Genomic DNA, 44,227 nt, shown 5'->3' on the forward strand with positions numbered 1-44,227 from the left:
TTTAGTATAATAAAAAGGGCATCATATGATGCCCTTTTTATACGTTGTAAAATTAAGAACCTATCTCATCAATAGTTGGTCAATTATTGGTGAGATAGGCTCTGAAACAGCGAAAAATAGCTCGTTTTTTATCCGTTAGACGAAATTTTAATTTAATTAAAATGAGACAAAGGGGTAATGAATGACTTTCCTGTGTAAATACTTTATTCAGGATCATGAGATTTAATAAGGTTTTGCTCTTAATTTATGGTATATTTTATCGTTGCCAGCCATCAGGAATTATTTCTGATGCTAACGGTGAATAGATAACAGAGCATGCTGGAATTTGCCTGCGGAATTTGATAAGTGTCTGCTGTATTGCGGGCAGGCCAATAGTCTTATACCTCGCAGGACCTACCGAGTATCCATCTTTGGGTTTGCAGTAAACTCGGTCTCCCTAGTATCATAGAGAGAATATTGGCATATTCTATTGGTTCGGTTTGTTTTGCTTCAGTGTGAGACAATCTGACTTTATACATACTTCATAGTGGCAGGTTGATTTTATGAGTGCGAATAGCGAAGCTCAAGGAAGTGGACGTGGCATTGACATCACAAAGTGGATTGTTGTTGCTGTCCTGTTAGTCGTTGCTATAGTGGGTAACTATTACTTCCGACAATATAATCTTGCTCTACGTGCGATAGCAGTTGTAGCCGTCGTTGCAGTTGCTGGCGCTATTGCATTGTGGACAACAAAAGGCAAAGCAACTTTAGTTTTCGCGCGTGAAGCACGTACAGAAATGCGTAAAGTTATTTGGCCAACTCGCCAGGAAGCCTTACAGACAACATTAATTGTTGCTGTAGTCACCGCAATAATGGCACTGATCCTGTGGGGATTAGATGGTATTCTGGTGCGTTTAGTTTCATTCCTTACAAGCCTGAGGTTTTTCTAAGATGTCAGATTCACCTAAAAAGCGTTGGTATGTGATTCAGGCTTTCTCCGGTTTTGAAGGTCGTGTTGCTCAGTCACTGCGCGAGCATATCAAATTACATAATATGGAAGAGTCATTCGGCGAAGTCATGGTCCCTACGGAAGAAGTGGTTGAAATTCGTAGCGGTCAACGTCGTAAAAGTGAACGTAAATTCTTTCCGGGTTATGTATTAGTTCAAATGGTGATGAATGATGAATCATGGCATTTGGTACGTAGCGTACCTCGCGTCATGGGCTTCATTGGTGGTACATCAGATCGCCCAGCACCAATTAGTGATAAAGAAGTTGATGCGATTATGAATCGCTTACAACAAGTTGGCGATAAACCACGTCCGAAAACATTGTTTGAACCAGGTGAAATGGTACGTGTTAGTGACGGTCCATTTGCCGACTTCAATGGCGTTGTTGAAGAAGTTGATTATGAGAAAAGCCGCTTGAAAGTTTCGGTTTCTATCTTTGGTCGCGCAACTCCAGTTGAACTAGATTTTAGTCAGGTCGAAAAAGGCTAACACAGCTCTTCGGATCACTGGCTTGCAAAAGGCGAGAAATTATTCTACAATTTCGCGCCTTTTGTTTTTAGTGCTTTGTTCAAATATGAACGAGGCGTATATTACGGGGAGCCTTTAATTAGGCGTTATCACCCATCTAGAGGAAATTTTTCATGGCTAAGAAAGTACAAGCCTACGTTAAGCTGCAAGTTGCAGCTGGTATGGCAAACCCAAGTCCACCGGTTGGTCCAGCACTGGGTCAACAAGGTGTTAATATCATGGAATTCTGTAAAGCGTTCAACGCAAAAACAGAAAGCCTAGAGAAAGGTCTGCCAACTCCAGTTGTTATTACTGTATATTCAGACCGTTCTTTCACTTTCGTTACTAAAACCCCTCCTGCAGCCGTACTGCTGAAAAAAGCAGCGGGCATTAAGTCTGGTTCAGGTAAGCCTAACAAAGACAAAGTAGGGAAAGTAACCAAAGCTCAGGTTCGCGAAATCGCAGAAACTAAAGCTGCGGACATGACGGGTGCTGACGTTGACGCTATGATGCGTTCAATCGAAGGTACTGCTCGTTCCATGGGCCTGGTAGTGGAGGATTAATCAATGGCTAAACTGAATAAGCGCATGCGCAATATCCGTGAAAAAGTTGATGCAACTAAACTGTATGACATCAATGAAGCTATTACTCTGCTGAAAGAATTAGCAACTGCTAAATTCGTAGAAAGCGTTGATGTTGCTGTTAACCTTGGCATCGATGCTCGTAAATCAGATCAGAACGTTCGTGGTGCGACTGTACTGCCACACGGTACTGGCCGTTCAGTTCGTGTCGCTGTGTTCACACAGGGCGCAAACGCTGAAGCTGCTAAAGCTGCTGGCGCTGAACTGGTGGGTATGGAAGATCTGGCTGACGCTATCAAAAAAGGCGAAATGAATTTTGACGTTGTTATTGCTTCTCCTGATGCAATGCGCGTTGTTGGCCAATTAGGTCAAATTCTGGGCCCACGTGGCCTGATGCCAAACCCTAAAGTTGGTACTGTAACTCCTAACGTTGCTGAAGCAGTTCAAAATGCTAAAGCGGGTCAGATTCGTTACCGTAACGACAAAAATGGTATTATCCACACTACCATTGGTAAAGCTAACTTTGATGCAGACAAACTGAAAGAAAACCTGGAATCTCTGCTGGTTGCGCTGAAAAAGGCAAAACCTTCAACAGCGAAAGGTGTTTACATCAAGAAAGTTAGCCTGTCTACCACTATGGGAGCGGGTGTAGCAATCGACCAATCTGGTCTGTCTGCTGCAGTTTAATTCTATTTAAAGAATTAGGCTTTACCTTTGCGTCAGATTTGTATAAAATCTGACGCCCAGTTTATGTGATTTATTTCAAATTCGATTTATTTCAGATAAGCAACATAATTTCCGGTTGGAGTCTGGCCTTTTCCAGACCCCGTCCAAGACCGCAGGTGTATCTAATTACTTAATCATCCTGCGTAGACGGTGACAGAGCCACCAAGAATTTTATTCTGGATTCTGCTCACCGTGTTTTAGCGCTCAGGCACAATTCCGTGTACTGAGTGATGTGAGTCCCCGGGTTTACCCGGTTAATCCAGGAGCAAGAAGCTAATGGCACTAAATCTTCAAGACAAACAAGCGATTGTTGCTGAAGTCAACGAAGTAGCCAAAGGCGCGCTTTCTGCAGTTGTCGCGGATTCTCGCGGTGTGACTGTAGGCAAAATGACTGAACTGCGTAAAGCAGGTCGCGAAGCTGGCGTTTATATTCGTGTTGTTCGTAACACGTTAATTCGTCGTGCTGTTGAAGGTACTGCTTATGAGTGCCTGAAAGACGTGTTTATCGGTCCAACCTTGATTGCTTTCTCTAACGAACATCCGGGCGCTGCTGCTCGTCTGTTCAAAGAGTTCGCGAAAGCGAATCCAGCATTCGAGATTAAAGCTGCGGCCTTTGAAGGTGAATTTATCCAGGCTACCGATATCGATCGTCTGGCAACTTTACCAACTTACGAAGAAGCAATCGCACGCCTGATGGCAACCATGAAAGAAGCCTCTGCAGGCAAACTGGTTCGCACTATGGCTGCACTGCGCGATCAGAAAGAAGCTGCTTAATAGCCTATTTCCTTCGTTGCTTTTTAACGTATAAACTATTTCTGAATTTTAGGAACACTTGTTATGTCTATCACTAAAGAACAAATCCTTGATGCAGTTGCAGAAATGTCTGTAATGGACGTTGTAGAACTGATCACCATGATGGAAGAAAAATTCGGCGTTTCTGCTGCTGCAGCTGTAGCTGTTGCTGCGGGCCCTGCTGAAGCTGCTGAAGAAAAAACTGAATTCGATGTTATCCTGAGCTCAATCGGCGCTAACAAAGTAGCAGTTATCAAAGCAGTCCGTGGTGCGACCGGTCTTGGCCTGAAAGAAGCTAAAGACATGGTAGAATCTGCTCCAGCTACAATCAAAGAAGCAGCATCTAAAGACGAAGCAGAAACTCTGAAAAAATCTCTGGAAGAAGCTGGTGCTTCTGTTGAGATCAAGTAAGTTTTGCTTTGAGTTAGCAGCCTGACTATAATAGGCTGATGGCTGGTGATTTAATAGTCACCAGCCTTTTTGCGCTGTAATGCGTGATGGGTGTTAACAGCTTTTCACGCTATTTAGTTGTTAATTCGCCCTCCAATATTCCTTGCCATTGACGCCTTAATATACTGTGTTCTCAGCTACGACCCGCTCGGGTAGCTCGGTAGTTAAAGTAACACAATGAAATGATTTAAGAGTAATTGCAAAGAGTATTATGGAAATATTCTTTTCCATTCAAAAAATAGCGTTGATGAGCTGTCCTTTCGGACGGATAGAGTGGGTCACTGATCAGCGAGCTGAGGAACCCTATGGTTTACTCCTATACCGAGAAAAAACGTATTCGTAAGGATTTTGGTAAACGTCCACAAGTGCTGGATATTCCATATCTCCTATCTATTCAACTTGACTCGTTTCAGAAATTTATCGAGCAAGATCCAGATGGTCAGAACGGGCTAGAAGCAGCTTTCCGTTCTGTTTTTCCTATTCAGAGCTATAGCGGTAATGCAGAACTGCAATACGTCAGCTATCGTTTAGGCGAGCCAGTGTTTGATGTTAAAGAATGTCAAATCCGAGGTATCACCTATTCTGCCCCTCTGCGCGTTAAACTTCGTTTAGTCGTGTATGAGCGTGAAGCTCCAGAAGGCACTGTTAAAGATATCAAAGAACAAGAAGTCTACATGGGTGAAATTCCACTCATGACTGACAACGGGACTTTTGTTATCAACGGTACTGAGCGCGTTATCGTATCTCAGTTACACCGTAGTCCTGGTGTGTTCTTCGACAGTGATAAAGGTAAAACACACTCATCTGGTAAGGTGCTATATAACGCACGTATTATCCCTTACCGTGGTTCATGGCTCGATTTTGAGTTTGATCCAAAAGATAACTTATTTGTACGTATTGACCGTCGCCGTAAATTACCTGCGACCATTATTCTGCGTGCGATGAGTTACAGCACCGAAGACATTCTGAATCTGTTCTTCGAAAAAACTGTTTTCAATATTCGTGATAACAAACTAATGATGACGCTAGTTCCTGAGCGTCTGCGTGGTGAAACCGCTTCCTTTGATATCGAAGCAAACGGCAAAGTATATATAGAAAAAGGCCGTCGTATCACTGCTCGTCATATCCGTTTATTGGAAAAAGAAGACGTTACCAGTATCGAAGTTCCTGTCGAATATATCGCTGGGAAAGTGGTTGCTAGAGACTATATCGATGAAAGCACAGGTGAAGTTATTTGTGCGGCGAATATGGAACTCTCATTAGATGCGTTAGCGCGTCTGAGCCAATCAGGTCACAAAACAATTGAAACATTGTTTACTAATGACCTTGATCACGGTGCTTATATTTCTGAAACCATTCGTGTCGATCCAACTAACGACCGCTTAAGCGCTTTAGTTGAAATTTACCGTATGATGCGCCCTGGTGAGCCACCAACGCGCGAAGCAGCAGAAAACTTATTTGAGAACTTGTTCTTCTCTGAAGATCGTTATGATCTATCTGCTGTTGGCCGTATGAAATTCAACCGTTCATTGGGCCGTACAGAAATCGAAGGCGCAGGCATCCTGAGTGAAGAAGATATCATTGAGGTAATGCGTAAGCTGATCGAGATCCGTAATGGTCGCGGTGAAGTGGATGATATCGATCACTTAGGTAACCGTCGTATCCGTTCAGTCGGTGAAATGGCTGAAAACCAGTTCCGTGTTGGCCTGGTTCGTGTGGAACGTGCTGTTAAAGAACGTCTATCTTTAGGCGATCTTGATGCATTGATGCCACAGGATATGATTAATGCGAAACCAATTTCTGCCGCAGTCAAAGAGTTCTTTGGTTCCAGCCAGCTGTCACAGTTTATGGACCAAAATAACCCGCTGTCAGAAATCACGCATAAACGCCGTATTTCTGCATTAGGCCCTGGCGGTCTGACACGTGAACGTGCAGGCTTCGAAGTTCGAGATGTACACCCAACTCACTATGGTCGTGTGTGTCCAATCGAAACGCCAGAAGGTCCAAACATCGGTCTGATTAACTCACTGTCTGTGTACGCACAAACTAACGAATATGGTTTCCTAGAAACCCCATATCGTTTAGTACGCGATGGTATTGTGACTGATGAGATTCATTACCTGTCTGCGATTGAAGAAGGTAACTTCATCATTGCACAGGCGAATACCGTATTAGATGACGAAGGTCATTTTGTTGACGAACTGGTTACTTGTCGTAACCGTGGTGAGTCAAGCTTATTCAGCCGTGAACAGGTTGAATATATGGACGTTTCCACACAACAGGTTGTTTCTGTTGGTGCATCTTTAATCCCATTCCTTGAACACGATGATGCTAACCGTGCATTGATGGGTGCGAACATGCAACGTCAGGCTGTTCCTACATTACGAGCTGATAAGCCGCTAGTGGGTACAGGTATGGAACGTGCAGTAGCTGTTGACTCCGGTGTAACCGCTGTCGCTAAACGTGGTGGTACTATCCAGTACGTCGATGCTTCACGTATCGTTATCAAAGTAAACGAAGATGAGATGTATCCGGGTGAAGCGGGCATCGATATCTATAGTTTGACTAAATATACTCGTTCTAACCAAAACACCTGTATTAATCAGATGCCTTGCGTATCTTTAGGTGAACCAATTGAACGTGGTGATGTGCTGGCTGACGGTCCATCAACTGACTTAGGCGAACTGGCTCTTGGTCAAAATATGCGCGTGGCATTTATGCCATGGAACGGTTATAACTTCGAAGACTCCATCCTTGTATCTGAGCGTGTTGTTCAAGAAGATCGTTTCACCACTATCCATATTCAAGAACTGGCTTGTGTGTCTCGTGACACTAAACTGGGGCCTGAAGAGATTACCGCTGACATCCCTAACGTGGGTGAAGCTGCGCTGTCTAAACTGGATGAATCAGGTATCGTTTATATCGGTGCTGAAGTTAAAGGTGGCGACATTCTGGTTGGTAAAGTAACACCTAAAGGTGAAACTCAGCTGACTCCAGAAGAGAAACTGTTGCGTGCTATTTTCGGTGAAAAAGCCTCTGACGTTAAAGATTCTTCTCTGCGCGTGCCTAACGGTGTTTCCGGTACCATTATCGATGTACAGGTATTTACCCGTGATGGCGTTGAAAAAGACAAGCGTGCATTAGAAATTGAAGAAAGTCAGTTACGCGAAGCGAAAAAAGACTTAACCGAAGAACTGCGTATTTTTGAAGCAGGTCTGTTTGCACGTATTCGTTCAGTGCTGGTCAGCGGCGGTATTGAAGCTGAAAAACTGGATAAATTACCACGCGAACGCTGGTTAGAATTAGCCCTACCTGATGAAGAAAAACAAAATCAGTTAGAGCAACTTGCTGAGCAGTATGATGAACTGAAATCTGAGTTTGAGAAAAAACTCGATGCTAAACGTCGTAAAATCACTCAAGGCGACGATCTTGCACCTGGCGTGCTGAAGATTGTTAAGGTTTATCTGGCGGTTAAACGTCGGATCCAACCGGGTGATAAAATGGCGGGTCGTCATGGTAACAAAGGTGTTATCTCGAAAATTAATCCTATCGAAGATATGCCTTACGATGAAAACGGTAACCCGGTTGACATCGTACTGAACCCGCTGGGCGTACCATCACGTATGAACATCGGTCAGATTCTGGAAACTCACTTAGGTATGGCAGCTAAAGGTATTGGTGACAAAATCAATGCTATGCTTAAACAGCAGCAAGAAGTTGCTAAGCTGCGTGAATTTATCCAGAAAGCTTATGACTTGGGCGACGATCCACGTCAGAAAGTTGACTTGAACACCTTCACTGATGATGAAGTTATGCGTTTGGCTGAAAACCTCAAAAAAGGTATGCCGATTGCAACTCCAGTATTTGATGGTGCAAAAGAGAAAGAAATTAAAGAACTGCTGAAACTGGGCGGTCTGCCAACTTCTGGTCAGATTACTCTGTTTGATGGTCGTACTGGTGAGCAATTTGAGCGTCAGGTTACCGTCGGCTATATGTATATGTTGAAACTGAACCATTTGGTTGATGACAAAATGCATGCCCGTTCTACCGGTTCTTATAGCTTGGTTACTCAGCAACCGTTGGGTGGTAAAGCTCAGTTCGGTGGTCAGCGTTTCGGGGAGATGGAAGTGTGGGCACTGGAAGCATATGGTGCTGCCTATACTCTTCAAGAAATGCTTACTGTTAAATCAGATGATGTTAACGGTCGTACCAAGATGTATAAAAACATCGTTGATGGTAACCACCAGATGGAACCAGGTATGCCGGAATCCTTCAACGTATTGTTGAAAGAAATCCGCTCACTCGGTATCAACATCGAACTGGAAGACGAGTAATTCGTTTTATGCCGGCATCGTTAAATTGAGTTTGGCGATGTCCGGCCAGTGTATATACTGGGTTTTGGGGAGAGCGGCATGGGCCGCTCACCTGACAGGTCTAACTCCGACAGGAGCCATTTCGTGAAAGACTTATTAAAGTTTCTGAAAGCGCAAACTAAGACCGAAGAGTTTGATGCGATCAAAATTGCTCTGGCATCACCAGATATGATCCGTTCGTGGTCATTTGGTGAAGTGAAAAAGCCAGAAACCATTAACTACCGTACGTTCAAACCTGAGCGTGACGGCCTTTTCTGCGCCCGTATTTTCGGCCCAGTAAAAGATTACGAATGTTTGTGCGGTAAGTACAAACGTTTAAAACATCGTGGTGTTATCTGCGAAAAATGTGGCGTTGAAGTTACGCAGACTAAAGTCCGTCGTGAACGCATGGGCCACATTGAATTAGCGTCACCAACAGCACATATTTGGTTCCTGAAGTCACTGCCTTCCCGTATCGGCTTACTGCTTGATATGCCGCTGCGTGATATTGAACGTGTTCTGTATTTTGAATCTTATGTCGTTGTTGAAGGCGGTATGACTAGCCTAGAACGTCGTCAGATCCTGACAGAAGAACAATATCTGGATGCACTGGAAGAGTTCGGTGATGAGTTTGATGCAAAAATGGGTGCGGAAGCAATCCAAGGCCTGCTGAAAAACCTGGATCTGGAAAACGAATGTGAAACGTTGCGTGAAGAGTTGAATGAAACCAACTCAGAAACTAAACGTAAAAAACTGACTAAACGAATCAAACTGTTAGAAGCGTTTATTCAATCTGGAAATAAACCAGAATGGATGATTTTAAACGTTCTGCCAGTTCTGCCACCGGATTTACGTCCTTTAGTTCCATTGGATGGCGGTCGTTTTGCAACATCTGATCTGAATGACTTATATCGTCGTGTTATTAACCGTAATAACCGTCTGAAACGTCTTCTGGATCTGGCTGCGCCTGATATCATCGTACGTAACGAAAAACGTATGTTGCAGGAAGCGGTTGATGCCTTGTTAGATAATGGCCGTCGTGGCCGTGCTATTACGGGTTCTAACAAACGTCCTCTGAAATCTTTGGCTGATATGATCAAAGGTAAACAAGGTCGTTTCCGTCAGAACTTGCTGGGTAAACGTGTTGACTACTCTGGACGTTCGGTTATCACCGTGGGTCCATACCTGCGCCTGCATCAGTGCGGTCTGCCTAAAAAAATGGCACTTGAATTATTCAAACCATTTATCTACGGCAAATTAGAACTGCGCGGTTTAGCGACAACCATTAAAGCTGCGAAGAAAATGGTTGAGCGTGAAGAAGCCGTCGTTTGGGATATCCTAGACGAAGTCATCCGTGAGCATCCAGTGATGCTGAACCGTGCACCAACACTGCACCGTTTGGGTATCCAGGCATTTGAACCTATTCTTATCGAAGGTAAAGCAATCCAATTACATCCATTGGTTTGTGCGGCATACAACGCCGACTTCGATGGTGACCAAATGGCGGTTCACGTTCCTTTGACTTTGGAAGCACAGTTAGAAGCACGTGCGCTGATGATGTCAACGAACAACATTCTTTCGCCTGCAAGTGGTGAGCCAATTATCGTACCATCTCAGGACGTTGTCTTGGGTCTGTACTATATGACTCGCGACTGTGTAAATGCGAAAGGCGAAGGCATGGTTTTAGCGGGTCCTAAAGAAGCTGAACGTGTTTATCGCTCTGGTCATGCCTCTTTGCATGCCCGTGTTAAAGTTCGTATCACAGAAGAAGTTAAAGATGGTGAAGGCAACGTCACCATTAATACCGGTTTAGTTGACACGACTGTTGGTCGTGCCATTTTGTGGATGATCGTTCCACGCGGATTGCCTTACTCATTGGTTAACCAGCCATTAGGTAAGAAAGCAATCTCTAAAATGCTAAATACTTGCTACCGTATGTTAGGTTTAAAACCTACGGTTATCTTTGCTGACCAAATTATGTATACCGGTTTCGCTTATGCAGCTCGTTCAGGTGCATCAGTAGGTATCGATGATATGGTTATCCCAGAGAAAAAAGCCGGTATTATCGCTGAAGCTGAAGCAGAAGTTGCTGAAATTCAGGAGCAGTTCCAATCAGGTCTGGTAACTGCAGGCGAGCGTTATAACAAGGTTATCGATATCTGGGCTGCGGCAAACGAACGTGTTGCTAAGGCGATGATGGAAAACCTGTCGACTGAAACTGTGATCAACCGTGACGGCGAAGAAGAGCAACAAGTCTCCTTCAACAGCATCTTTATGATGGCTGACTCCGGTGCTCGTGGTTCTGCCGCTCAGATCCGTCAGCTTGCAGGTATGCGTGGTCTGATGGCTAAGCCAGATGGTTCAATCATCGAAACACCCATCACGGCAAACTTCCGTGAAGGTCTGAACGTTCTTCAGTACTTTATCTCAACGCATGGTGCTCGTAAGGGTCTTGCGGATACAGCATTGAAAACAGCTAACTCCGGTTATCTGACTCGTCGTTTAGTCGACGTTGCACAGGACTTGGTCGTTACAGAAGTCGACTGTGGTACACACGAAGGTATCTTGATGACTCCGGTTATCGAGGGTGGCGATGTTAAAGAACCACTGCGTGAACGTGTACTGGGCCGTGTAACAGCAGAAGATGTGTTGGCTCCAGGAACAGCGGACATTTTAGTCCCACGTAATACACTATTGAACGAAAAATGGTGTGACCTGTTAGAAGAGCATTCTGTTGACAGCTTAAAAGTACGTTCAGTGGTTGGTTGTGAAACTGACTTCGGTGTCTGTGCTAAGTGTTACGGTCGTGATTTGGCGCGTGGTCATATCATCAATAGCGGTGAAGCTATCGGTGTTATTGCAGCACAGTCAATCGGTGAGCCGGGTACACAGCTTACGATGCGTACGTTCCACATTGGTGGTGCGGCATCTCGTGCGGCTGCTGAATCTAGCATCCAAGTTCGTAATACCGGTACACTTAAACTGTTCAATGCGAAATTCGTTAAGAACACAGAAGGCAAGTTAGTTATTACTTCTCGTAATACTGAATTGCGTCTGATTGACGAATTCGGTCGTACTAAAGAGAGCTATAAAGTTCCTTACGGTGCGCACCTGAGCAAAGGTGACGGTTCAGCAGTTACTGGTGGCGAGACCGTAGCTAACTGGGATCCGCATACAATGCCGGTTGTCAGTGAAGTTTCAGGTATTATTCGTTACTCTGATATGATTGATGGTCAGACGATTACTCGTCAGACTGATGAGCTGACAGGTCTGTCATCTCTGGTCGTATTAGATACAGCGGAACGTACTGGTGGTAGCAAAGATTTACGTCCAGCACTGCGCGTAGTCGATGCGAATGGTAAAGATGTGTTGATCCCTAACACTGATATGCCAGCACAATACTTCCTGCCGGGTAAAGCTATTGTTCAGTTAGACGATGGTATTGCTATTTCTGCCGGTGATACGTTAGCGCGTATTCCTCAAGAATCTGGCGGTACAAAAGATATTACCGGTGGTCTGCCACGTGTTGCTGACTTGTTCGAAGCACGTCGTCCGAAAGAGCCTGCAATTCTTGCTGAAATCAGCGGTATTGTTTCGTTCGGTAAAGAGACCAAAGGTAAACGTCGTCTGGTGATTACACCGATGGACGGCTCTGAAGCTTACGAAGAGATGATCCCTAAATGGCGTCAGCTTAACGTATTCGAAGGCGAAATGGTTGAACGTGGTGATGTGATCTCCGATGGTCCAGAATCTCCACATGATATCCTGCGTCTGCGTGGCGTTCACGCGGTAACGCGTTACATCACCAACGAAGTTCAGGAAGTTTACCGCCTGCAAGGCGTTAAGATAAACGATAAACACATTGAAGTTATCGTGCGTCAGATGCTGCGTAAAGTCACTATTGAGGATGCAGGAAGTTCTGACTTCCTCGAAGGTGAGCAGGTTGAGTATTCACGCGTTAAAGTCGCAAACCGTAAATTGGAACAAGAAGGCAAAGTCCCAGCGAAATATGCTCGTGACTTACTGGGTATTACGAAGGCATCTCTGGCAACAGAATCCTTTATCTCAGCGGCATCGTTCCAAGAAACAACACGCGTACTAACAGAAGCCGCAGTTGCGGGTAAACGTGATGAACTCCGTGGTCTGAAAGAGAACGTTATCGTGGGTCGTCTGATCCCAGCAGGTACTGGTTTTGCTTATCATCAGGATCGTATTCGTCGCCGTCATATGAATGACATCGTCGAATCACCACAAGTAAGTGCTGATGAAGCAACAGCTAACCTGGCTGAACTGTTAAATGCCGGTTTCAGCAGCAAAAAAGATTAATGTTTATTAATTATCGTTGATAATGCGCTCGATGATTCGAGCGCAAAGTTAACTTAGTTTTAAAGAGCATTAAATAAAAACGCGATGTAATTATTTACATCGCGTTTTTTTTATCAAAAATTAAAGAGGCTATATAAAATCATAGGGTTATAAAATTAGAGGTTTTATTGGACTAACGGTGTAAACCAAATCGCGGCTTGGCCATCAATTAGCCGCTGTTGATTAATCCAAGTATAAGGTGAGGGCAGTAAAGTACGATATTGCGCAGCGGTTGTATCAGCTTCAGCAATAATCGTAGGGGTTAAAACTACAGGCTCAGGTCCATAAATAGCGGCCGCAGTAAAATCGCCCAGCTGACGTCCGCCACAAACGACCCAAAGCTGGTTAAGGGTAGCAACAGCATACGGTATATAATCTGCCCGCCCCGTTGGTGGGTTGGTAACGGAATACAATTTTTGATCAATCTCGACTTTTAGTGAACTCGGTTCTCCTGCTGGCGCCGCAATAATATCCGCGCGCAATGCACCGTACATTCCACCAACTTCCAATATTTTTAATTCATGGGCGGCAGCTAATGCGATTCGGCCTATTGGGGTTGTGGTGACAGAAAATTGTTCCCCAGCAGTAGCCCAACCATGATCACGTTGGCTTAAATGAGTCACTCGATAACGAGCCAAAATTTCGCCTGCGGGACCTGCCAGTACGACAGTATGATAAATTTTATCTGTGTCTATCTCAGGATAACTGCCGACAATATAGCCTTTTCCCTGTTGTGCTGCGCTGATTAGTGTTTGTTCAAAACTGCCACCTTGAGGCTCAGCACTGGCAAGAATAACGGTTGCATCTGTAGTATATGGAATCGCTGAAAGCTCAGGTAGAACGACTAATTCATTTTCATTAACAGAGAGTGATGCTAATAACGTTTGGTTTACGGGCCACTGTGCCGCGACTAGGTTAACTGAGGATTGCGTGGCGGTTGCATTAATATCTGTAGGGCTTCGATGTAACGCCAGCGTCGGTGAATAAAGCGCTGGACGTCGTTTAGCTAAACAGTAAGCTCTTTGTTGATCCGCGTCGACTAAAGAAATTTGAGCGCAATAAATACCATTTAATCCGGGAGATAATTCTAATGGAGATACCACGGGGGACTGCGCTATTTTATGCCCAGTCGGCGACCAAATACTGGAACCGCCATTATAATACAGTTGTCCTTTGGTGATTGGATTAGTTTCAATACCGCTACGGGTGGCACAAATAACCCAGAGACCATTAAAGGCGCTCATATGCTGAACATGTGCGACAGTGGAGTGATCGCCTAACATTTCTGCGGCCGTTGCATTGGGCATCATGCGATCAGAAACTGAATGCCAACCAATAATTTGAGCCCCTTGTAATGCTGCAAGGCGTGCATATTGCCAATAGGTATCGTCATAACAAATTAAAAGAGCAATACGGCCTACAGGCGTCTCAAATGTATTTACTCCGCTATTGCCGCTAGCAAAAACTTTTTGATCTTGGGAATTCAAGCCAATTTTTCGATATTTACCGATGATCCCTTCGGGACCAAGCAATACCGCTGAATTATAGGCCAGCCCAGTAAGACCGTCTTTTTCAGCGATCCCGACACTGATATATAGCCCAGTACGAGCTAGAATGGGTAAAATTGCCTCGGTTGTTTTCCCAGGGATAGTATCTAAATAAGGGGCTAATTCTGTCGAATCTGAAAACATATAGCCGCTGACAGCAGTTTCTGGGAATACCGCATATTGAATATCTTGTTTAGCCACGTCTTCGACTGCATTAGCTAGACGGTTAATATTTCCCTCGAGGTCTCCCCATGCAGGAATAAAATCGACAGCAGCAACTTTTATTATATTATTTTGTTGAGTATTTAGGGCCGGATTCATTATTTATATCCTTAATAATTATTATATGAATATTTATAAAAATAAAATATTGATTGAATATAGTGGCTATATATCTAATCTTAATAAGATTGAATATATTTATATTATCTTAATTAAATGTTTTTTTTGATAATGTTTAAAATATCAGTTGGTATATATAAATATTTTATATTTTATCGATTGAATATCGTGTGGCGATAATTAATCGTCACACGAGGATTGTTTTATGATTAATATTAATTAGCAAAATAATATTAATTAAATTACCTGATTCTTTTTCATCTCGGCGATTTGTTCTGGGCTATATCCTAGCGCCTGTAAAATTTCATTATTATGCTCGCCTAATAATGGCGCACTTTTAATTTCGGGAGTAAAGGCAGAGAATTTCATTGGGCAGCCGACGGTAAGATATTTTCCACGCAGAGGCTGATCAACTTCGACAATACTGCCACTGGCTCTTAAAGAAGCATCATAGGCAAGCTCTTTCATGCTTAGAACTGGAGAGCATGGAACCCCGAATTTATCAAAATAATCCGTGATTTCATGCTTGTCTTTATCTTGTGCTAATTGTTCGATAGCTTCCCATACATCATCAAGATGAGAAATTCTGGCTTCAGTTGTGGCAAATGCTGGGTCGGTTTTCCATTCTGGACGCCCTAATGCATCACAGGTATTTGGCCAGTTGTGATCTTGATTAATAAAGTAAATATAGGCGTTAGGATCGTTCTCTGAACCTTTACATTTGAGCATATTACCCGGTTGCCCCCCGCCGCTAGAATTTCCACTGCGTGGAACGGCATCGCCAAAAGTACCGTTTGGATATTGTGGATATTCTTCTAAATAACCTAGTTTTTCAAGACGTTGTTGATCGCGTAATTTCACTCGGCACATATTTAATACCGCATCTTGCATCGACATGGTCACGCGTTGGCCTACGCCAGTTTTTTCGCGTTGTAATAATGCCGCGAGTAAACCAATCAGCAAATGCATTCCTGTATTGCTATCGCCGAGAGCCGCAGAGCTTACAACAGGAGGACCATCGGGGAAGCCGGTGGTCGATGCCGCCCCGCCTGCTGCTTGAGCCACGTTTTCATAGGCTTTAACATCGACATAAGGAGAGCATTCATCAAAGCCTTTAATTGAGCCAAAAATTAAACGCGGATTAAGTTGCTGAATATGTTCCCAAGTGAAGCCCATATGATCTATTGCACCAGGGTGAAAATTTTCCACCAGTACATCAGCTTCCTTGATTAATTTCTCCATGATTTCTTTGCCTTCCGGCGTCTTGGTATTCAGCTCTAATGAGCGTTTATTGCTGTTGAGCATGGTGAAATACAGCGCATCAACATCTTCAATATCACGCAGTTGATGGCGGGTAACATCGCCGACACCGGGGCGTTCGATTTTAATTACATCGGCACCGAACCAAGCTAACATCTGGGTACAAGATGGACCGGATTGCACACCCGTAAAATCGAGAACTTTTATTCCTGTTAATGGCAGAGATTGAGTCATTATCCTTTCCCTATTTTCAGCAATATTTCTTGAATTGATCAGCGGAAATTACAAGTTATACGAAACAAAAGAGGTGCTGATAACACCTCAATGTTGAAAAATAGTATTTAGTTAACCACGTTAAACGAGGTTAAGAAACTAAACGTGAAATATAAATCCAGAAAGGAGCGGCGATAATAAAGCCAAGAACACTGACGGCTAATGATGCGGTACCGGTTCTTGTATATAAATTAAAGCGGCTGGCAATAATAATCCCTGAGAATGCTGGTGGTAATGCGCCGGCGAGTACCATCATTTGTAATTGTACTGAACTCATATTAAAGAATAGACCGACGAGTAAGAATAAACCTGGCATAAAGACCAGTTTTAAAATCGTGTTGTAGACAATCTCTTTATCAAATTCAAATTTATTCGCTGCTAAGGTTAAGCCTGCGGCAAATACTGCCACCCCGGAGTTTGCTTTCGCAATAAGATCAAAGGTAGGATCCCAAACATCAGGAATTTTAATACCGATAAGTACTAATACGGTAGCAAGTACTGGTGCCCAAACAACCGGTTCTTTTACTGCTGACATCAATGAGCTCATGCCGCTAGAGCCTTTTTTATTTTTATCGCCAGAATTGCCCGGGTTTAATAAAAATAGTCCAATTGGAATAGTAATCGCATTGACGATAATTGAAATAATTGCAACAACTAAGCCAGTAGAAACCGTGTCACCATAAATAGGGTCGAGTACGGCAAACCCGAGAAATCCAATGGTAGGAGAGCCGGCAATTAATGCACATACGGCAGCTTCGCCACGTGTATGTTTAAAAATATATTTACAGCTAAAGAAAGAAAAGAAGAAACAAAATAATAAAACGACAAAAGAAATTATGGTGAGTTTAGTATCAGCAAAAATCATTTCACGATTGGCGCGAACGATAGAAACAAACAGTGCCGCAGGTAAAGCATAATTTAAAACCAGTTTATTAAATGCTCGCGCTTGATCGTTAGTAAAAACAGAGCGCTTGCCACTGAAATAACCTAATGCCATTATAAGAATAATGGGGAGTAGATCACTCATAAATATATTGAACATAAATCCAGTCATGCTGGTCACCTATTATTAAATAAAAGTATTAATTATTAATTGATATTTAATTTTTTAGTTCGTTGGCAATTATTATTAATTCAATTGTCATATTTTGAATCTATTTTAATTGATGTTCGAACACGTATTCGGTAAATGAAGACTATAGATGACCCTCCCAATAAATGGGATTGTCATCTATATGTCGTTACCTATTAGTCAAATACAGAAGATAAATTAGTCTTTTATAATCGACTGTGGATTTAAATTACCGATGTGACCACTTTCAGTTCCTACGGTAGGATCAATCGCAATATTAATTAGAGTTGGTTTACCTGATTCGATACCTGCTTTTAAGGCTTGTTGAATGTCGGCTTCGGTAGTCGCGTGATAACCTATCCCGCCAAAGGCCTCGATCATTTTGTCATAACGAGCGGCTTCCATTAATACGGTTGGGTTTGGATCTGCATCGCCATGTAAGTTAACGCCATCACCACGATAAATACCGCCATTATTAAACAACAAAATAGTGACCGGTAATTTATAACGGCAGATAGTTTCTATTTCCATGCCGCTAAAGCCGAAGGCACTGTCTCCCTCAATAGCGACAACGGGTAAGCCGCTACTGACGGCAGCACCAATCGCGTAGCCCATCCCGATACCCATTACACCCCATGTACCGCAATCTAATCGTTTACGAGGTTGATACATATCGATAATATTACGTGCATTATCGAGGGTGTTGGCACCTTCATTCACCACATAAACATCTTTATGATCGACCAGTACATCGCGGATGGCTCGCAGAGCATTAAAGTAATTTAATGGCGAGGTTTCAGTATTTAATTTGGCGGCCATTTTTTCGACATTTTTCGCCTTATGCTCATCAAGGCTAGCCGTCCAATCTTGTGGCGATTGGATTTTTATCGTTTCCAATCCCTTAACAAATGCCTCCATACTGGAGTAGATATCACCGACTACAGGCGCAGTAATTGGGCGGTTGCTATCAATTTCAGTTGCATCAATATCGAGTTGAATAAATTGGGTTTCTGGAGACCAATTTTTCCCTTTACCGTGGCCCAATAACCAATTTAGACGAGCACCCATCAGTACTACAACATCGGCATTGGATAAGGCAAATGAACGCGCAGATGCTGCCGATTGCGGATGAGTATCGGGTAATAGCCCTTTCGCCATCGACATGGGTAAATAGGGGATGCCCGTAGCTTCAATAAAGGATTTAATATTATCTTCAGCTCGCGAATAAGCCGCGCCTTTACCCAAAATAATTAAAGGACGCTTAGCATTTGCCAGTAAAGTGAGGGCTTTATCAACTGATGCCGGTGAAGGCAGCTGTTTAGGCGCAGGATCTTCCACCGTAAAAATAGTTTTATCGGCATCGGCTTTATTCATAACCGCGGCTAAAACTTCGGTGGTTAAATCAAGATAAACCCCACCTGGGCGACCCGAAACAGAGGCGCGGATCGCACGAGCTAAAGCAATACCGAGATCTTCCGGTTTATTAACTCGATAAGAGGCTTTAACAAAAGGCTTGGCGATATTCATTTGATCAAGCTCTTCATAATCACCTTGTTGCAAATCGATGATTGCTCTGTCGCTTGAACCACTAATTTGGATCATCGGAAAGCCGTTGGTTGTCGCATTGGCTAAGGCGACCATTCCGTTTAAAAACCCAGGCGCAGAAACGGTTAAACAAATACCCGGTTTTTGATTTATATAGCCACTAATAGCTGCTGCATTACCTGCGGATTGTTCATGTCGGAACCCGATATAGCGAATGCCTTCAGCTTGTGCATGGCGAGCTAAATCAGTGACCGGGATCCCTACTACGCCAAAAATAGTTTCAATACCATTCTTCTTCAGCGCATCAACAATAATGTGCATGCCATCAGTCAACGTTTGATCAGTGGACATATCGACCTCATATAAATTTAGCTATCCAGAATATTTCACGTTACAGGCACCGTATTTCAGCGCCTGCAATATGAATGGATATATGCGGAGATAACGAGAAGCGTATCGGCTTCCCGCAATGATTAAATGACTTTATTGGTGCGCATTGAAGCGATTTGTTCTGCGCTATACCCTAATTCGGCCAGCACTTCGTCTGTATGTTCGCCTAATAAAGGGGCGCTTTTTATTTCAGGCGTGAATGATGAGAATTTCATCGGGCAGCCGACAGTCAGATATTTACCGCGTTTAGGTTGCTCAACTTCGACAATGCTATTGCTTTCTCTCAGTGATTTATCCTCGGCAATTTCCTTCATGCTCAGAACTGGAGCGCATGGAACACCGTATTTACTTAAATAAGCTACGGCTTCATGTTTGTCTTTATCGGCAAGGAATTTTTCAATATCTGCAAAAATATCAAAGATATGCGGTTGGCGTGCTTCTGGCGTACTATAAGCAGGATCGGTTGCCCATTCAGGTTTGCCTATCGCAATACAAGTTTGCTCCCAGTTTTGTTCTTGGATAGTAAAATAAATATACGCATTAGGATCGGTTTCCCAACCTTTACATTTTAATATCCAGCCTGGTTGCCCACCTCCGCCAGCATTACCACCACGCGGAACAGCATCTCCGAAAGTTCCATTTGGATATTGTGGATACTCTTCAAGATAACCAACTTTTTCTAAACGTTGTTGGTCGCGTAATTTTACACGACACAGATTTAATACCGCATCTTGCATCGACATAGTTACGCGTTGGCCTACACCGGTTTTTTCACGTTGTAACAATGCAGCTAATAGCCCGATCAACAGGTGCATACCGGTATTACTGTCGCCTAATGCAGCCGAGCTAACTAATGGTGGGCCATCCCAAAAACCAGTGGTTGAGGCTGCGCCACCTGCAGCTTGTGCCACGTTTTCATAAGCTTTAACATCAACATATGGAGAACATTCATTAAATCCTTTAATCGAGCCAAAAATCAAACGCGGATTAAGTTGCTGAATGTGTTCCCAAGTAAAGCCCATATGATCTATTGCACCGGGGTGGAAATTCTCAACCAGCACATCGGCTTGTTTGATTAATTTCTCCATCACTTCTTTGCCTTCCGGCGTTTTAGTATTTAGCTCGACCGAACGTTTATTGCTGTTTAGCATTGTAAAATACAGTGCATCAACATCGGGGATATCACGTAATTGATTTCGGGTCACATCGCCTACGCCCGGGCGCTCGATTTTAATAACGTCGGCTCCAAACCAAGCTAACATTTGGGTACAGGAAGGCCCGGATTGGACACCTGTGAAATCAAGCACTTTAATGCCATCTAAAGGAAGGGTCATAATAAAACCTCGTTTTTTAGCTATGAGCGATTAATTTAATTAGCGAAAATAAATTAATACTTCTTAAATAGAATAGGGAATATAAAAATATAAATTAGATAAGCTATGTTTAAGGTTATATCAAAGATTAAATCTAAAGGATACCTGGCTAAGATAATTCTTAAAAATTAAGATTAATGTTAAATTACTGAGCATTTTGATATTGTTAATCTTATATAAAACATCATATTAGTACTTTTACAGTGTAATTCACTGTGTTGCTCGAAATTCGATGCTCTTTATACGTAGTTTTTTTGCCAATTACTTAAAATAAATAAAATATAATTTTGTTGCTATTCTTTAATGGCGTAAAGATGTGTCATTAAATCTGTTTTAATTTGTTTTTTTATCAAATAATGATTGTCTATAATAATGTTACTTTTATGATTAATTAAACTAAAATGATGAGTTATTTATTTTAATGGTTATAGAAAAACACCCTGAATATATATTCAAGGTGTTAAGTTTTTGTACTATTGGTTAAATATAAATAGATTATTATTTTAGTAAATTATCATCATATTCAGGTTTATAGGCTTTACTATTAATAAATTCCTCAATATTTTGTGGTTTCTCCACATGGGCGAGATTATTATCAAAGATATATTCTGCGACTTTAGTGGCAACTTTTAACGATACCGAAAGGATCTCTTTTTGTGGTGGATAAATTAGCCCCACATCGAGATAGGCATCGGTAATTTGCTCGGATAATGCTTGTGCCGCCACAATGAACATTTCATCGGTAACACGTTTTGCGGCAGTAGCATAAATAGCCATACCCATTGCCGGGAAGATATAGACGTTATTTCCCTGTCCCGGAATAAAGGTTTTTCCTTGATAATGAACCGGAGGGAAGGGACTTCCACTCGCAAATACGGCGCGCCCATCAGACCATTGATAGGCTTCTTCTGCGGTACATTCAGAGTGAACTGTTGGGTTAGAATAAGGGAAAATAATCGGGCGTTCATTTACCTCCGCCATCGCTTCAATCACTTGCTGATTAAAGGCTTTACCGACAGTTGATACACCGACGATAGCGGTAGGTTTTAGTTGACGAATCGCTTCGACAAAATTATCAATGGGTGCATGCTGATGAGCAAAAGGTTGTTGGAAGTCGGCTAAGTCAGTGCGTTGCGATTGAACCAGTCCATTGATATCAAATAACCAGCAGTGCTGACGCGCTTCATCTTCACTGATACCCAGCATGGTGAGTGATTTAGCTATTAGATTAGCAATGCCCACGCCCGCGGTTCCAGCACCGAAAAACAGCACTCGTTGCTGCTCAAGTTTACCTTTAGTAATGCGTAGAGCGGTATTAATCCCTGCCAGTGCGACAGCAGCAGTACCTTGAATATCATCATTAAAGCAGCAAACTTGTTGACGATATTTGGCTAAGATAGGCGCGGCATGTGGGAAGGCAAAATCTTCAAATTGGATACACGCATGTGGAAAGACTTTTTGTACTGCTTTAATAAAGGCATCGATAAAATCATCGTAAGCTTGACCGGTCACTCGCGGCTGTTTTAAGCCTAAATATAGAGGATCATTTAATCGCTCTTGGTTGTTGGTTCCAACGTCCAGAGTAATCGGCAAGGTTACTTGTGGTGGTACGGCGGCACAGGCGGTGTATAGCGAGAGTTTTCCAATTGGGATCCCCATACCGCCAATACCTTGGTCTCCTAATCCGAGGATACGTTCTCCATCGGTGACGACAATAAAGCGTACGTCTTTTTCGACCCAGTTACCCAGCATTTCTTCTAATTCATTTTGGCGAGTTATCGGTAAATATAAGCCACGTGGACGGCGTAAGATTTGATCAAATTTTTGGCAAGCTTCGCCGACGGTAGGTGTATATACTAGAGGGATAAATCGTGCAGGATCTGACATTAAGGTTTTAAAATACAGTGTTTCGTCGTTATCGTGTAATGACGACAGAAAAATATATTTTTCCAGATCGTTCGGTTTGGCATCGATTTGGCGCAATACACGTTGTAATTGCTCATTTTCTGTTTCAACGCGTTCTGGCAATAACCCTAACAGCCCATATTTTTTACGCTGCTCAATAGTAAATGCGGTTGCCCGATTAAGTTTGGTATCATTTAATAATGCATCGCCTTTGGTTATTCTATTATTGATATCTACCATTATATTACCTATTCAATTTTTATAATTAAATTAATTATTTCTATACTTATCAAGAGGTAATGAATCTATAAGCTACCTCTTATTTTTTATATAACGTACATTGTTGATATGTTAGCTATAATGTTAAGCATAGATCGTTGTATAAATAGTAAAATATATCGTATTACATATTTTCTAAAGACAGTTTTAATAACTAAATACTGTATATGAGAATACTCCATTTATTTTATAAAAACATTAGTTATAAATTATAAAATAAATTTTTAATAAGCTCATAGAGTCACATGATCATATTTATAATGAATAAATTGATAGATGTCAAAAATAAACAATATTCAGTGATTTTTATTCTTATTGAGATTGATATAGTGTGATTAGTATAACTCACCTAGAGAATAGTAAAATAAAAGGATGTAATATAAAATAATATTATAAAAATAGAGTTAAGAATAAATTTCCAAAGGGAAAATAGCCCCTTTGGAATAAATTATCATTTATTAATTATTTCTTGGTCCATACAGACTGAATTTCTCAGCTCTATAATTATAAATTACTGAAAATACACCATCGAAAGAATTGCTATAATTTTTATATCTGCCGATAATTCCTCGAGATACTGGCGAAGAGTGCAGTTTGAATGGATATTGCGAGCCATCTTTATAAATTAAGGTCACATTAAAATCGGTTAATGGTTGGCTATAAAGGACTAAGTCACTTTTGGTATCACTATCTTTGATCATATGTGGTACTGCATAGCGAATAGATTTTAGGGTGCCATGATAGGTATAAAAGAATCCTTGAATATTATCAGGATTAGGAATGGCATAGTGGTTAAAATCTGGCTCACTTCTCAGGCCGATTAATGCTAAAGACGTATCATAGCCGGCAATAATAAGTTCATTATCGGGAGCGAGAGCCACTATTTTAAATCCTTGAGTATTGGCATCGACGGCCTTATGTTTTAAAACCTCAACCGTATATTCGAGAGGGAAAGGCTTTCCATCAATATTTTCTGCCCCTTGGATTTGGCTTGCCATAGTTAAAATAATATCATCTGAAGGTGTAGGATGTTTCCAACGAACATTTGAGCAAGAGGTTAAGGTAAATAATAAGCTTAAGGTAAGAATAAATGTCAGAAATTTAGGGTTGTTATTATTCATTATTGTTTAAACCTCAGTTCTGCTATTGATAATAAATAACAATAATAAATAAAATAAATCTACAGTGCAGTAGCAAAATAGGCGAAACGTAATTTTTTATTTAAATTACGTTTCGTGATGTTTAACGGCCTAAATAGCCATCCCAATCTTTCCATACTGGCTGTAGACCAGATTGAACAATTGCTTGAGCTACTTGCTGGGCACTGCGATTATCATGTGGTGTAAATTGCTCTAATTCAGCATGATCATCGGCATAGCCTCCCGGCTGCGTTTTGGAGCCGGCACTGACATTGTTAATTGCCAGCGGGATTACATGATCGCGAAAATAAGGTGATTCACGGGTTGAAAGCGACAGCTCAACATCAGGCGCCAGTAGCCTAAAAGCACAAATTAATTGGACTAACTCGGCTTCAGTCATTACGGATGCCGGCTCTATGCTGCCTGCACAGGGGCGTAGCCGTGGAAAAGAGATAGAATAACGACTTTGCCAATAATGTTTTTGTAAATAAATTAAATGCTCTGCTACCATATAGCAATCTGTGCGCCAACTCGCAGAAAGTCCCACTAGGGCGCCCAGTCCAATTTTATCAATCCCCGCCTGCCCAAGCCTATCTGGGGTGTTTAACCGCCAATGAAAATCTTGTTTTTTACCTTTAAGATGATGACGTTGGTAACTTGGCTGATGGTAGGTTTCTTGATATACCATGACACCATCGAGTCCGAGTGTTTTTAATTCGGCGTATTCTTCGGTGCTTAATGGCTGGACTTCCATCATTAACGCACTGAAATACTGGCGAATTATCGGTAAATATTGGCGAAAATAATCCATGCCAACTTTATGTTGATGTTCTCCGGTAACAAGCAGCAGACTATCGAAGCCTAATTTGCGAATAGTCTGGCATTCGTTGATGATTTCTGTGTGATTTAATGTTTTGCGTTTAATCTTGTTACTCATTGAAAAACCACAATAAGTACAATCATTAGCGCACAAATTAGATAAATACAACGGCACATAGAAACCCACGGTATTACCAAAACGTTGGCGGGTTAAGCTTTGGGCTTTATGCGCCATCGGCTCTAAATAATCCCGTGCCGCCGGAGAAAGCAACGCCATAAAATCATCCAGGGTTAGTGTGTCGCAACTCAGGGCCCGCTCTACATCGGCGGCGGTTTTGGCATGAAGCCGCAAGGTAAGATCATCCCAATCTAATTGCTGCCAGTGCTGGCTAAAACAGTGACTCATTGCAGTACCTCAAGAAATTGGGTTAATGGACTTGAGGCTTCGGCATGATGACGAGATTTAGCCAGTCCGGCTTGGCGCGCTAGCTCGCCCGCTTGCAAGGCGATTTTAAATGCTTGCGCCATGCTTATTGGATCTTTTGCGACCGCGATCGCAGTATTAACTAATACTGCATCAGCGCCCAGTTCCATGGCTTCTAAGGCGTGACTTGGCGCGCCAATACCGGCATCAATGACTACCGGAACTTGAGATTGTTCAATAATAATTTGCAGCATCTCTTTGGTGACTAAGCCTTTATTTGAGCCAATTGGCGCACCTAATGGCATCACCGCCGCACAGCCAACGTGTTCTAAACGGCGGCATAATACTGGGTCTGCGCCGCAATAGGGTAAAACTATAAATCCCTCTTTGACCAATTGCTCGGCGGCTTTTAAGGTTTCGATAGGATCAGGTAATAAATATTTTAAATCTGGATGGATTTCTAATTTAATCCAATGAGTCCCAAGGGCTTCGCGGGCGAGATGCGCCGCAAAAATCGCTTCTTGAGCATTTTTAGCCCCAGAAGTATTGGGCAGTAATTTAACGCCCAAATCTAATAATGGTTGCAGTATATTATCGCTATTACTTTTGGACTGATGGGAACGTAAATCAATCCGTTTCATTGCCATGGTGACGAGTTGGCTCCCAGAGGCCTCAATGGCTTGTTGCATTAAGCGCGGACTGGCAAATTTTCCGGTTCCGGTAAATAGACGCGATGAAAACGTAGTATCGGCAATTTTTAACATAGCTAACCTCCAGCAATAGCTTGAAACAACAGGATGTTATCTCCATCATTAATCTTATGAGTCTCCCATTGAGCGCGTGGAATTATAATTTGATTAATGGCCAGCGCGGTTCCAGCCTGAGAACGAGCTAGCAAAATTAACAGTTGGCTGACTGTTAACGGAGATTGAAATTCTTTAATTTGATTGTTGATCATGATACGCATACGGCTTCCTTACAGATGGAACAATCGGCCGAGCGGCTGAGTTGCAATGTATTCCAACTGTGTTGTTTACCGTCAAATAGGCGGAGTTTTCCGCTCAAAGGTGAGGGTAATCCGGCGAGCAATTTAATGGCTTCAAGCGCTTGTAGCGTACCAATCACACCAACGACCGGACCGAGAACACCTGCAGTTCGGCAATTACGTTGAGGCTCATATTGATCAGGGTATAAACAGGCATAACAGCCTTGCAAATATGGGGGTTCGATAACCATGAGTTGTCCACCAAAGCCGACCGCACTGCCGCTGATCAGTGGTTTATTTTCTGCGATACAGGCCGCATTAACTGCATGGCGCGTTGCCATATTGTCACAGCAATCGAGAACCAAATCGACTTGTTTGACCAACGGACGTAGCGCAGTGAAATCCAGTTTTTGCTGCACTATTTTAGTGGTTACCAAGGGGTTCAGCGCATTTAGTTGAGTCGCGGCTAAACGGACTTTAGCTTGAGATACGTCGTTCGTACGGTAAAGAACTTGCCGTTGTAAGTTCGAGATATGCAGCTCATCGTGATCTGCTAACCATAATTTCCCGACGCCAGCCGCGCTTAAATAGAGTGCTGCTGGTGAGCCTAGCCCGCCTAAACCAACAATTAATACTTGGCTATTTTTGAGTTTTTCTTGGCCTGAAACTCCAATGTCTTCAAGCAATATCTGACGGCTATAACGCATAAATTCATCATCATTTAGCATTAGATAATCTCCTTTGATGCATTTGATCCTTCGACTAAATCGAGCAATTTAGTGGTAACCGCGTGCCAATTTTGGGCTTGAGTGATAGCGCTCACTAATGCCACGCCACCCACCCCAGTTGCGACAACCGCGGGGACCTTCTCCAGCGAAATTCCGCCAATTGCAACAGTAGAATAATCAGGTGTTTCAGTAACTTGCTGTTGTAATGCGGCTAGGCCTTGTGGAGAGGACGGCATATCTTTAGTCTGGGTAGGAAAAATATGACCCAGGGCGATATATGAAGGGCGCAATAGCTTCGCGCGTGCGAGTTCATCTTTATCGTGAGTCGATACACCAAGCCGTAATCCGGCTTGCTGAATTGCCGGTAAATCGGCAATATCCAGATCCTCTTGCCCCAGATGCACGCCATAAGCACCATGCTCTAGCGCTAATTGCCAATAATCGTTGATAAATACACGGGCATGATATTGCTGACCTAGCTGAATGGCTTGGCGGATAGGCGATGCAACTGTATCTGCGTTGCAGTCTTTAATGCGTAATTGTAAGGTGGTGACACCCACATCAAGCAGGCGTCTGATCCATTCCACGGAATCCACGACCGGATACAGCCCTAAACGGGGTAGCGTCGGAGGAAAAGGGGCATCAGGCAATTTTTTCATTAGGCTCTACCTCCGTGCGTGTGGTCTCGGCATTAAGTCGCGCAGGATCATGATAAAGCTCATTACCATGGGCACGGAAGGCTTCAGACATTTGTGCCATTCCCGCATCTTGTGCCGCCGCATAATCTCGAACTTCTTGTGATATTTTCATCGAACAGAATTTAGGCCCGCACATGGAGCAAAAATGCGCGATTTTGCCCGAGGCTTGTGGCAAGGTTTCATCATGATATTTACGTGCAGTTTCGGGATCGAGCGCCAAATTAAACTGATCTTCCCAGCGAAATTCAAAGCGGGCTTTTGACATCGCATTATCCCGAATTTGCGCTCCGGGATGACCTTTGGCTAAATCAGCTGCATGGGCAGCAATTTTGTAAGTAATTAGCCCTTGTTTAACATCTTCTTTATTAGGCAATCCCAAATGCTCTTTGGGGGTGACATAGCACAGCATCGCGCAGCCAAACCAGCCGATCATTGCTGCCCCAATTCCTGAGGTAAAATGATCGTAGCCGGGGGCAATATCTGTCGTTAACGGCCCAAGAGTATAAAATGGGGCTTCGTGGCAATGTTCAAGCTCTTCCGTCATGTTACGGCGGATCATCTGCATCGGCACATGTCCCGGGCCTTCTATCATGACTTGGACATCGTATTCCCAAGCAATTTTGGTGAGCTCACCTAAAGTATGTAATTCGGCAAATTGTGCTTCATCGTTAGCATCTTGAATGGAACCTGGACGTAACCCATCACCTAAAGATAACGCGATATCGTAAGCGGCACACAGTTGGCAAATTTCCCGAAAATGTTGATACAGAAAGTTTTCTTGATGATGTGATAAACACCATTTTGCCATTATCGACCCTCCGCGAGAGACGATCCCCGTAAGGCGTTTGGCGGTCATCGGGACATAACGTAGCAATACACCGGCATGGATTGTGAAGTAGTCGACGCCTTGTTCTGCTTGTTCTAATAAGGTATCGCGGAACATTTCCCAGGTTAGATGTTCAGCCACACCGTTAACTTTTTCTAATGCTTGATAAATCGGTACAGTACCAATAGGTACAGGGCTATTGCGTAGGATCCATTCCCGAGTTTCATGGATATAACGCCCGGTGGATAAATCCATCACCGTATCTGCGCCCCAGCGGGTTGACCAAATGAGTTTTTCGACCTCTTCTTCGATAGAGGAAGTGACCGAGGAGTTACCGATATTGGCGTTTACTTTGACCAAAAAATTGCGCCCTATAATCATAGGTTCTGATTCGGGATGATTGATATTAGCAGGAATGATAGCTCTACCGGCTGCGACTTCTTGGCGTACAAATTCCGCGGTGATATTGTCGGTTAAATTAGCGCCAAAATTTTGCCCAGAATGTTGTTGGCGTAGGACGTCTGAGCGAATGCGTTCGCGGCCCATATTTTCACGAATCGCAATAAATTCCATTTCGGGGGTAATTATACCCCGACGCGCATAGTGTAATTGCGTTACACAGTGGCCAGATTTAGCTTTTAGAGGATGAGGCCGTAGTGTAAAGCGGAGAGAGTCTAGCCCTTCATCGGCGAGACGCTGTTGGGTAAAATCAGAGCTTAAATTTTCGACCTGAGTGACATCATTGCGCTCTTGTATCCATGCGCTACGCAGTTTTTTTAATCCCTCATGTACATTCAATTTTGCATTGGGATCGCCATAAGCGCCCGAGGTATCATAAACAGGAACGGCTTCATTTTGTTCATATTGAGGCTGTTCTTTGGTGCCGCCGAGCAAGGTCGGCGTTAGTTGAATTTCACGCATTGGCACTTGAATATCAGCACGCGAGCCGGTCAAATAAATACGTTTAGAATTAGGGAATGAGATCCCTTGCAGAGTATTAATATAAGTTTCTGCGGCATCGCGTTGTGCTTTACGGCGACGGGTAGGGCTTGGCGCTGGAGAAACATCATGGCTAGGGATTACAGTATTTTCGGACATAGCAATTTCCTGACAATGTTATTCCACTGGATGAATGGATAACGGGTTATAGTTAGAAAGTTGCTTGTCTGGAGCTTGGCGGGAGTATCGTTAAGGCAGCTAGATAAGGCAGATAAATCGATATGCTTGTTAGGTTATCGAGGATTAACCTAGGGGGTAATCAGCATAAACGCGTAGTCTGTAAATTATATTTCTAGCGGATTGATTACTCTTGTTCCCTTCGCGGGTATTAACCCGATCAGGTTCCGCGGATCCCGAATTAACGGTCTCAGCCTGTATACTTTCGTATTCTAGGCACTCCGACAAGATGCGAACCAGTATAAAAGGGATTATAAAAACTACAACCCCCTTAATTATTTATAAGTTAAATAATATTAAATCTAGATAATCGATAGGCTAAGCACTAAATCGATTAAATTTTCCACTGCAATTGAGTCCATTGCTGCTCCATCGCGATTTCTGCCAGTCGAGGGTCAGCATTGATGGTAATGACTTGATCTGCAAAATAACACATGGGCAAATCATTAGCCGAGTCGGTATAAAACACAATTTCCGCATCGCTGACTCGTTGCTGACTTAACCACTGGGTGAGGCGTTTTACTTTGCCAGCTTTAAAACTGGCAATCCCGTTTATTGTCCCTGAATAGCTATTATTAATCACCTGCATATCGATACCTATAGCAAAATCAGCATGCAGTTTTGCGGCAATTTTTTTGACAATAAAAGAGACCGTTGCAGAGATGATTATCACGGGAATATGACGCTGACGATAATCGTCGATACACTGGCGAGCTGCTGGATAAATGTTGGGCAGGATGATGGTATTAACAAAGTCATCGAGCCATATATCAACTTGCTCGGTTGGAATGCCCGCAAGTGCTTGCATACTAAAGGCTAGATACGCGGGCATATCTAATATACCCGCATTATATTGTGCCATCATGCGGCTATCTTCGGCGATAAACTGGGGATCGTTGATGATCTGTTTATCCCATAGATAATGTGTCCATAATACACTGCTATCGCCTTGGATCAGTGTTTCGTCTAAATCAAACACCGCTATTTTTGTTGTCATTATTGTAACCTTGAGGCTGTGTTATTGGCTTATATATGATGTCTGTTAATTATTAAGCTAGCGAGCGAATTTCATTCTTATTAAACAATAATTCAAGCTGGCTACCGGGCTCAAATAAACGTTCTGAAGAACGATTGAGTAAGTCGACCGTCATTTCTCCTGCCGCGGTTTGGACTGTATAGCGAATAATATTGCCTAACAATTGATGTTCTACAATTGTGGCCGCCACAGGTGCAGAAATATGGTTACCGTAATGACGACCGGTTTCGCGGACATAGATAGATTCAGGACGAATAGCCAACATGCCTTGCTGATTAATCCCTAATAATTTATTGGCTTTTTCTGCCTCTATTAGATTGTAATGCCCCATAAAACGCGCCACAAATTGATTGGCAGGTTGAGTATAGATATTTTCTGCGCTGTCATTTTGAATAATTGCCCCTTGATTCATTAAAAAGATCCTATCCGATAAGATCATCGCCTCATCTTGATCATGGGTGACAAATAATGTGGTTAAATTAAGTTCTCGTTGTATGCGGCGAATTTGTTGACGTAAATTTTTACGAATACGGGCATCTAATGCTGAAAGTGGCTCATCTAATAGCAAAATTTTAGGTTGCATAACTAGGGCGCGAGCTAGCGCAACACGTTGGCGCTGACCGCCAGATAATTGATGAGGATATTGCTGCTCTTTACCTTGAAGCTCAACCATTTCAATCACTTCACTTATCGCAGTCTGGCGTTGATGGCTCGGTATATTGTGCATTTTTAATCCGAAGCCAACATTTTGCTCTACGGTCATATTCGGGAATAAGGCGTAGCTCTGGAATACCATACCCACGCCGCGATGTTGGGCGAGTTGATGGGTTATGTCTTTATGATTAACATACAAATTACCGCTATCTGGAGTTTCTAATCCAGCAATACAGCGCAATAATGTCGATTTACCACAGCCGCTGGGGCCTAATAAAGTAATAAATTCGCCTTGCTCGATAGAAAATTGGATCTCAGAAAAAACCTGATTTTGACCAAATGATTTAGTTAAATTTTCAGCAATAACATAACTCATAAAATGTACCTTTAGCGATTTAAACGCGTGGCAAACCAAGTTAACAACAGCGTAAATAAGAAATACGACATAACTAATGCCGAGGTAAAGTGGCCACTAGTTTGGCGCATATTAAACAGATAAATTTGCAAGGTTTCGTAGCGAGTGCCGACCAACATATTGGCGAATACAAATTCGCCCATTAAAAATGAAAAGGAGATCAACAGAGAGACTAAAAGTCCTTTGCGAATATTGGGAATAATAATTAATAAAAAAGCGTTAAGAGTACTGGCACCCAATAAATGTGCGGCATCAATTAAATCATGCAGATTGATCCCTTGTAAGCTATTGGCGAGTGAACGATACATAAAAGGAATTGTGATGGTAAAATAGGTACCAATAAGTATCCATGGCGTACCGACTAGCGGGAGCGGATCATCAGAAAATAGCTGCAATAATCCGACGGCAGACACTACTGGAGGAATAGCGAAAGGCACAATAATCACTAAATCCATCAGACCTTTTAATTGAGGCAAGCGATAAAAAATGGCCAAAGTCATTGGTAAAATAACCAACAGGCTGACGAATAAGGTGACGAAACAGAGTAACAAAGAACGCCCAAATGCCCATAAAAACCGCGGATCTTGCCAGAGTTGTAAATACCATTTGAAGGTTAATCCATCAGGCAAAATAGTCGCGCCCCACTGAGTTGCCAATGAATAAATTATGCTGGCAATAATAGGTAAGGCTAATAGACCGAGCGTAGTATAAATAACCCAATAATGAAAATATTGCCCAGCGGGTTTATGGATACGTTTGATATCATTTTGCATGATAACTCCGCTTTAATAATTGATGATGAATTAGGGTAATCAAACCAATAATGGCCATTAACAGTACCGAGAGTGCCGCGGCCATATTAGGTTCAAGATATAAATCTCCCGACACTAAACTAGCGATGCGAATTGTGACCAAATTATAATTTCCACTGGTCAGCGCATAAGTGCTGGCATACGCACCTATGGCATTTGCCACCAAAATGATGAAAGTCCCGAGTAGCGCAGGGGAAAGAATGGGGAGTGCGACATATCGCCAATAAGCCCATTTATTGGCTCCCATAGTTTTCGCTGCTTCTTCCCATTCGGGTTTAAGTGCGTCAAAGGCGGGATACAACAGTAAAATAGCTAATGGGATTTGAAAATAGCTATACAGCAGCATTAAACCTGTGGCGCTATAAATATTAAAATCATCGATAACCCCCCAAGCCTTGAGTTGCAGCGTAATAGCACCGTTAAAACCGAGAATAATAATAAAAGCAAAAGCCAATGGAACGCCGCTAAAATTGCTCGCCATGGTAGTGAACGAAATAACCCACTGGCGAAGCCTTCCCTGAATTCGATACAGCGAAAATGCGGTAAGCGTAGCAATTAATAATCCAGCCACACTGGAAAATAGCGCCAACCAAAAAGTATTTTGAAATGCCTGCAAATAAAAATCGTTGGTGAAAATCTCGATAAAATTGGCTAACGAGCCTTCATCTTGATCAATAAAACTATTAATTAGCACCCAAACCATAGGGGCGACTTGAAATACCATAAATAGCAGAAAAAAAGGCAGTAATAGCAAACCTGCTTGCCAAGGAAATTGCATCATATAACGTTTATAACGGCTAAGTATGCATTTTTTGTTGACGGTTTGATGTAATTCAAGCGGCAGTTGAGCCATCATTTTGTTCCTTTTAACAGCGCTTTACATATTGATTTATTTGCGTATTCAATTGCCAATAAATGACAGATAGAACCGCATAACGCAGTCTGTGGCACACGTAAATCAGGCTGGTGGGAGAAGGCACTACCGATAACCCATAGTGGTACTTGGCGTTCTTCGGGCAAAACACCCCCATGAGAACAGTCATTATTCATGCCATGATCGCTGGTGATCAAAATTTGATAACCTTGTTCGCGCCAAGTCGGTAAATAATGACTTAAGATGCTATCGGTACGTCGTGCTGTATTCCGATATTGCGCCGAATCTAGACCATATTTATGCCCGCTATCATCAATATTCATCGGATGGATCAATAAAAAATCGGGATCAAAACGTTGGCGTAAGTTTTCTGCATCAATCAATAGATGATCATCAGGATAATGATCCGTGTGATAGAAATAGCCATATTGGATAGGGTGATGGCTGTTGAGAGTAAAACGGTCACGTTGTGGCTGATAAGGTGCAGAATTATATAATTCACTCACCCAATAATACGCTGCGGCAGCGGTCACTTTATTGGCTTTACGCGCCAGTGAAAAAATACTCTCCGCCGTAGATAAACGTACGATATTATTATTTACAATGCCACTGATAACGGGAGGAATACCGGTAAGAATACATTCATATAGTGGGCGCGACATTGACGGTAATTCGCTATTCATCGAATACAGCGTGGCATGACCAGACTCGGTTAAGCCTTGCAGATAGCCCATACAATCATGGGCGACCTGATAATTGAGTCCATCCAATATCACTAAAATAACTTTTGTGGCCATAAGGCGAATATCCTTATTATTTATTGCAGATGAATAAGTACTTGCTGTTGCCACATTTTTGGAAGCTGGCGTGATGATTTCTCCCAACCTACAAAATCGGTGATGGGTTTGGCATTTTTGTATTGTTCATCGGACAATAATTTAGCTTTAATTTCTGCCGGTAAATTTATGTGTTCCGCACGGATAGGGCGGGCATACCCAGCGGCTAAATTGATTTGTCCTTGATCGCTAAAAATAAATTCACGGGCTAATTTGGCGGCATTAGGATGTTGAGCATATTTATTAATAATTGTGGTATAGCCAGAAATTACCGATCCATCGGTAGGAATGACGACGGTAAACCGGTCGCGATTGATTTGATCGCGATAATTTAAGGCATTAAAATCCCATAAAATTGCGACTTCGACTTCACCTTTTTCAATATTTGCCAGTGTTGGATTATTAATAGAAAGGCGTTTTTGTTTGGCTAATTGCGCAAAGAAATCCACGGCGGGTTGAAGATTATTTTCATCACCTCCACGAGCGTAGGCCGCCGCTAATAGGGCATTATTTGCTTGTGCGGCAATTCCTACATCGCCTACTGTGACGCGATATTTGCCACGGAGCAGATCATCCCAACGTTTGGGCGCGTCTTGGACTAACTCATTATTGATCATAAAAGCAATGGTGCCGGTATAGGCTAAAGCCCAGTGCCCATCTTTATCTTTTGCCCAATCAGGAATTTGTTGCCAAGTGGTAGGTTTGTACGCTTGAGTCACCTCTTTTTGTACTGCTATTGGACCAAATGATGCCCCGACATCGCCAATATCAGCAGTAGCTTTATTTTTTTCCGCAGCAAATTTAGCAATTTCTTGCGCTGAACTCATATCGGTATCTTGATGTTTTATCCCATATTGCTGGGATAAATCTTGCCAAGTTCCTTGCCAGTTGGCCCAACTGTCTGGCATTCCGACACTATAAATTTGGCCCTCTTTCTTTGCGGCTTTAATCAGTTCGGCGACATTATTTTCATTGCTTTGTGCATAAACAGAAGTTGCGAGAGTCATTATTATTGCGGATAACATATATTTCATTTTGTTCTCACTGTATTTCTGACGATAAACGGAATCACGATTAATATTTCAGTTATTGAAACGTGTTCAGGGTAAGAATATTAGATGACAAACAATTGAAATATTGATGACACTTTTTAGACAATTCGCTGGGGACAATACAAAATGGATTACATCACTGAATATTTCTCTTACAAAAAGACTAGAAATTAATGAATGATATTTCAGCAGAACAGAGTATCTTTATATTACTGGCATATTATAATTTATAAATATCAACGTGATAGAAATATAAGCTTATGAAAAAAATAATATTAACGGGAACAGAAAGTGGCTGGTGGTTTGTTTGTTTTGCGGGGCGTTTATGGCTACCGAAAGGAGATGCTCCTTATGGCACGGCAGAAAAATGGTCACTGGTGGGTAAAACGGCAACTATTATTGGTGAATGGCAAGGTGAGTTAGTTTGGCTAATTGCAGAAAAAATGCCTATCGATATGGTCTCGCCAAGAATGGTCGCAGCACAAGATGAAGGTTTATTTCGTCTTGCTGGGCGCGGTGTACAGCTGGCGGAATTTTATCGCTCACATCGTTATTGTGGTTATTGTGGAACATTAATGCGCCACAGCCCAACCGAGTGGGCATGTTTATGTGACCACTGCCAAGAGCGCTATTATCCGCAAATTGCTCCGTGCATTATTGTGGCTATCCGTCGTGATTCGCATATTTTATTGGCCCAACATCGTCGTCATAAACAAAATCCGGTCTTTACCGTTTTAGCGGGTTTCGTGGAGGTTGGAGAAACGTTAGAAGAAGCAGTGGCTCGAGAGGTTATGGAAGAGAGCCAAATTAAAATTAAAAATATTCGTTATGTTTCATCGCAGCCATGGCCATTCCCTCATTCGTTAATGATGGGATTTTTGGCAGACTATGACAGCGGAGAGATCGAAGTTGACCCACATGAGCTTATTCAGGCTGATTGGTATCATTATGATGAATTACCCAAAATCCCGAGTTCAGAAACGATAGCTCGTCGATTAATTGAAGATACGGTTGCATTATGTCGCAATCAAGAATAGTGATGATGAAAGTGCCTAGTAGACCTTAGGTTTTTAAGGGGCGCTAAACGGTTTTTAATCAATTAGCATGCTACAATAGTGCCCAATATTTGCAGCCATTTTCGGCGGCCACTTAATAAATGGAGTGAATGATGACTGAGTTGAAAAATGACCGCTACTTGCGTGCATTGCTTCGCCAACCTGTAGATGTAACACCGGTATGGATGATGCGACAAGCGGGGCGTTACTTGCCAGAATATAAAGCGACAAGAGCGCAAGCGGGAGATTTCCTCTCATTATGCAAAAATACAGAATTGGCTTGCGAAGTCACACTCCAGCCACTTAGACGCTTTCCATTAGATGCGGCAATTTTATTCTCAGACATTCTAACTATTCCAGATGCGATGGGATTAGGTCTCTATTTTGAAGCCGGAGAAGGCCCTCGGTTTAAACATCCGATCACTTGTGCTGCCGATGTCAAAAAAATTCCTGTACAAGATCCCGAGCAAGAATTGGGTTATGTGATGAATGCGGTGAGAGCTATCCGTAAAGCCTTAAAAGGTGACGTGCCTTTAATCGGATTCTCCGGTAGCCCGTGGACGCTGGCAACGTATATGGTTGAAGGCGGCAGCAGTAAAGCGTTTACTAAAATAAAAAAAATGATGTATGCCGATCCACAATCATTGCATCTGTTGCTAGATAAACTGGCTGATAGCGTGATTTTATATCTTAATGCTCAAATTAAGGCGGGCGCGCAATCAGTTATGATTTTTGATTCATGGGGCGGAGTATTAACACCGCGTGATTATCAATTATTCTCACTCAATTATATGCATAAGATTGTCGATGGCTTAATCCGTGAAAATGACGGACGCCGTGTACCAGTAACTTTGTTTACCAAAGGTGGTGGGCAATGGCTTGAGGCAATGGTTGCGACAGGTTGTGATGCATTAGGTCTTGATTGGACTATCGATATTGCCGAAGCGCGTCGCAGAGTTGGCGAAAAAGTTGCGTTACAAGGGAATATGGATCCTTCGATGCTATATGCTTCTGCGCCTCGCATTGAAGAAGAAGTAAAAACTATTTTGGCGGGTTTTGGTGAAGGTAATGGCCATGTATTTAACCTCGGCCACGGTATTCATCAGGATGTGCCACCAGAAAATGCCGGAACATTCGTCAATGCAGTTCATCAATTCTCTCGGGCGTATCATAAATAATCCAGAAGAGAAAATAGTGGGATAAAAACGGTATTAATAACGGGCGTATTTGATACAGAAAAATGTATTGAATACCTCGTTATTATTTATAAACCAAAGCACTTATAGACCAAAGCACTTATAGACCAAAGTATTTATAGACCAACGTATTTATAAATAAGAGCATTATTGAACCCCATATCTGGGAATATGTCGATACCGTCTAAGTCTTCCTAATATCTGTATTTGAAAGACATATTTTGACGATTATTTTCAAAGCTATCACCTTCAAAGCTATCAAATAAGCGTACTGATTGCTCCGTCTTGAATTTTACTTTCTAGTTATAAAGTAATTGATCTGCTATCCCGAAAGAAGCAGCGTCCGGCGCACCATAGCCTTACTTGGTGGCTAATGCGAGGGTCTCTTGCCCTTGAACGATAGGCCGAGAAAGACATTGTAATTCAAAATATTGAAAAAAGTCATGGAAAAGGGTATTGCGTTGACAGGTTGAATCTATAAGTGCCTTTTTTGCGAAAGAGCTGCTATAAGGTATTGGTTCAAGAGTATAAAACGCAAAATTCAATTAAGCACTTATGCCGAGTTATAGTGATCAATCTCAGCCGTTTAATGTTTTATATTTGGTAAATTCGGCCTATTAAACTGCTTGATGAATACAGGCTTTAATTGCACCAAAAAGTCATTGATCTCTTTAGGTAAAGTCGATAAAGCTTGGGTTACCGTATGTTAGCGGCTCAATTACGCCGAGAAGGTTATGCTAATATTATCAAATTCTGTAGCTATCAAGAGTTAGTCATCGGCTTGATACAGAGAGGTTAGTATTATTTTAGCAAAATAACTTATTATTTCGGATAAGATTAAAATATATTGAAACACAAAGAGTTTTGCGGGGGAGACGATGGCAATAGATACTTCGGAATTACGCCAGCAGCAGTTAGAAAAATCTCGCCAAGTTGTATTAACTGATGATTTCGCGACACCCAGATTAATTGCAGGTGCAGATGTTGGATTTGAACAGCAAGGCACAGTAACTCGTGCCGCTATTGCTGTTATGACGTGGCCAGAACTGGAATTGGTTGAGTACCAAATCGCCCGTATTCCTACCTTATTACCCTATATTCCCGGTTTATTATCTTTTCGTGAATGTCCTGCGTTATATGAGGCTTGGCAATTTCTCCAACATAAACCACAATTAGTGTTAATTGATGGTCAGGGAATTGCACATCCTCGTTATTTTGGAGTGGCTTGTCATTTTGGTTTGCTGGTGGATATCCCAACTATTGGTGTTGCTAAAAGTCGATTATTTGGAACTCATTCGGAGATTGATCAACAACCGGGAAGTTATCAACCACTGATGGATAAAACTCAGCAGCTTGGTTGGGTGCTGCGCAGTAAAAAACGTTGTAATCCTTTGTATATTTCACCGGGGCATAAAGTTAGTTTAGCAAGCTCCCTTTGGTGGGTAGAGCAGTGTTTAAAGGGCTATAGACTACCTGAACCGACGCGCATGGCGGATGGAATTGCTTCGAATCGAACAAAATTTAAGCAAATGATTAATAAATCACGCTAAATATCAGCAAAATATGTGGCATTATTAGATTTTCAGGTAAACTGCGACGTATTAATATTGATGAGCCCAGAGACATGATAAAAAATCCTATTCATTTGAGGTTGGAAAAATTAGAAAGCTGGCAGCATGTCACTTTTATGGCGTGTTTATGCGAAAGAATGTATCCCAACTATCAAATGTTCTGTCTGCAAACAGAGTTTAGTGATCCAAAAGTTTATCGGTCGATATTGGATCTGGTGTGGGAGACGCTTTCTGTTAAAGACAGTAAAGTGAATTTCGATAATCAATTAGAAAAATTAGAAACTATCATCCCAAACTCGGATGATTATGATATGTATGGTGTGTATCCAGCTATCGATGCTTGTATTGCTTTAGGTGAGCTAGTTCACTCTAAATTGAGTGGTGAAACATTAGAGCATACTATTGCCGTCAGTGAGATTTCGATTCGCACTGTTGCTATGCTTATTATGACTCAGACTGGCAAAGAGATGTCAGATGATGAATTAAAGATTGTTCCTGAAATTGAAGAAGAATGGGACATTCAATGGGAAATATTTCGGTTATTAGCTGCTTGCGAAGAGCGTGATGTAGACCTGATTAAAGGATTAAGATCTGACCTCCGTGAAACGGGGATCAGCAATATTGGCATTGAATTGGCCTGATTTTTCGTATTTCGTCATGAAAACGTGACTCAGAGCGATAAATGCTGAGTTCTAAGGCTTCACATTTGCCCCTACTCTGGTCTACATTTAGGGGCGAGAAGAAGTGGCTATCGGGGCGTGTATCAGGGGCTGTCTAATTGGCATATCCGACGCACTCGATGCTTTGCAAACGATAAACACACTGTGTAAGGATAATTTATGAACAAGACCGAATTAGTTGATGCTATCGCAAAAAATGCTGACCTGACTAAAGTACAGGCTAAAGAAGCTCTGGAAGCAACACTGAAAGCTATTTCTGAAGCTCTGGTCAACGGCGAATCAGTACAGCTGGTTGGTTTCGGTACTTTTAAAGTCAATCATCGTGCGGAGCGTACTGGCCGTAACCCACAGACTGGTCAAGAAATCAAAATTGAAGCAGCGAATGTACCTGCTTTCGTTGCTGGTAAAGCACTGAAAGAAACGGTAAAAGCAAGCTAATTAAGTTGTATAAAAGAATTATCAGAGGGGGTACGATGCGTCCCCTTTTGCAAATTCGACAGTGGCTGCTGGTATTGGGGACTGCTTCAATACTCAGCGCCTGTTCTAGTCAGCCTACACTTCCCACGTTTAGTGCAAGTGGATTTATTGCTGATGATGGCGTAATACGTTTATGGCGCCTTAATGATCCACAAAATGAACCACAAGTCTTGATGGTGGTTTATAGTCCGTACCAAGATCAAAACACTTCAGTGACTTTCTTTGAATATCGTGATGGTCAATTATGGCAGGTACGTAGCCAGATCTTGCATGCCGGAGAGCAACAAATCCAAGAACAGCTTCGTTTTAATCGAAATAACGATGCCATTTTTATGCAGCGCGAAACGGCCTCCCAAAAAACCCCATTATCTTCAGATGATATTACCCGCTGGCGTTTTGAAGCTAATCGTATTCTTGATATTAGTACCGCACTGGTTGTCGGTGATATCAAGCTTTATCAAGGCTATTGGCAACAAGGCAAAATTGAGACGTGTGATGGTGAAATTCGCAAAGTCAGTTTTGAACCCTATGCAGAAAATTGGTTAAAGCAACGAGAACGAGAAAGTCGAGGGCAGAAGCAGAATAAGTTGACCATTGCATGGCTGGAAGCGCCCGCAGGTAATCAGTTATTAATGGTTGCTAATGATAATTTCTGTAAATGGCAACCGACGGAAAAAAGCTTGTAATAACTTATCTCCGCCTGATTGCTTAAATCTATTTTTGATTACTTCAAACGTGCAATAGCACGATAACCAATATCATTGCGATAGAAGCTGCCTTCCCAATGAATATCTTTAGCGGCTTGATAGGCATTCTTCTGTGCTTGTTCAATATCATCACCTAGAGCGGTAACACACAAAACACGGCCTCCGGCAGTAATAACATCGCCATTTTTCATTGCGGTACCTGCATGGAACACTTTGGTTTCCATTGAGCTAGTTGGCTCAAGCCCTGCAATGATATCGCCTTGACGATAATCACCAGGATATCCTCCCGCCGCAATCACAATCCCTAAGGCTGGACGTGGATTCCATTGTGATTTTTTACCCCCTAGCTGCCCGTTAGCACCGGCAAGACACAGCTCGACTAAATCTGACTCCATGCGTAGCATTATCGGTTGTGTCTCAGGATCACCAAAGCGGCAATTAAATTCAATCACTTTTGGATTGCCTTGACTATCAATCATTAAACCTGCGTAAAGAAAGCCCTGATAGCGTAATCCTTCTGCTGCCATTCCTGCAACGGTAGGATAAATAACTTGTTCCATAACACGTTGATGGACTTGATCAGTGACCACAGGAGCTGGTGAATATGCTCCCATCCCCCCGGTATTTGGGCCGCTATCTCCATCACCGACACGTTTATGATCTTGGCTGGTTGCCATTGGAACTACATTTTCACCGTCAACCATAACAATAAAGCTGGCTTCTTCACCGTCTAAAAACTCTTCAATAACAATACGATGACCCGCATCTCCGAACGCATTACCCGCTAACATATCATTGACAGCATCTTTAGCTTCTTGCAAAGTCATGGCGACAATCACTCCTTTGCCCGCAGCTAATCCGTCTGCTTTGATGACAATCGGTGCGCCTACTTTATCCAGATAGGCTAGCGCAGGTTTAATTTCAGTAAAATTCTGATAATTAGCACTAGGAATGTTATGGCGAGCTAAAAAATCTTTAGTGAATGCTTTTGATCCTTCAAGCTGTGCTGCGCCTTGCGTCGGGCCAAAAATAGTTAATCCTTCAGCTTTAAATGCATCAACGATACCGATAACTAAAGGGGCCTCAGGGCCCACAATGGTTAAACCAATATCGTGCTGTTTAGCGAAATCAATCAAGGCTGGAATATCGGTCGCAGAAATATCAACATTTTCTAATGCCGGTTCTAACGCGGTTCCTGCATTTCCTGGTGCAACATACACTTTATCTGCTAAAGGGGATTGTGTTGCTTTCCATGCGAGGGCATGTTCACGACCGCCACCGCCAATAATTAAAATATTCATAATTATTTATCCTATTTATTAGTGACGGAAATGACGCATACCAGTGAAAATCATTGCAATGCCATGCTCATTTGCTGCTTCTATAATTTCATTATCTCGGATTGAGCCGCCAGGTTGAATCACACAAGTGACTCCGACAGCAGCAGCAGCATCAATCCCATCACGGAATGGGAAAAAGGCATCGGAGGCCATTGCGCAGCCTGCAACTTCTAATCCTTCATCGGCAGCTTTTATTCCTGCAATTTTAGCAGAATAAACTCGACTCATTTGTCCTGCACCAATTCCCATAGTCATATCATTTTTGGCGTATACGATGGCATTCGACTTAACAAATTTAGCCACTTTCCAGCAGAATAAAGCATCTTTCATTTCACGCTCAGTAGGTTGGCGTTTAGTGACTATTCGTAAATCATCTTGGCTCACCATGCCTAGATCTTTATCTTGAACTAATAATCCACCGTTCACTCGTTTAAAATCTAAACTTGCCATGGTTTCATTCCAATAACCACAACTCAACACACGAACATTTTGTTTGCTAGATAGAATAGCTTTGGCTTCTTCCGTAATGGCTGGAGCAATAATAACTTCAACAAATTGACGTTCAATAATTGCAGCCGCAGTGGTTTTATCGAGTTCACGATTAAATGCAATAATTCCACCGAAAGCAGATGTTGGATCTGTTTTAAAGGCACGTTCATAAGCGGTGAAAATATTATCACCAATCGCCACGCCACAAGGGTTTGCGTGCTTAACAATGACACAGGCCGCATCTGTAAATGATTTTACACATTCTAATGCAGCGTCAGTATCCGCAATATTATTATAAGAAAGTGCTTTTCCTTGAATTTGAATTGCCGTTGCAACAGAAGCTTCCTGTGCGCCTTCTTCTATATAGAAAGCTGCGTCCTGATGGCTATTTTCACCGTAGCGCATATCTTGCTTTTTAACGAAGTTAAGATTCAAGGTTCGAGGAAAACGGCCAGAAGGTTGGGTAGTATCACCATAATAAGGGGCAACTAATTGGCCAAAATAATTGGCGATCATACCGTCATAGGCTGCGGTATGCTCGAAAGCTTTAATTGCTAAATCAAAACGAGTCGATAAATTTAACTTATTTTGATGATTATCCATTTCTTCAATAATTTTATCGTAATCATTGCTATTAACTACGATAGCTACATCTTTATGATTTTTGGCAGCAGAGCGCACCATGGTTGGTCCACCAATATCAATATTCTCAACCGCATCTTCTAATGAACAATCAGGCTTAGCGACCGTTTTAGCGAAAGGGTATAAATTGACGACGACCATATCAATAGGGGCAATATCATGTTGCTGCATAATTTCATCATCAATCCCTCTACGTCCGAGGATCCCACCATGAACTTTTGGATGCAATGTTTTAACTCGACCATCCATCATCTCAGGAAAACCAGTGTAATCGGAAACCTCAGTCACTGGCAGGCCTGAATTGGCAAGTAACTTAGCAGTACCACCGGTTGAGAGTAGCTCAACACCTCGGCTAGATAATGCTTTAGCGAATTCAACAATCCCTGTTTTATCAGAAACACTGAGAAGGGCACGACGAATAGGACGAAGCTGTTGCATGAGTTTGATCCCTTGGCTTATATCTAGGCTTATATATAAAGTATAATAAAGAGTGCAATAAAATTGTGTTAGATAAATCAGAGACGGCAGGTAATATCCAACCGATACTTTAAATTACTCGACTATTTTGAATCCTGCTCATGTATATAAACGATATCAGACGAATTTCGGAGCTGACTCGCATACTTCCAGCGTTGAATTCAGATTATCGCAAGTAAAATTGCCTACAATCTCCCACAATCTCAATGCAGATAAATAAAAACGATGACTATTAATAGCTGTAATTGTAACGCAAACGATTGCGTATTGCGCGTTAAATTTCAAGGATTTTAACGGTTGTGGATAACTCTGTAGACAAAAGCGTATAAGTAATGCTTTTGCTGTGGATTGCAGCAGTTGAGCTAAGAAAGTG

At 42.3% G+C, this 44,227-nt stretch carries 35 protein-coding genes and 1 riboswitch; of the genes, 14 read left to right on the forward strand and 21 right to left on the reverse strand.

Annotation, left to right across the window (positions count from 1 at the left end):
* Positions 1-542: 542 nt before the first annotated feature.
* The 8 genes from secE to rpoC all read left to right on the forward strand — a co-directional run bounded on the left by secE (position 543) and on the right by rpoC (position 12,721).
* A complete protein-coding gene (gene secE / locus M992_RS04120) occupies positions 543-929 on the forward strand; it encodes a preprotein translocase subunit SecE (RefSeq protein ID WP_053907433.1) in 387 nt (128 codons plus the stop codon).
* A 1-nt stretch (position 930) separates the two neighbouring features.
* The gene (nusG, locus tag M992_RS04125) at positions 931-1,476 is read left to right on the forward strand and encodes a transcription termination/antitermination protein NusG (RefSeq protein ID WP_053907434.1); all 546 of its coding nucleotides are present in this window, start codon (positions 931-933) and stop codon (positions 1,474-1,476) included.
* Positions 1,477-1,628: 152 nt separating this feature from the next.
* A complete protein-coding gene (rplK, locus tag M992_RS04130; protein WP_053907435.1) occupies positions 1,629-2,057 on the forward strand; it encodes a 50S ribosomal protein L11 in 429 nt (142 codons plus the stop codon).
* Positions 2,058-2,060: 3 nt separating this feature from the next.
* The gene (gene rplA / locus M992_RS04135) at positions 2,061-2,762 is read left to right on the forward strand and encodes a 50S ribosomal protein L1 (RefSeq protein ID WP_047254795.1); all 702 of its coding nucleotides are present in this window, start codon (positions 2,061-2,063) and stop codon (positions 2,760-2,762) included.
* A 315-nt stretch (positions 2,763-3,077) separates the two neighbouring features.
* On the forward strand, positions 3,078-3,575 hold the full coding sequence (gene rplJ / locus M992_RS04140) for a 50S ribosomal protein L10 (RefSeq protein WP_053907436.1): 498 nt from the start codon (positions 3,078-3,080) through the stop codon (positions 3,573-3,575).
* Positions 3,576-3,638: 63 nt separating this feature from the next.
* Positions 3,639-4,004 (forward strand): 50S ribosomal protein L7/L12, encoded by a 366-nt coding sequence (rplL, locus tag M992_RS04145; protein WP_047254797.1) that lies wholly within the window; start codon positions 3,639-3,641, stop codon positions 4,002-4,004.
* Between the two features lie 344 nt (positions 4,005-4,348).
* The gene (gene rpoB / locus M992_RS04150) at positions 4,349-8,377 is read left to right on the forward strand and encodes a DNA-directed RNA polymerase subunit beta (protein ID WP_053907437.1); all 4,029 of its coding nucleotides are present in this window, start codon (positions 4,349-4,351) and stop codon (positions 8,375-8,377) included.
* Between the two features lie 123 nt (positions 8,378-8,500).
* Positions 8,501-12,721 (forward strand): DNA-directed RNA polymerase subunit beta', encoded by a 4,221-nt coding sequence (rpoC, locus tag M992_RS04155; RefSeq protein ID WP_047254799.1) that lies wholly within the window; start codon positions 8,501-8,503, stop codon positions 12,719-12,721.
* A 164-nt stretch (positions 12,722-12,885) separates the two neighbouring features.
* Here the strand turns inward: rpoC and M992_RS04160 are convergent, their stop codons facing one another.
* The 19 genes from M992_RS04160 to M992_RS04250 all read right to left on the reverse strand — a co-directional run bounded on the left by M992_RS04160 (position 12,886) and on the right by M992_RS04250 (position 35,175).
* Positions 12,886-14,628 (reverse strand): nitrilase-related carbon-nitrogen hydrolase, encoded by a 1,743-nt coding sequence (locus M992_RS04160; RefSeq protein ID WP_053907438.1) that lies wholly within the window; start codon positions 14,626-14,628, stop codon positions 12,886-12,888.
* A 258-nt stretch (positions 14,629-14,886) separates the two neighbouring features.
* The gene (frc, locus tag M992_RS04165) at positions 14,887-16,143 is read right to left on the reverse strand and encodes a formyl-CoA transferase (RefSeq protein WP_053907439.1); all 1,257 of its coding nucleotides are present in this window, start codon (positions 16,141-16,143) and stop codon (positions 14,887-14,889) included.
* A gap of 130 nt (positions 16,144-16,273) precedes the next feature.
* Entirely contained in the window at positions 16,274-17,224 is a 951-nt protein-coding gene (gene yfdV / locus M992_RS04170; protein ID WP_134473648.1) for a transporter YfdV, read from the reverse strand.
* Positions 17,225-17,452: 228 nt separating this feature from the next.
* Complete coding sequence (gene oxc, locus M992_RS04175) at positions 17,453-19,150, reverse strand: oxalyl-CoA decarboxylase (protein WP_053907441.1); 1,698 nt, start codon at positions 19,148-19,150, stop codon at positions 17,453-17,455.
* 122 nt (positions 19,151-19,272) lie between these two features.
* On the reverse strand, positions 19,273-20,523 hold the full coding sequence (frc, locus tag M992_RS04180; protein ID WP_053907442.1) for a formyl-CoA transferase: 1,251 nt from the start codon (positions 20,521-20,523) through the stop codon (positions 19,273-19,275).
* A gap of 537 nt (positions 20,524-21,060) precedes the next feature.
* A complete protein-coding gene (locus tag M992_RS04185) occupies positions 21,061-22,707 on the reverse strand; it encodes an NAD-dependent malic enzyme (protein WP_053907443.1) in 1,647 nt (548 codons plus the stop codon).
* Positions 22,708-23,204: 497 nt separating this feature from the next.
* Positions 23,205-23,867 carry a hypothetical protein gene (locus M992_RS04190; protein WP_053907444.1) on the reverse strand — a complete coding sequence of 221 codons (663 nt, stop codon included), beginning with the start codon at positions 23,865-23,867 and terminating at the stop codon, positions 23,205-23,207.
* Between the two features lie 121 nt (positions 23,868-23,988).
* Positions 23,989-25,110 carry a 2-iminoacetate synthase ThiH gene (gene thiH / locus M992_RS04195; RefSeq protein ID WP_053907445.1) on the reverse strand — a complete coding sequence of 374 codons (1,122 nt, stop codon included), beginning with the start codon at positions 25,108-25,110 and terminating at the stop codon, positions 23,989-23,991.
* Positions 25,107-25,892, reverse strand: coding sequence for a thiazole synthase (locus M992_RS04200; protein WP_047255415.1), 786 nt, complete (start codon positions 25,890-25,892; stop codon positions 25,107-25,109). Before M992_RS04200 ends, thiH begins: the two co-directional genes overlap by 4 nt.
* A gap of 2 nt (positions 25,893-25,894) precedes the next feature.
* Positions 25,895-26,095: a sulfur carrier protein ThiS gene (gene thiS, locus M992_RS04205; RefSeq protein WP_053907446.1), complete on the reverse strand. Its 201-nt coding sequence runs from the start codon at positions 26,093-26,095 to the stop codon at positions 25,895-25,897.
* On the reverse strand, positions 26,083-26,841 hold the full coding sequence (locus M992_RS04210) for a HesA/MoeB/ThiF family protein (protein ID WP_053907447.1): 759 nt from the start codon (positions 26,839-26,841) through the stop codon (positions 26,083-26,085). Before M992_RS04210 ends, thiS begins: the two co-directional genes overlap by 13 nt.
* Positions 26,841-27,500, reverse strand: coding sequence for a thiamine phosphate synthase (thiE, locus tag M992_RS04215; protein WP_053907448.1), 660 nt, complete (start codon positions 27,498-27,500; stop codon positions 26,841-26,843). Before thiE ends, M992_RS04210 begins: the two co-directional genes overlap by 1 nt.
* Positions 27,484-29,463 carry a phosphomethylpyrimidine synthase ThiC gene (gene thiC, locus M992_RS04220; RefSeq protein WP_053907449.1) on the reverse strand — a complete coding sequence of 660 codons (1,980 nt, stop codon included), beginning with the start codon at positions 29,461-29,463 and terminating at the stop codon, positions 27,484-27,486. The genes thiE and thiC overlap by 17 nt, the downstream gene beginning before the upstream one ends.
* A gap of 198 nt (positions 29,464-29,661) precedes the next feature.
* A riboswitch (TPP riboswitch) is annotated at positions 29,662-29,775 on the reverse strand.
* A gap of 100 nt (positions 29,776-29,875) precedes the next feature.
* Positions 29,876-30,538 (reverse strand): HAD family hydrolase, encoded by a 663-nt coding sequence (locus M992_RS04225; protein ID WP_053907450.1) that lies wholly within the window; start codon positions 30,536-30,538, stop codon positions 29,876-29,878.
* A 52-nt stretch (positions 30,539-30,590) separates the two neighbouring features.
* Positions 30,591-31,607 (reverse strand): ABC transporter ATP-binding protein, encoded by a 1,017-nt coding sequence (locus M992_RS04230; protein ID WP_053907451.1) that lies wholly within the window; start codon positions 31,605-31,607, stop codon positions 30,591-30,593.
* Between the two features lie 11 nt (positions 31,608-31,618).
* Complete coding sequence (locus M992_RS04235) at positions 31,619-32,419, reverse strand: ABC transporter permease (RefSeq protein ID WP_053907452.1); 801 nt, start codon at positions 32,417-32,419, stop codon at positions 31,619-31,621.
* Entirely contained in the window at positions 32,409-33,236 is an 828-nt protein-coding gene (locus M992_RS04240; RefSeq protein ID WP_390892474.1) for an ABC transporter permease, read from the reverse strand. The genes M992_RS04235 and M992_RS04240 overlap by 11 nt, the downstream gene beginning before the upstream one ends.
* 74 nt (positions 33,237-33,310) lie before the next feature.
* Positions 33,311-34,129 carry an alkaline phosphatase family protein gene (locus M992_RS04245; RefSeq protein ID WP_053907454.1) on the reverse strand — a complete coding sequence of 273 codons (819 nt, stop codon included), beginning with the start codon at positions 34,127-34,129 and terminating at the stop codon, positions 33,311-33,313.
* A 20-nt stretch (positions 34,130-34,149) separates the two neighbouring features.
* Positions 34,150-35,175: an ABC transporter substrate-binding protein gene (locus M992_RS04250; RefSeq protein WP_390892475.1), complete on the reverse strand. Its 1,026-nt coding sequence runs from the start codon at positions 35,173-35,175 to the stop codon at positions 34,150-34,152.
* Between the two features lie 305 nt (positions 35,176-35,480).
* On the opposite strand from M992_RS04250, the gene nudC reads away from it, so the two are divergent.
* The 6 genes from nudC to M992_RS04280 all read left to right on the forward strand — a co-directional run bounded on the left by nudC (position 35,481) and on the right by M992_RS04280 (position 40,885).
* Entirely contained in the window at positions 35,481-36,257 is a 777-nt protein-coding gene (nudC, locus tag M992_RS04255) for an NAD(+) diphosphatase (protein ID WP_047255421.1), read from the forward strand.
* A gap of 131 nt (positions 36,258-36,388) precedes the next feature.
* Entirely contained in the window at positions 36,389-37,453 is a 1,065-nt protein-coding gene (hemE, locus tag M992_RS04260; RefSeq protein ID WP_053907456.1) for a uroporphyrinogen decarboxylase, read from the forward strand.
* Positions 37,454-38,349: 896 nt separating this feature from the next.
* Positions 38,350-39,021, forward strand: coding sequence for a deoxyribonuclease V (gene nfi / locus M992_RS04265; protein ID WP_053907457.1), 672 nt, complete (start codon positions 38,350-38,352; stop codon positions 39,019-39,021).
* Positions 39,022-39,095: 74 nt separating this feature from the next.
* The gene (locus tag M992_RS04270; RefSeq protein ID WP_053907458.1) at positions 39,096-39,683 is read left to right on the forward strand and encodes a YjaG family protein; all 588 of its coding nucleotides are present in this window, start codon (positions 39,096-39,098) and stop codon (positions 39,681-39,683) included.
* A gap of 198 nt (positions 39,684-39,881) precedes the next feature.
* Positions 39,882-40,160: an HU family DNA-binding protein gene (locus M992_RS04275; protein ID WP_047255425.1), complete on the forward strand. Its 279-nt coding sequence runs from the start codon at positions 39,882-39,884 to the stop codon at positions 40,158-40,160.
* 35 nt (positions 40,161-40,195) lie between these two features.
* The gene (locus tag M992_RS04280) at positions 40,196-40,885 is read left to right on the forward strand and encodes a DUF1481 domain-containing protein (protein ID WP_082335388.1); all 690 of its coding nucleotides are present in this window, start codon (positions 40,196-40,198) and stop codon (positions 40,883-40,885) included.
* A gap of 38 nt (positions 40,886-40,923) precedes the next feature.
* On the opposite strand, the gene purD is transcribed toward M992_RS04280, so the two are convergent.
* Together purD and purH are read right to left on the reverse strand one after the other, a co-directional pair.
* Positions 40,924-42,207, reverse strand: coding sequence for a phosphoribosylamine--glycine ligase (purD, locus tag M992_RS04285; protein ID WP_053907459.1), 1,284 nt, complete (start codon positions 42,205-42,207; stop codon positions 40,924-40,926).
* 18 nt (positions 42,208-42,225) lie between these two features.
* Complete coding sequence (gene purH, locus M992_RS04290) at positions 42,226-43,815, reverse strand: bifunctional phosphoribosylaminoimidazolecarboxamide formyltransferase/IMP cyclohydrolase (protein WP_053907460.1); 1,590 nt, start codon at positions 43,813-43,815, stop codon at positions 42,226-42,228.
* Between the last annotated feature and the right edge of the window lie 412 nt (positions 43,816-44,227).

The organism is Moellerella wisconsensis ATCC 35017 (assembly GCF_001294465.1).
Classification (GTDB): Bacteria; Pseudomonadota; Gammaproteobacteria; order Enterobacterales; family Enterobacteriaceae; genus Moellerella; species Moellerella wisconsensis.

Coding starts and splice junctions, on each gene's coding strand:
- frc (WP_053907439.1), bottom strand. CDS start 16,143: ATGACTCAATCTCTGCCATTAACAGGAATAAAAGTTCTCGATTTTACG.
- M992_RS04230 (WP_053907451.1), bottom strand. CDS start 31,607: ATGAGTTATGTTATTGCTGAAAATTTAACTAAATCATTTGGTCAAAAT.
- M992_RS04275 (WP_047255425.1), top strand. CDS start 39,882: ATGAACAAGACCGAATTAGTTGATGCTATCGCAAAAAATGCTGACCTG.
- secE (WP_053907433.1), top strand. CDS start 543: ATGAGTGCGAATAGCGAAGCTCAAGGAAGTGGACGTGGCATTGACATC.
- thiH (WP_053907445.1), bottom strand. CDS start 25,110: ATGAGTCACTGTTTTAGCCAGCACTGGCAGCAATTAGATTGGGATGAT.
- nusG (WP_053907434.1), top strand. CDS start 931: ATGTCAGATTCACCTAAAAAGCGTTGGTATGTGATTCAGGCTTTCTCC.
- M992_RS04235 (WP_053907452.1), bottom strand. CDS start 32,419: ATGCAAAATGATATCAAACGTATCCATAAACCCGCTGGGCAATATTTT.
- oxc (WP_053907441.1), bottom strand. CDS start 19,150: ATGTCCACTGATCAAACGTTGACTGATGGCATGCACATTATTGTTGAT.
- nudC (WP_047255421.1), top strand. CDS start 35,481: ATGAAAAAAATAATATTAACGGGAACAGAAAGTGGCTGGTGGTTTGTT.
- M992_RS04190 (WP_053907444.1), bottom strand. CDS start 23,867: ATGAATAATAACAACCCTAAATTTCTGACATTTATTCTTACCTTAAGC.
- rplL (WP_047254797.1), top strand. CDS start 3,639: ATGTCTATCACTAAAGAACAAATCCTTGATGCAGTTGCAGAAATGTCT.
- M992_RS04240 (WP_390892474.1), bottom strand. CDS start 33,236: ATGCAATTTCCTTGGCAAGCAGGTTTGCTATTACTGCCTTTTTTTCTG.
- M992_RS04225 (WP_053907450.1), bottom strand. CDS start 30,538: ATGACAACAAAAATAGCGGTGTTTGATTTAGACGAAACACTGATCCAA.
- M992_RS04270 (WP_053907458.1), top strand. CDS start 39,096: ATGATAAAAAATCCTATTCATTTGAGGTTGGAAAAATTAGAAAGCTGG.
- M992_RS04250 (WP_390892475.1), bottom strand. CDS start 35,175: ATGACTCTCGCAACTTCTGTTTATGCACAAAGCAATGAAAATAATGTC.
- yfdV (WP_134473648.1), bottom strand. CDS start 17,224: ATGTTCAATATATTTATGAGTGATCTACTCCCCATTATTCTTATAATG.
- purH (WP_053907460.1), bottom strand. CDS start 43,815: ATGCAACAGCTTCGTCCTATTCGTCGTGCCCTTCTCAGTGTTTCTGAT.
- rplJ (WP_053907436.1), top strand. CDS start 3,078: ATGGCACTAAATCTTCAAGACAAACAAGCGATTGTTGCTGAAGTCAAC.
- M992_RS04200 (WP_047255415.1), bottom strand. CDS start 25,892: ATGTTAAAAATTGCCGATACTACGTTTTCATCGCGTCTATTTACCGGA.
- rpoB (WP_053907437.1), top strand. CDS start 4,349: ATGGTTTACTCCTATACCGAGAAAAAACGTATTCGTAAGGATTTTGGT.
- nfi (WP_053907457.1), top strand. CDS start 38,350: ATGGCAATAGATACTTCGGAATTACGCCAGCAGCAGTTAGAAAAATCT.
- rplA (WP_047254795.1), top strand. CDS start 2,061: ATGGCTAAACTGAATAAGCGCATGCGCAATATCCGTGAAAAAGTTGAT.
- thiS (WP_053907446.1), bottom strand. CDS start 26,095: ATGCGTATCATGATCAACAATCAAATTAAAGAATTTCAATCTCCGTTA.
- frc (WP_053907442.1), bottom strand. CDS start 20,523: ATGACCCTTCCTTTAGATGGCATTAAAGTGCTTGATTTCACAGGTGTC.
- M992_RS04160 (WP_053907438.1), bottom strand. CDS start 14,628: ATGAATCCGGCCCTAAATACTCAACAAAATAATATAATAAAAGTTGCT.
- hemE (WP_053907456.1), top strand. CDS start 36,389: ATGACTGAGTTGAAAAATGACCGCTACTTGCGTGCATTGCTTCGCCAA.
- M992_RS04245 (WP_053907454.1), bottom strand. CDS start 34,129: ATGGCCACAAAAGTTATTTTAGTGATATTGGATGGACTCAATTATCAG.
- M992_RS04185 (WP_053907443.1), bottom strand. CDS start 22,707: ATGGTAGATATCAATAATAGAATAACCAAAGGCGATGCATTATTAAAT.
- thiC (WP_053907449.1), bottom strand. CDS start 29,463: ATGTCCGAAAATACTGTAATCCCTAGCCATGATGTTTCTCCAGCGCCA.
- purD (WP_053907459.1), bottom strand. CDS start 42,207: ATGAATATTTTAATTATTGGCGGTGGCGGTCGTGAACATGCCCTCGCA.
- thiE (WP_053907448.1), bottom strand. CDS start 27,500: ATGAAAAAATTGCCTGATGCCCCTTTTCCTCCGACGCTACCCCGTTTA.
- M992_RS04280 (WP_082335388.1), top strand. CDS start 40,196: ATGCGTCCCCTTTTGCAAATTCGACAGTGGCTGCTGGTATTGGGGACT.
- rplK (WP_053907435.1), top strand. CDS start 1,629: ATGGCTAAGAAAGTACAAGCCTACGTTAAGCTGCAAGTTGCAGCTGGT.
- M992_RS04210 (WP_053907447.1), bottom strand. CDS start 26,841: ATGCTAAATGATGATGAATTTATGCGTTATAGCCGTCAGATATTGCTT.